We start from the raw sequence: 56,473 nt of genomic DNA, 5'->3' as shown, positions 1-56,473 counted from the left end.
GCTCGACGGGGGCCTCGGCCATGGCGAGCGCCGGGGTGCGCTCCTGCGGGGCCGGGCGCTCGTCTCCGGCGGCCGGGGCGTCCTCGTCCTCGGCGTCGTCGGTGCGACAGGAGGCCCGGCGCCGGGTGTGGGACCGGCGGGTGCGCTCGACCGTGCGCTCCTCGGCCTCGCGCAGGGTCTCGAGGACGTGCTGGTGGGCGAGCGGGCGCGAGAACCACGAGCGCTCGGTGAACATGTCGGCGTTCGTCCGCATCGACGGCCACAGGTCCTCGACGCGGCGCAGCGCGGCCTCCTGCTCGGCCGGATCCTCGAACTGGGCGAGCAGCGCGCCGAGGATCGAACCGGACGAGGCGGCCGTGATGACCGCCGGTGCGATGCGCTCTCGCTCGTACGGATGGCGCAGCGCGCCGGTCTGGAAGCTCGCCCTGGCCCCTCCGCCCGCCATGACCAGGCCCTGGACCTCCTCCGGGTCCTCCCGGGAGTGCCCGCGGCCGAGGAGGGGCCGCAGACCGGACCATGCTGGACGTGGCATGCGGACAGCCTAACCGGCACCGTCGCGGGGCCCGGCCCGACGGGCCGCGCGGGGCGCAGGGCCGGGGCCGGCATGGGGCGCCCGTGCGCAGGGCCCGCCCGGCGCGCGGCCGGGGGAGCGCCGATCCGCAATGCCTGCGCATCAGACGTCCTCCCTTGTGGACGGGGAAGAACCCGAGGGCAGTGAGGACTTGCTTGGGTGCACGGGCGGATTCGGCCGATCATACTGGAGCCATGCCGAACGGACCGCGTTACTCTCCGCCCGTCGATCTGAGCCGTTACGCCTGGCTCTCCATCGCCGCTGCGGCGGTGACCATCGTGCTCAAGGGCGGGGCCGCTGCGCTCACCGGTTCGGTCTCGCTGCTGTCCGACGCCCTCGAGTCGGTCGTCAACCTGGTGGCTGCCGTCCTCGCCCTCGTCATGCTGAAGATCTCGATCCGACCGCCGGACGACAACCACCGCTTCGGGCATTCCAAGGCGGAGTACTTCTCGGCCGCCGTCGAGGGCGCCATGGTGCTGGTCGCCGCGATCCTCATCATCTGGGAGGCGGTCGGGCGGCTGGTCCACCCGCGGATGCCCGAGCAGCTCGGCATCGGCCTGGCCATCAGCGCCGTCGCCGCCCTGGTCAACGGCGCCGTCGGCCTGCTGCTCATCCGCCGCGGTGCGCAGATGCGCTCGGCGACCCTGTCCGCCGACGGGAGGCACCTCATGACCGACGTCGTCACCTCGGTGGCCGTGCTCGCGGGGGTGGGTCTCGTCGCGCTCACCGGCCAGCCCCTTCTCGACCCGATCGTCGCGATCGTCGCCGGCGCGAACATCGTGCGCATCGGCATCGGGCTGGTGCGCAGCTCGGTCGACGGTCTCATGGACATCGCCCTGCCCGCCGAGCTCGAGGCCCGTCTCATGGGCGTGCTCGAGACCCACCGCGGCGAGGAGGTCGACTTCCACGCGGTGCGCACCCGCGAGAGTGGGAACCGGCGCTTCATGGAGTTCCACCTGCTCGTGCCCGACGAGTGGAGCGTCAAGGCCGGTCACGACCTCGCCGAGGACATCGTCGATGAGCTGCGCGAGATCGAGCCGGACCTGCGCGTCACCGTGCACACGGAGCCGCTGCACGACGCGCGGTCCTACGAGGACATCGAGATCTGAGGGGCCGTACGCTGGTGGGCATGGCGACGACGAGGGGTGGGCGGACGATTCCCGTTCCGGGCTGGGACGACTACTTCCTGGGCATCGCCGAGGCCGTCTCGGCGCGCGCCAAGTGCACGCGCCGGCGGGTCGGCGCCGTGCTCGTGGGCCCCGACCACCGGATCATCGCCACCGGCTACAACGGCGCCGCGCCCGGGCGCCCCGACTGCCTCGAGGGCGCGTGCCCGCGCGGGCGTCTCGGATACGACGAGGTGCCCGGTCTGGGCGACTACGACCGGCCCGGGGCGCCCGGCTTCTGCATCGCCATCCATGCCGAGGTCAACGCGCTGCTGTTCAGCACGCGCGACACGAAGGGCGCCACGGCCTACGTCACCGACCAGCCGTGCCCGGGTTGCCGCAAGGCGCTCGCCGCGGCCGGCATCGTGCGGGCCGTGTGGCCCACCGGCTCGATGGATGAGGACGGGCTCGTCGACTTCGGCTGAGGCGCCGCCGCCCGGTCGCGGGGAGGGGCCGGCCGTCTGCCGCACGGCCGTGGACCTCCTCCGCGCCCGTGCGGCCGCGAGGCGCGGTCGGGGCCTCCCGCTCCGGCGGCCCCTCCACGAGCGGGTCCCCTCTCACGAGGTCGTCTCCGCGTGGAGGTCGTCCGCGGGACCCGGGCGGTTCGGGCGACCGGCGGAGGGGCGGATCAGCCGTCCTGGTCCTGCCCGGCGTCCGCGTCGTCGGAGGAGTCGTTCTCGTCCGTCCCGGACGGGCGCACGGCGGAGATGCCGTAGTACTTGTACAGGTCGGCCTCCTCGTCGGAGTCGAGGTGGCGGTCGGGGTCGACGGTCGGGGCGTTCTTGACGGTGGCCTCGGCGTAGGGCACCTGGATCTGGCCGTCGTCCACCTCGGCCCGGAACAGCGGCACGAAGTTCTCCTTCGTCCCGAACAGGCCGGTCTTGACGGTCACCCAGGTGGGCCGGCCGGTCCGGTCGTCCAGGTAGACCTGCCCGACGCCGCCGATCCTCCTCCCATCGCGGTCGACGACGTCCGAGTTGTACAGGTCGTCGTAGTTGTCGTCCGTCATGAGCCTCCTTTCCGCCGAGGCGGTCTGCGCCAGTGACCCGCTCACGCTATGCCACCGCGGGCGCCGATGTCATGCCGGATGCGTCCTCGGGGACCCGTATCAGTGATTCCTCCGGGTACCGGGCCGTCACGGGCGCCCTCAGTGGCGGCGCAGCCAGTCCTCGTTGTCGTCCGGCGGCACCTCGCGGGGCGGCCTGGCGCGGCGGACGCCGTAGCCGACGATGATCCACAGCAGGGGGCCGACCGCGGGGATGAAGATCACCACGAACAGCCACAGCCACTTGGGCATGAACGGCACGTCCTCGTCCCGGCTCTGGGCCAGGTCGACGATCGCGTAGATGGTCAGCGCCAGCAGGACCAGCGCCGGCAGGAGTCGTGCCATGGCTCCAGTCTACGGCCGTGCCGCCGCGGCGGCACGGCCGCCGGACGGGGCGCCGGGGCGGCGGGATCGCGTGGCAGGATCGGGCGGTGGGCGTCCCCGCCGCGACGGCGGGCCCGGCGGCGCCCCGATCGACGAGGGGACCCAATGGCCAGCGCTGCAGAATGGATCGAGGGGGCGCGCATGCGCACCCTGCCCACCGCGATCTCACCGGTCCTGGCCGGGACGGCGATCGGCTGGTGGCAGGGGCGGGCGCCCCTCCTCGTCGTCGGCCTGTGCCTGGTCGTCGCGCTCGGGCTGGTCATCGGCGTCAACTTCGCCAACGACTACTCGGACGGCGTCCGCGGCACCGACGACCACCGCGTCGGACCGCAGCGCCTCGTCGGCTCAGGGGCCGCCGCCCCCGGCCGGGTGCGCGCCGCCGCCTTCTGCTGCTTCGGCGTCTCGGGGCTGGCGGGCCTGGCCGCCGTCGCCGCCACAGGGCACTGGTGGCTGCTGGCCGTCGGCGTCGCCTGCGTCCTCGCCGCCTGGTTCTACACCGGCGGCCGGCACCCCTACGGCTACTTGGGCCTGGGGGAGGTCTTCGTCCTCATCTTCTTCGGTCTCGTCGCCACGGCCGGGACCGATTACCTGCTCTGCGGGCGCGTGAGCGCCGCCGGCTGGGTCGCGGCGGTGGCCATGGGCCTGACCGCGGACGGGGTGCTCGTGACGAACAACCTGCGCGACATCGCCAGCGACACCGCCGCCGGGAAGCGCACCCTCGAGACGCGCCTGGGCGACCGGGCCAGTCGCCTGCTCTACGCGGGGCTGGTCGTCGCCGTCGCCGTCTGCTGCGTCCTCGTCGCCGCGCTGAGCACGTGGTGGGCACTGCTGGGCCTGCTCGGGGTGGCGCTGCTCGTGCCGGCGGCCCGCACGATCCTGGGCGGAGCCGTCGGGCTGCGCCTCGTGTCCACCCTGCGCTCGACGAGCATGGGCGAGCTCGTCCTCTCGCTCGGCCTGCTGGCCGGCGTGGCCGTCGCGCGGCTGACGGCCTGAACGGCGCTGCCCCGCCGCGTTCCCGTACCGCCGCGCCCTCACTCGAGGGCGCGCAGCCAGGCGCGCAGGGCGCGGGTGGCGCGCACGTCGTCCTCGTTGTACTCCAGGACGCGTCGGGCCGCCGCACGGCGGCGCTCCGGCTCGTCGGCGTGGACGGCCTCGTCGAACCAGCTCTGCGAGTTGAGGCCGCCCGCCTGCCCGTCGCGCCAGCTGAACCCGGCGCCGTCGTGGGCGATGCACTTGAGGCCCAGTCCGTGCACGCCGAAGAAGTTGGCGCGCACGACGCCGAACAGGTCGGAGAAGTTCGACCGGCACCGGGAGCGCGCGAACCCGGTCAGGAGCGGGTCGTCGCTCGTTCTGGCGATGCGCCGGATGTGGATGACCTCGTAGTCGGAGTAGTGGTAGACCCTCGCCCCGGGGTGGGCCGCGAGCCGCTCGTCGAGCCAGCAGAGCGCCTCGCGCGCGAGTTCCCGCTCGCCGGTGCGGTCCAGCTCGGCGAACCGGGCGAAGGGGACGTAGCGGGGCCCGGCGGGCTCGTCGGGATCGTCCACGAGGAATCCCCACAGGTAGACCGTGTCGTCGGCGCTCGTCTCGATGTCGAGATCGATCGCGTAGCCGGGCGGCGGCAGCCGCAGCGGGCCGCTCGTCGTGCGCTCCACCGTGCGCCCGTCCCTGAGCATGCGGGCCCGGCGCGCGGCCAGCCGCACCCGCCGGGCCGTCTCGTCGGGGCGAGCCACCTGAGGGGTTAGTGCCGCGAGGAGCTCGTCGACGTCGCGCCCGGCCAGGTCGCCGACCGTCCACACGCCCATGGCGCGCAGGAGACCGATCTCCCTGGCGCTGGGGCGGGCCTTGTCGATGCACAGGCTCAGGTCGTCGTCGGCCAGCTGCGGGCGGCAGCACGACCACCACGGGCACCCCTGGCACTCGGCCGTGACGATGGGCCGTACGCGCGGGGACGGCGTGCGGGCGGCGGCCTCGACGGCGATCCGGCGTCGGAAGCCGAACTCGTGGTCGTAGCGTTCCAGCGCCGAGTGGGCGCGCCAGCCGCGGCCGGCCGTGCGGGCCTCGGCACGCAGGCGCTTCGCCTCGAGGTCGGCCCAGACGAGGACGAGCTGGCGGTTCGGGGGCGCCTGCCGTCGGGGGGAGCGGCGCACCGTGGCGACGCCTCGCTCGTAGCCGATGCGGTCGGTGCCGATGAGGCCGCCGTACGCGGCCCCGCCGCCGGCCCAGCCGGCGGACTCGAGGACGCGCCTGTGGTGAGCCAGGCGCAGCAGGTCGTGCTCGCGGCTCGGGCGCACGGCCGTGCCGCGCACCCGGACCAGGCGCAGGCCGCGGGCCAGGGAGCCCGCGCGCTGATCTCGTGCCGACGAGGCCGGTTCGAGCACTTGGTGACGGACGACGAGGACGGGGTCGTAGCCGTGGCCGCCGCCGGCGGCGGGCTCGCCGAGGACGAGCGCGTCGGGCTCCCCGATCCGCCCGCCGGCCGCGTCGGGTGGCAGGGCGGGGCCGATGATGACGCGCCTCCCGGCCGCCACGGCCCGCGCGGTCGCCTGGAAGCGGCCGGGCCAGTCGTGCTCGAGCCCGCGCAGGTCGACGGCCCGGGGCATGGCGGCCAGCGCGTCGAGGACGCGCCCGCGGAAGGCCTCGGTGGCCCGGCGCGCCGCGGTCGGTTCGTCGGCCGGCCGCCCGTCCTGGCCGGCGGCGCCGGGCCCGGGATCGGGGACGGCCGGGTCGAAGCGGTTGTGGGTCCGCACCGGGCAGCTCACCGCGGCGTCGGCGTCGAGCAGGACCAGGCCCGTGACGTCGGGCACGGCGGGGGCCTCGATGTCGCGGGGCGGTGCCGGGGCCGTCCGCGCGCGCCGCGCGTGGAGGCGGGCCGATCCGCCCATCGGTCAGCTCGCCCGTCCGCGGTGCAGGGCGACGATGCCGCCGGTGAGGTCGCGCCATTCGACGCGGTCCCATCCGGCCCGTTCCATGAGCGCGGCCAGGTGCGGCTGGTCGTGCCAGGCGAGGATCGTCTCGGCCAGGTAGTCGTAGGACATCGGGTTGGCGCTCGCCCGGCCCATGCGCGGCATGACATGCGGCAGATAGACCCTCTGGTAGGCCCAGCGGAAGGGCGGCCGGGTGGGGCGGCTGAACTCGCAGATGACGAGCCGTCCGCCGGGGCGGGTGACGCGGCGCAGCTCGCGCAGGGCGCCGAGGGCGTCCTCGACGTTGCGCAGGCCGAAGCTGATCGTCGCGGCGTCGAAGACCCCGTCGCGGTAGGGCAGTCGCGTGGCGTCGCCGCGGACGAATGCGAGCTCGGGGCGGCGGCGCTTGCCGGTGCGCAGCATGCCCATCGACAGGTCGGTGGGGTAGACCGCCGCGCCGGCGGCGGCGAGCGGCGCGGACGAGGCGCCCGTTCCGGCGGCCAGGTCGAGGACCCGCTCGCCGGGGCGGATCGCGAGGGCCCGCACGACCTCGCGGCGCCAGGAGCGGTCCCGCCCCAGGCTCATCACGTCGTTCATGAGGTCGTACCTGGGGGCCGTCTCGTCGAACATGCCGGCGACCTCGTCGCGATGCCTGTCAAGATCCGCTCTGCGTGCCACGACCCCATTGTGGCAGGCCGCGGCGGTGCGCGCCCCGGACGCCCGTCCGCGCCCCGGGGCGCGGCAGCCGGGCACCGGCATGCGGGCGGTGACCACCGTCACGGGCCGGAGCGGGCTTGCGCGTGCAGCACAATGGACCCCATGGCACGGCGCTCCACAGTCCTGAGAATCAGCAACCTCGCGAAGAAGTACGGGGACCGCACGATCGTCTCCCGCTTCAGCCTCGACGTCCACGAGGGCGAGGCCGTCGCCCTGACCGGCCGCAACGGCTCGGGCAAGTCGACGATCCTGCGGTGCATCGTCGGCTCCGACCGGCCCACCGAGGGGGCGGTCGAGGTGCTCGGCGTCAAGGCCAAGGACACCGATCCGCAGTTCCGGCGCAACGTCGCCACCGTCATCGACGACCTCGACTTCTTCCCCGACCTGTCCGTCGTGGAGCACCTCGACCTGCTCGCCCGCGCCCACGGCCTGGACGACACCGACGAGCTCGTCGACGCCGTCCTCGAGGAGGTCCAGCTCGTCCCGCAGTCGGGTCAGCTGCCAGGCACCCTGTCCAGCGGTCAGCGCCGCCGCCTCGCCCTGGCCACCGCCTTCGTGCGCCCCAAGAGGCTCCTCGTGCTCGACGAGCCCGAGCAGCGCCTGGACGTCGAAGGCATCGACTGGCTGGGCAAGCGCCTGCGTCACGAGAGGGACGACAACGGCCTGGCCATCATCATGGCCAGCCACGAGCCCTCGCTCGTCGAGGCGGTCGGCGCGCGCATCGTGCGCGTGGGCGCCGCCGGGTCCGCGAGCCAGTCCCTCGCCGAGCCGGAGCAGCTCGTATGAGCAGGTCGAGGAACAGGCGCAGGAACAGGCAGTCCTCCGACAGGGGGCCGCAGGCCGAGCAGTCGCAGCAGGCCGCCGCGCAGGCCCTCGAGACCGGGGGGCCGGCGGTCGCCTTCGACCCCGACTACCCGTTCGCGGACGTCGACGACCACGAGCAGGGCCAGGTCATCGAGCGCCAGCTCATGCTGCTGCTCAAGGACTGGCGCAGGGGCCGGGCCACGCGGTCGATCTGGTCGGTGTTCACCGACGGCTACGTCGCCGTCTTCAGCATCGGCATCATCGCCGCGATGGTCATCAGCGCGATCCGCAGCGCCCAGAAGCAGGCGGCCGGCTGCACCTCGGAGGGCTGCGGCACCGCGCGCGAACTCATCCCGTGGCTCGTCGTCGCGGCCTGCTGGGTCGCCGTCCTGGCCGTCAGCCGCGTCTTCGGGCCGGTCATCGCCTCCGCGGCGGAGGGTTTCTGGCTGCTCGACGCGCCGCTGCGCCGCTCGGCGATCCTCGCCCGGCGCCTGTGGCTCATGATCGTCGGCGCCGGCCTCGTCGGCGCGGCGCTCGGCGCGCTCGTCGCGGCGCTCACCGGTCTGCCGGGCCCCTCGGTCCTCGCCTGGACCGTCGCCACCGGCCTGACGACCGCCGGGTGGATGGCCTTCGCCGCCGCCCAGCAGGGCGCCGAGGGGGACCGTCCCGTCCGGCTGGCCCAGATGCTCGTCGGGGCGCTCGCCGTGGCCGTCCTCGTCCTCGTCATCGCCACCGCCGCCGGCTGGTTCCGCGTCGACGTCGCCACCGTGCTGTCGCGGCGCATCGCCCTCCTCATCGCAGCCTTCGGGCTCGTGCTGTGCGTCCTGGCCTCGGTGCTCGCGCGCCGCCGGCTGGGCGCCGTCGGCCGGAGCCGGCTCGTGAGCGGAGGTGAGCTCGTCTCGGGCATGCAGGGCGCCGCGTTCGCCCTCGACTTCGCGCTCATGCGCGACATCCTCATCGAGCGCCGCTGCCGGCTGAGGGGCCACGTGCGGGTCATTCGCGGCCGCGGGAAGGGGACTCGTGCCCTCGTCTGGCGCGACGTCCACCGGCTGCGCCGCAACCCGGCCCCCCTCGTCGGCCTGGCGATCGCCGCCGTCGTGCCGTACGCGCTCAGCTCGCTGGGCGTCGTCGCGCTCGCCCCGTTCGTCTCCTCCCTCGTCCTGCTCATCGTCATCGTGCCCTTCTTCGACTCGATGCGCGTGCTCAGCCGGACGAAGGGCCTGGTCCGCCTGTTCCCGATGAGCGACTCGGAGCTGCGCGACGCGGTCCTCGTGGTCCCCGGTGCGCTGGCCCTCGTGTGGGCCGTCGCCGTGACGCCGGCCTTCGTCCTGGGGCTGGGGGGCTCGCGGCCCGATCCGCACCGGGCGCTGTGGTACGGCCTCATCGCGGCCATGGGTGCCGTCCTGGGGGCCATGCGCTGGGTCAGCGCGAAGTCGGCCGACTACAGCGCCCCCATGGTCGCCACCGGCGCCGGAGCCGTGCCGCCGAGTCTCATGTTCAACATGGTGCGCGGCCTCGACATGGTGGTGCTCGTCACCTTCCCGCTCGTCATGAACTGGTCGCCGATCGTCTCGGCGGTCATCGCCGTCGTCGTCTGGGTGATTCTGCGCTCGGGCGCCTCCCTCAACCAGGAGGAGCTCATGGAGGCCCAGGCCGAGTCCCGCCGCGAGCTCGAACAGGCCCGCGGGCAGGCGCGCGGCGGTCAGGCGCCGCGTACGAAGCGGGTCGTCTCGCGCTCGACCCCGACCGGCCGCACCCGCCCGCCGCTGTCGGGCTCGGCCGGGCGCTCGCGCCCGCCGCTGCGCACGTGATCCGGGATCGTCCCCGTGGGCTGACGGGAACGGGGCGGGGCGCATCGGTCGCGCGCATGCCCTGGAGGGTGTCGGCACCCGGTGCCCCGGCACGGGCCATGGCCGGTGGACGGGTGTGCACGGCGGCTCGTCACCGATGACGGTCCGCCCGACGATCCCGGGGAGAAGATCCGGATGAACGACAGGATCAGCATCCGGGACGGTTACGGCATCCGGGACGGCTACGGGTCGTACATCGACGGGCAGTGGCGTCCCGCCTCGGACGGGGCGACGCTCGAGTCCCACGATCCCGCCATGACGGAGCGCCTGGCCATCATCGCCGACGCGACGCGGCAGGACGTGGACGCGGCGGTCTCCGCCGCCCGCACGGCCTTCGGGGCCTGGTCGCGCAGTTCCGTCGCCGAGCGCTCAGGGACACTGCTGGCCATCGCCGATCTCATCGAGGCGAACCTCGACCACCCGGCCCGCGTCGAGCCGCTCGACAACGGCGAGCCGATCCGCGAGACGAGCGGCGCCGATCTGCCGTTGAGTGTCGACCACTTCCGTTGCTTCGCCGGCCGCATGCGCGCCGACGAGGGCTCGGCGACCATGCTCGACACCGGCGCGTTGGACATCATCCTGCGCGAGCCGCTGGGCCTCGTCGGCCGGATCGTGCCGTGGAACCCCCCTTCCTCATGGCGGCCTGGGAGCTCGCCCCGGCGCTGGTCGCCGGCAGCACCGTCGTCTTCAAGCCCTCCAGCGCCGCCTCGCTGTCGGTGCTCGAGCTGACCCGGCTCATCGACGAGGCGGGCCTCCTGCCCGCCGGCGTGCTCGACGTCATCAACGGTTCGGGCGACCGCTCCGGCGAGTACCTCAAGACCGTCGACGTCGACGAGCTCGCCTTCACCGGGCCCACCGAGGTCGGCCGCGGCATCGGTCTGGCCGCGGCGCAGAGGATCATCCCGGTCACCCTGGAGCCGGGGGCAAGAGCGCCAACATCTTCTTCGACGACGACCCGGACCGGGCGGTCGACGGCGTCCAGATGGGCGTCCTGTTCAACCAGGGCCAGGTCTGCTCGGCCGGGTCGCGGATCCTCGTCCGGGCCCAGCGGTCCGGACCGCTTCATGGAGGTCCTGGGAGCCGCGTTCTCGGCCGTGCGGGTCGGCGACCCGCTCGACCCGGCCACCCAGATCCAGATGAGAGCCCGGATCAACGAGAAGCGGCTGGCGAAGATCCTCGTCTACGTCGAGACCGGTCGCTCGGAGGGCGCCGAGATCGTCACCGGTGGTTCCCGGTACGGGAGCGGTCCGCTCGCCAGGGGCGCCTTCATGAAGTCGACCCTGGTGCTCGGCCGCAACGACATGCGCGTCGCCCGCGAGGAGATCTTCGGGCCGGCCGGCGTCATCACCCCCTTCGAGGACGAGGTCATCGCCATGGCCGACGACTCCGACCACGGCCTGGGCGGAGGCGTGTTCAGCTCGGACCTCAACCGCGCCCTGCGCGTGGCCACCCGCGCGCGTACCGGCCGCTGGGTCAACCAGTGCAACGCCTTCCCCGCGGGCGCCCCATTCGGCGGCTGCAAGGACAGCGGCATCGGGCGCGAGACCCGCACGATGATCCTCGACGCCTACCAGCAGACGAAGAACATCCTCGTCAACCTCGGCTCCGGCCCCGTCGGTCTGCCGTACGGCGACTGAGTCGCTCCCGTCGAGGGCCCCGGGCGTCCGGTCCGGGCCCTCGACGGCCCACCGCCCTGCGGCTCAGCGCCCGGTGAGCAGCCCGCGCATCTGGTCGAGCTTGACCTGCGTGGAGACGAGCTTGTCATGAGCGCTCGTGCTCGCCGAGGCGGTCGCCGAGGCGTAGAGGCGGACGACGCCGTCGTCCTCGATCTGGCAGGGGCGAAGCGCGGCGAACCACTCGCCGTCGCCCTGGGCGTCGATCCAGCCGACCGGGGCGCCGAAGCGCCCGCGGTCCGTCGTGCCCTCCGTGCGGATGATCTCGCGGGCCGCCTCGACGGGCGAGCCGGTGACCGAGGCCAGCGGGTGCAGGGCGGCGGCGAGCGCCAGGGCGGAGTGCCCCGGCGAGGCCGCCCCGCAGATGTCGGTGGCGAGGTTGAGCCCGTCGGGCAGCGCGAGGGCGAACGGCTGCTCGGGCACGTGCATGCCCCGCATGAAGGGGCGCAGCCCCTCGGCGGCCGCGTCGACGGCGCGGCGGTGCTGGCGCAGGCGGTCGCCGTCGGACAGCAGCCGGGCGATCCGGGCGGCCTCGTCCGGGCCGCCGAGGGGCTGCACCGAGCCGGCGAGGATCCGCGAGACGTTCAGACCGCCGCTGCGGCGCACCATGACCTCGGGGGTCGCGCCGACGAGGCCGCCCACCAGGTAGGTCCACGAGCCGCCGTAGTTCATCCGCCACTGGCGCAGCACCCAACGCGGGTCGAGCCGGCCCTCGGCGCGGGCGGTGAGCTGGCGCAGCAGGACGATGCGGTCGGCGCGTCCCTCGTCGATGAGCCCTCTGATGCGGTTGAAGCGGTCGATCCACTCCTGGCTCGTCTCCTCGTGCCCGGTTTCCTCGCCCGGCCCGAACGAGAGCCCCAGCGGGGGAGGGGGAGCGGTCCGGCGCTCGGGCAGGACGGGGTCGACGCTGTCGTAGCCGAGCCGGGTGACCCAGCAGCGGCCCTCCCGGCGCCCGACGACGACCTCGGGGACGACGAGGCAGGAGCACTGGCCGGAGCGCGCCGGGTCGTAGACGAAGGAGCCGTAGGCGATGGGGCCGGTGCCGAAGGCCTCGGGCATCTCGGTCTCGTTCTCGATCCGGGCCGAGAACTCCCGCCACCACTGGTCGGCCGTCGCCATCGTCACGTCGTCGAGGCGGGCCATCTCGCCGAGCGCGATGAAGCCGTCGCGGCCCTTGAGGAAGGCGGCCCCGGAGTCGTCCAGGAAATCGGTCAGTCGGCCGGGGTCCGCGATGGCGGCCGTGCTGGCCCTCATCCGCGTGGAGCCGGGATTGATGATCACCCGTGCAGAGTAGCCGAAAGCGATTCGGGTCGGTTCCGGTCCGCTTCGTGACCCCGCCGATGACGTGGCCGGAGCATGCGCCTAGTCTTGTGGGCACATGGGGTTCCGACAGGGCCGTCGGCAGAGTCGGGACGGCTCCGCAGCCCCGGTTCCCGGGCTCCGGACGGCCCGGCCCCGCTCCGGATCGGCTGTGGAGCGGGGCCCGGCGGAGCATCGGACGAGGATTTGGAATCGGGTGAGGCGATGACGAGCAGGGAGGTGCCGGGCGTGACCAATGCCCTTGCGTCCGAGCTGCTCTCGTCGGCTCCGCCGGTCGACCGGAACGAGGCCGACGTCATCGTCGTCGGCGCCGGTCCCGGGGGCTCCGCGACCGCCGCCCTCTGCGCCCAGCGCGGCCTCGACGTCCTCCTCCTCGAGAAGGCCGAGTTCCCCCGCGACAAGGTCTGCGGCGACGGACTCACCCCGCGCGCCGTGCGCATGCTCACGCGTCTGGGCATCGACACCTCCGAGTCGGCCGGATTCCTGCACACGAGGGGGCTGCGCGTCTACGGGGGCCGCACGGCGCCCTTCGAGCTGCCCTGGCCGCAGCTGTCCGACTTCCCCGACTACGGCACCACCTGCCCGCGCCGCCGCCTCGACGACCTGCTCGCCGGCCGGGCCGTGCAGCTGGGGGCGCACCTGATCTGCGGAGCCAACGTCACCGAGCCCGTCCTGGTGGGCGATCGCATCACCGGTGTGCGCACCCGCGACGGGCGCACCGTCCGCGCGCCGGTCGTCGTCGCGGCCGACGGCAACTCCACCCGCCTCGGCGTGGCGATGGGGCGCCGACGCGACGAGCGGCGGCCCATGGGCGTGGCCGTGCGCGCCTACTTCGAGAGCCCTCGTCACGACGATCCGTGGATGGAGAGCTGGCTCGAGCTGTGGGACGGCGAGCGCGGCGCCTCGACCCAGCTGCCCGGCTACGCCTGGGTCTTCCCGATGGGCGACGGCCGCTGCAACGTCGGCCTGGGCATGCTCAACTCGTCCCCGGCCTTCGGCCGCACCGACTACCGCAGGCTGATGCGCGCCTGGCTGGCCACGACCCCGCCGCAGTGGTGCTTCGACGACGCGCACATGATCGACCGGATCCGCGGCGCGGCCCTGCCGATGGCGCTCAACCGCAAGCCCCTCTACGCCAACGGCCTGCTGCTCGTCGGCGACGCCGGCGGCATGGTCAGCCCCTTCAACGGCGAGGGCATCGACTACTCGCTCGAGGCCGCCGAGCTGGCCGCCGACGCGATCGCCGAGGCCCACTCCCGCGGCGTCGGCGCCGCGGCGGCCGAACGGGCGCTGCTCGGCTACGAGAACCACGTGCGGCGGGACTTCGGCGGCTATCATCGCTTGGGCATGATCTTCTCCCGTCTCATCGGGAACCCCCGGATCATGCACCTGTGCACCACCTACGGCCTCCCGCGGCCGACGCTGATGCGCTTCGTGAACAAGCTGCTCGCCAATCTCACGGACGAGAACGACGGCGACGCCTTCGACCGCATCATCAACACGCTGACCAGGATCGCCCCCTCCGCGTAGTGCGGAGGACCAGGGCAGTCGAAACGGAGAGCAGGAAGGAACGGACATGAGCGCATACATCCCGATCCTCGGGCTGGTCGTACTGGCCGCCGTCTTCGTGTGGGTGGCGGCGATCTGGCTGTCCCCCCTCATCGGTCCGCACCGCTACAACCGCACCAAGTACGACTCCTTCGAGTGCGGCATCCAGCCCACCCCGCAGACCGTCACCGGCGGCGGGCGCTTCGCGGTCAAGTACTACGTCACCGCGATGCTCTTCATCGTCTTCGACATCGAGATCGTCTTCCTCTACCCGTGGGCGGTCGCCTTCGACCGTCTCGGGGCGTTCGGTGTCGTCGAGATGCTCCTGTTCATCGTCGTCGTCTTCGTCGCCTACGCCTACGTGCTGCGCCGCGGCGGGCTCGACTGGGACTGAAAGGCCAGGTGATCACACATGGGTATCGAGGAGAAGATCCCCTCGGGCATCTTCCTCACCACGCTCGAGGCCATCGCCGGCTGGACGCGCAAGACCTCCTTCTGGCCGCTGACGATGGGCCTGGCCTGCTGCGCCATCGAGATGATCAGCTACGGCGGCCCGCGCGCCGACGCCGGCCGGTGGGGCCAGGAGGTCTTCCGCGCCAGCCCGCGCCAGGCCGATCTCATGATCGTCTCGGGCCGGGTGAGCCAGAAGATGGCCCCGGTCGTCCGGCAGCTGTGGGACCAGATGCCGAATCCGAAGTGGTGCATCGCCATGGGGGCCTGCGCCTCCAGCGGCGGCATCTTCAACAACTACGCGGTCGTGCAGGGCGCCGACCACATCGTCCCCGTCGACATGTACATCCCCGGCTGCCCGCCGCGTCCCGACATGCTCATCGACGCGGTCTTCAAGCTGCGCGCCCGCGAGGTCATGCACGCCCGGATCGGCGCCGACCGCGTCGCCGAGGTCGCCGAGAAGGAGAGGGCCGCGCTCGAGGCGCCGGCCACCATCGAGCAGAAGGGGCTCATGCGATGAGCGAGAACGACGCCACTCCGGCACGCCCCGGAACCGACTCCGGGCTCGCCGAGTTCCCGCATCTGGCGCAGCTGTTCGCCCCCGGGGCCGCCCCGGCCGTCGACGACCAGGTCGTCGCCCGGCGGAAGGGCATGTGGGGCTCGGGCTCCGGCCCGGGCGACACTTCCGGCTTCAACGGGATGGAGCGCACCACCGCCCTGGCCGGCATCACGGCCCCGCCCTTCGGCGGCTGGTTCGACCAGCTCGCCGACCGCATGGCCGAGCTCGTCCCGGGCTTCGCCACCCACGTCATGGTGCACCGCGGGGAGATCACCTTCTTCGTCCTGCCCGAGCGGCTCGTCGAGCTGTGCCGGGCGCTGCGCGACGACGAGGAGCTGCGCTTCGAGGTCTGCCCGGCGGTCTCCGGCGTGCACTACCCGGAGCAGGCCGGACGCGAGCTGCACGTCGTCTACCACCTGCTCTCGTACACCTACAACCGCCGCATCCGCCTCGAGGTGGAGCTGCCCGACGCGGACCCGCACGCGCCCTCGGTCGTGCCGGTCTACCCGCACGCCAACTACCACGAGCGCGAGACCTGGGACATGTTCGGCATCGTCTTCGACGGCCACCCGGGCCTCACGCGCATCCTCATGCCCGACGACTGGGTGGGCCACCCCCAGCGCAAGGACTACCCCCTGGGGGGCATTCCGGTCGAGTTCAAGGGAGCCGTCGTGGCGCCCCCCAGCGAGCGCAGGAGCTACAACCAATGAGCCAGACAGAGAACCGCACCGGTGCCGAGGACCTCTTCGCCGGCCCCGACGACGAGTGCGTCGACGCGGCCTACCTGGCCAACGGCGCCGACTGGGACCAGATCGTCGAGGCCCAGCGCGAGAGCACCGACGAGACGATCGTCATCAACGTGGGTCCCCAGCACCCCAGCACCCACGGCGTCATGCGCCTGGTGATGGAGCTGGACGGCGAGACGGTCGTGTCCGTGCGCCCGAGCATCGGCTTCCTGCACACCGGCATCGAGAAGAACATGGAGTACCGCTCCTGGACGCAGGGCTCGGCCTTCGCCACCCGGTGCAACTACGTGGCGGGCATCTTCAACGAGGCCGCCTACTCGCTGGCCGTCGAGCGGCTGCTGGGCGTCACCGACGACATGCCGCCGCGCGCCGGCCAGCTGCGGGTCCTCATGATGGAGGTCAATCGCATCGCCTCGCACCTCACCGGCGTCGGCGCCGGCGGCCTCGAGCTGGGCGCCACGAGCGTCCAGGAGGTCTGCCTGCGCGAGCGCGAGCGCGTCCTGGACTTCACCGAGGCCGTCACCGGCCTGCGCATGAACAACGCGTACGTCCGCCCCGGCGGCGTCGAGAACGACCTGCCCGACGACGGCCTGGACCTGCTCGACGAGCTGCTGCGCCAGCTGAGGAGGAACCTGCCCGAGATCGGCCAGTTCACCCTCCAGAACCCGATCTTCAAGAACCGCCTGCAGAACGTCGCGCGCATGGACCTGAGCCAGTGCATGATGCTCAACGCTTCGGGCCCGGTGCTGCGCTCGACCGGCTACCCCTGGGACCTGCGCAGGACCGAGCCGTACTGCGGCTACGAGAACTACGAGTTCGACGTCTGCACGGCCTCGAGCATGGACGCCTACGGGCGCTGGGTGATCCGCCTCGACGAGATGGACCAGTCGGTGCGCATCCTCGAGCAGGTGCGCGACGCGCTCGCCTCGACCAAGGGCGAGCCCTACCGCATCGAGGACCCCGAGCTGCGCTGGCCGTCCGAGCTGACGGTGGCGGCCGACGGGCAGGGCAACTCGAACGAGCACGTGAGGCACATCATGGGCGAGTCCATGGAGGGGCTCATCCACCACTTCAAGGTCGTCTCGCAGGGCTTCCACGTGCCGGCCGGCGAGGTCTACGTGCCGATCGAGGCGCCGGCCGGCGAGCTGGGCTGGCACCTCGTCTCCGACGGCGGCACCCGGCCGTACCGGGCGCACCTGCGCGACCCCGGCTTCAACCATGTGCAGTCGATCCCGATCATGGCCGAGGGCGGCATGCTCTCGGACTCGATCATGGGCATCGCCTCGCTCGACCCCGTGATGGGCGGTGTCGACCGATGAGCGCCCAGCGGACCAGGACAGCCGAACCGGTGACGAGAAGGAGCGACGTGTCATGAGCGATCACGAGTTCGTGTCCCACTTCGACGACTCCGTGCGCATCGACGCCGGGGGGACGGCCACGGAGATCGACGAGACGACGCTCGCCGAGATGCGCGAACTGGCCGGGCGCTATCCCGACCCCCGCTCGGCGCTCATGCCGATGCTGCACCTCGTGCAGTCGGTCGACGGGCGCGTCTCCGACGCCGGCGTGCGGGCCTGCGCGCAGATCCTGGGCATCAGCACCGCCCAGGTCAACGGCGTGGCCACCTTCTACACGATGTACAAGCGCCGCCCCGGCGGCGAGCAGCACATCGGCGTGTGCACCACCTCCCTGTGCGCGGTGCTCGGCGGCGACATCCTGCTCGACCACGTCGAGCGCAGGCTCGGCATCGGCGAGGGCGAGACGACGCCGGACGGCAGGTTCAGCCTCGAGCGCCTCGAGTGCAACGCCGCCTGCGACTTCGCGCCGGTCATGATGGTCAACTGGGAGTTCATGGACAACATGACCCCCGAGAAGGCCGACCGTCTGCTGGACGACCTGGCGGAGGGCAGGACGGTCCGCTCCAGCCGCGGCGCGACGATCACGAGCTGGCGGCAGGCCGAGCGGGTCCTCGCCGGCTTCGACGACGGCCGGGCCGACGAGGGGCCCAGCGCGGGCGAACCCAGCCTGCGCGGAGTGGAGTACGCGCGGGAGCACGGCTGGACGGCCCCGGCCGAGCCGTCGTCCGAGGACCGGGAGGCGTGATGACCGACAAGCTGACCCCCATCCTCTCGGCCCACTGGGGCGAGGATGGCTCCTGGCGGCTCGAGAACCACGTGGGCCACGGCGGCTACGGCGCCGCCCGCACCGCGCTCACGACGATGAGCTCGGCGGAGGTCATCGCCCTCGTCAAGGACGCCGGCCTGCGCGGCCGCGGCGGCGCGGGCTTCCCGACGGGCATGAAGTGGTCTTTCATCCCCCAGGACAACCCGAACCCGAAGTACCTCGTGGTCAACTGCGACGAGTCCGAGCCCGGCACGTGCAAGGACGTGCCGATGCTCATGGCCACCCCGCACACGCTCCTCGAGGGCATCATCATCGCCTGCTACGCGGTCAACGCCCACCACGCCTTCGTCTACGTGCGCGGCGAGGTGCTCCACGTGATCCGCCGCCTGCGCAAGGCCGTCGCCGACGCCTACGCGGCCGGCTACCTCGGCGCGAACCTGTTCGGCACCGGATACGACCTCGACGTCGTCGTCCACGCCGGCGCGGGCGCCTACATCTGCGGCGAGGAGACGGCCCTGCTCGACTCGCTGTCGGGCCGGCGCGGCCAGCCCCGGCTGCGCCCGCCGTTCCCGGCCGTCGAGGGCCTGTACGCCTGCCCGACGGTGGTCAACAACGCCGAGTCCATCGCCTCGGTGCCCGCGATCGTCGCCCACGGTGCCGCCTGGTACCGGCAGATGGGCACCGAGCGCTCCAGGGGCGCGACGATCTACTCGGTGAGCGGGCACGTGAAGCGCCCCGGCCAGTTCGAGGCCCCGCTCGGCATCACGATGCGCGAGCTCCTCGAGATGGCGGGCGGCGTCCGCGAGGGCCACGAGCTGAAGTTCTTCACGCCGGGCGGCTCGTCCACCCCGATCTTCACGACGGAGCAGCTCGACGTGCCGCTCGACTACGAGGCGGTCTCCGCGGCCGGCTCGATCCTCGGCACGAAGGCCCTCCAGTGCTTCGACGACACCGTCTCGGTGGTCCGCACGACGCTGCGCTGGACCGAGTTCTACAAGCACGAGAGCTGCGGCAAGTGCACCCCGTGCCGCGAGGGCAGCTGGTGGCTCGTCCAGACGCTGCGCAACATCGAGGCCGGTCGGGGCGCCCCGGGCGACGTCGACAAGCTGCTCGACATCTGCGACAACGTGTCGATGAAGAGCTTCTGCACCCTCGCCGACGGCTTCGTCGCCTGCATCAGGAGCGCCGTCAGGAACTTCCGCAGCGAGTTCGAGGCCGGCTGCCGGGGCACGCCCGCCTGGGAGCTCCTCCCGTACGAGGCCAGCGCGCTCTTCGCGCCGCCCCGCGAACGCCTCACCGTCCAGTCCACGAACGAAGGGGGTGCGGCATGAGCGCCGACGTCGCCGCGAAGCCGGACACGGTCACCTTCACCATCGACGGCACCGAGGTCGAGGTGCCCAAGGGCACGCTCGTCATCCGGGCCGCCGAGATGATCGGCCTCGAGATCCCGCGGTTCTGCGACCACCCGCTGCTCGACCCGGTCGCGGCCTGCCGCGCCTGCCTGGTCGAGGTGCCCGACGCCGGCAACGGCCGTCCGATGAAGCCCCAGCCGGCCTGCGCGCTCGCCGCGATGCCCGGCATGCGGGTCGAGACCGGTGAGTCCAACGAGACGGTGGCCAAGCACCAGCGGGGGATGCTCGAGTTCCTCCTCATCAACCACCCGCTCGACTGCCCGATCTGCGACAAGGGCGGCGAGTGCCCGCTGCAGAACCAGACGATGAGCCACGGCCCGGGCGAGTCCCGCTACGAGGGGGCCAAGCGCACCTACGCCAAGCCCATCCGCATCAGCGCCGAGATCCTCCTCGACCGGGACCGCTGCGTGCTGTGCCAGCGCTGCACCCGCTTCAGCAACCAGATCAGCGGTGACGACTTCATCAGTCTCGCCGAGCGCGGCGCGATGAGCCAGATCAGCGGCTACGAGGAGCAGCCGTACTTCTCGTACTTCGCCGGCAACATCGTCCAGATCTGCCCGGTCGGCGCCCTGACCAGCGCCGACTACCGCTTCCAGTCCCGCCCGTTCGACCTGGTCAGCACGACGACCAGCTGCGAGAACTGCGCGGCCGGCTGCGAGCTGCGGGTCGACCACCGGCACTACTCGGTGCGCCGCCGGCTGGCCGGTGACGACCCGGCCGTGAACGAGGAGTGGAACTGCGACAAGGGCCGCTTCGGCTACCGCTCGGCCCAGGACGGGCGCCGGCTCACGAGCTCGCTCGTGCGCCGCGACGGCGAGCTGGTGCCCGCCGGCTGGCACGAGGCCATCGACGCCGCGGCCGCCGGGCTGAGGGCCGCCGGGGCGGTCGGGGTGCTGCCCGGCGGGCGGCTGACGCTCGAGAACGCCTACGGCTGGTCCCGCTTCGCCCGCGCCGTGCTCGGCACCGACGACATCGACTTCCGGGCCCGCCCGGTCAGCGACGAGGAGACCTCCTTCCTCATGGCCCATGTCGCGGGCCGCTCGTTCGACGAGTCGGTCCACTACGCCGACCTGGAGAGCGCCGGACGCGTCGTCCTCGTGGCCCTCGAGCCCGAGGACGAGTGCCCGATCGTCTTCCTGCGCCTGCGCAAGGCCTGGCGCAAGCGCGGTCTCGAGGTCGTCGCGCTGGCCCCGTTCAGCAGCCGCGGCTCCCGCAGGACGGGCGCCCGCCTGTGGGCCACCGCCCCCGGCCAGGAGGCCGCCCGGCTCGCCGAGCTGGCCCGGGAGGGCGGCATCGACGAGCGGACGATCATCCTCGTCGGCGAGCGCGCGGCGACGAGCCCCGGCGCGTTGAGCGAGGTCGTCGCCCAGGCGCGGGCCCACGGCGCCCGCTTCGCGTGGATCCCGCGGCGCGCCGGCGAGCTCGCCGCCCTCGAGGCCGGCGCCCTGCCCGGGCTGTTGCCTGGCGGGCGGACGAGCGCCGATCCGAGCGCCCGCGTCGACGTCGCCGCCGCCTGGGGCGTCCCGTCGCTGCCGGCCGGGGGCGGCCGGGACGTGACGCGCATCATCGGGGCGGCCCTCGACGGGCAGCTGAAGGCCCTCGTCACCGGCGGCATCCAGGCCGCCGACACGGCCGACCCGGCGGCCTTCGCCCGGGCCCTCGATGCGGCGGACTTCGTGCTGAGCCTCGAGCAGCGCCCCAGCGACGTCACCGAGCACGCGGACGTCGTCCTCCCGGTCGCCCTGCTCGAGGAGCAGGCCGGCACCCTTCTCGACTGGGAGCACCGCCCGCGCCCGGTCGCGCTCATCAACGCCGCGAACCGGGCCCCGATGACCGACGTGCGCGTGCTGGCCGCCCTGGCCGACGCCCTCGGCTCCGACCTCGGCGTGCGCGGCCCGGCCCGGGCCGGCGAGGACCTCGCCGAGCTGGGGCCCTGGTCCGGCGCCCGCGCCGGATTCGAGCCCCGTTCGGCCGGGCCCGCGCCCGAGGGCGAGGGTATGCTCCTGGCCGGTTGGCGGCTGCTCATGGACGACTCGGCCGCCCTCGACGGCGCCGACTTCGCCCGGGCCGCCGCCGCGCCGCCGACGATCGCCCTGGCCCCGGCCGACGCCGAGGCCCTGGGCCTGGCGCCGGGGGCGCGGGCGAGCCTGCACGGCCCGGCCGGCTCGCTGAGCCTGCCGGTCCGCGTCGAGGCCGACATGGTGCCCGGCGTCGTCTGGGCCCCCCTCAACTCCGCGGGGCCGCTGGCCGCCGTGCTCGGCGTCCGGCCCGGTTCCCGCGTCAGGGTCGAGGCGGCGCGCGTCGCCCCGCCCCCGCAGACCGTCGATCAGGGAGGTGCAGCATGAACCCGCTCGAGAGCGCCGTCTTCGGCCCAGATCCCTGGTGGTTGGTCCTCATCAAGGTCGTCGGCGTCTTCGTCGTCCTGCTGGTGTGGACCATCTTCAACGTGTGGTTCGAGCGCCGGGTCCTCGGCCGCATGCAGAACCGCAAGGGCCCGATCATGAACGGCCCGCTCGGCCTGCCGCAGGCCCTGGGCGACGGTGTGAAGCTGCTCCTCAAGGAGGACTTCCGTCCGGCCCGCACGGACCGGGTCGTCTTCTCGCTGGCCCCGATGCTCATCGCCATCGCGGCCTTCAGCTCCTGGGCGGTCATCCCGCTCGGTGGCGAGGTGTCGATGTTCGGGCACGTCACCAGGCTGCAGGTCTCCGACCTGCCGGTCTCGGTGCTGCTCGTCCTGGCCATCGCCTCGGTCGGCATCTACGGCGTCGTCCTGGCGGGCTGGGCCTCCAACGGCACCTACTCCTTCCTCGGCTCGATGCGCGCCACGGCGCAGCTCATCAGCTACGAGGTGTGCATGGGCCTGTCGCTCGTGACGGTCTTCATGTTCGCCGGCTCGATGAGCACCAGCCAGATCGTCGAGGCCCAGATGCAGCACCTGAGCCTCTTCGGGCTGGAGACCTTCTTCCCGACGCACTACTGGCTGCCGCTGCTGCCGAGCTTCTGCATCTACATCGTGTCGATCTTCGGCGAGACGAACCGCCTGCCCTTCGACCTGGCCGAGTGCGAGTCCGAGATCGTCTCGGGCCACATCACCGACTACTCGGGCTTCCGCTACGCCATGTTCTTCCTCGCCGAGTACATCAACGTCGCCACCGTCTCCGGTGTGTGCACGACGCTCTTCCTCGGCGGCTACGGCGCGCCCTGGCCGCTCAGCATGGTTGACGCGGTCAACCACGGCTGGTGGGGAATGCTGTGGTTCTTCCTCAAGGCCCAGCTGGTCGTCTTCTTCTTCGTGTGGGTCCGGGCGGCGCTCCCGCGCTTCCGCTACGACCAGTTCATGAACCTGGGCTGGAAGTGGCTCATCCCGATCTCGCTCGTGTGGATCCTGGTCTTCTCGGTCCTGCGCGGCGGCATGGTCAACGGCTGGTTCGCCTCGCCGGTGGTCGCCGTCCTCGTCGGGGTGCTCATCGTCGCCCTCCTGGTCTGGGCGCTGTGGCCGTCCCGGCCGCCCGAGGCCGAGGAGGAGGCCCCGGAGGCCGAGTTCGACGCCTTCGCCGGCGGCTACCCGGTGCCGCCGATGCCGGGCCGTCAGGCCCGCCAGTTCGCCGGCATCGTCGCCGAGTCCGGACCGCCCGGAGAACCGGGGGGACCGTCCGGGGCCGCCCCGGACGGGCCGTCGACGACGGGGGAGGAGCACTGACATGGGAGCCTGGTCCGGCTTCGGAATCACCTTCCGAACGATGTTCCGCAAGTCCTTCACGCAGAAGTACCCGCAGAAGGGCGCCGAGCGCGTCGTCGCGCCGCGCTTCCACGGCCGTCACCAGCTGAATCGCTGGCCCGACGGGCTCGAGAAGTGCGTCGGCTGCGAGCTGTGCGCGTGGGCCTGCCCGGCCGACGCCATCTACGTGGAGGCCGGCGAGAACACCGACGAGCAGCGCTTCAGCCCCGGCGAGCGCTACGGCAAGGTGTACCAGATCAACTATCTGCGCTGCATCCTGTGCGGCATGTGCATCGAGGCCTGCCCGACGCGCGCGCTGACGATGACCAACGACTTCAAGCTGGCCGACCGCAGCCGCGAGAGCCTCATCTACGACAAGCAGCGCCTCCTGGCGCCGCTGCTGCCCGGCATGGAGGCCCCGCCGCACGCCCGTCGTCTGGGCGACGACGAGAAAGACTACTTCCTCGGCCTGCCGCCCACCGGCCAGCTCGACGAGCGGGGCGCGGCCGACGCGGTCGGCGTGCGCGCGCCCGCCCGGGCCGCCGGCACGAACCCAGTTCCGCACGAGACGGGAGCCGCATGATGATCCCCCTGCTCACGGCCCAGGCAGTCGCCTTCTGGGTGTTCGCGGTGCTGGCCGCGGTGGCGGCGCTGGGGCTCGTCCTCAGCCGCAAGCCGGTGCACTCGGCGCTGTGCCTGGCGGCCGTCATGATCTGCCTGGCCTGCCTGTACGCCAGCCTCGACGCGCCCTTCCTGTTCGTCGCCCAGATCATCGTCTACACGGGCGCCGTCATGATGCTCTTCGTCTTCACGATGATGATCATCGGCGTCGACTCGGTCGACGCGATGGTCGAGACGATCAGGGGCCAGCGCGTCGCGGCCGTCATCGGCGCCCTCGGGCTGCTCGTGCTGCTCCTGCTGGCCGTCGGCCACGGCGTCCTCACCGACTCGAAGGGCCTCGGCGCGGCGGTCGGCGACCAGGGCAACGTCCGCTCGCTGGCCTACCTCGTCTTCGGACGCTATGTCTTCGCGTTCGAGGCCACCGCGGCCCTGCTCATCACGGCGGCCCTGGCCGCCATGGTGCTGGCCCACGGCGAGCGACTCCACCGCAAGGAGCGTCAGCAGGCGCGCGCCGCCCGTCGGGTCCGCGAGTACGCGGAGCACGGCGTCGACCCGGCCCCGCTGCCCAGCCCCGGCGTCTACGCCCGCCACAACTCGGTCGACCACCCGGCCCTGCTGCCCGACGGCTCGACGGCCGAGGGATCGGTGGTCCCGACGCTCGCCGCCCGCGGCGTCGTGGTCGTCGACAGGGGCCGTCTCGTCGCACCGAACATCGCCGCCGACCGTGCCGTCCGCGCCGTGCGGGACGACCAGCACGGCCTGCTGCCGGGAGAGCACGAGCTGCCGAGCCCGGGGCCCGCCTCCGAGCTGACCGGCGCCGAGCCGGCTGCCGGGCCCGACGCCGAGCCGGCGTCCACCGGGGCGCATCGTCGCGAGGAGGACGAGTGATGAATCCGAACGCCTACATCATCCTGGCGGCCATCCTGTTCTGCATCGGGCTGCTCGGCTTCATGATCCGCCGCAACGCGCTCATCGCCTTCATGTCGGTGGAGCTCATGCTCAACGCCGCCAACCTGGCGATGGTGACCTTCTCGAGCGTCCACGGCGGCCTGGACGGGCAGATCGCGGCCTTCTTCGTCATGGTCGTCGCGGCCGCGGAGGTCGTTGTCGGACTGGCCATCATCATCACCATCTTCCGTACCCGCCGGTCGGCCTCGGTCGACGACGAGAACCTGCTGAAGCACTGAGGGGGCTGCGGTGACTCTTCTCGAAACACTCACTCCGGTGGCGGCCACCGGCGCGTTCGGCGCCGCCTGGCTGCTCATCGCGATCCCGCTCGCCGTGTCGGGCATCCTGCTCGTCGTCGGGCGCGTCGGAGACTCATGGGGTCATCTGCTCGGCACCGCGTCCCCGATCGCCGCCCTCGTCATCGCGCTGGTCGAGTTCGTCCAGATGCTCGGGGCCCCCGCCGCCGACCGCGCGGTCTCGGTGCCCCTCTACACGTGGATCGAGGCGGGCGGCCGCTCGGTCCGGATCTCGCTGCTCGTCGACCCGCTGTCGATCCTCTTCGCCCTGCTCGTCACCGGCGTCGGCTCGCTCATCTTCATCTACTCGATCGGCTACATGGCCGACGACCCGAAGCGCCGCCGCTTCTTCGCCTTCCTCAACTTCTTCCTGGGCGCCATGCTGACGCTCGTGCTGGCCGACAACTACGTCATGCTGTTCATCGGCTGGGAGGGCGTCGGTCTGGCCTCCTACCTGCTCATCGGCTTCTGGCAGGACCGCAACTCCGCGGCGCTGGCGGCCAAGAAGGCCTTCCTCACCAACAAGGTCGGCGACCTCGGACTGCTGTGCGCCAGCTTCGCGATGTTCGCCCTGTTCGGCTCGGTCTCCTTCGCCGACGTCAACGCCGGGGCGCCGGGGCTGTCGCACGGCTGGGCCACGGCGCTGGGCCTGCTCCTCCTGCTGGCCGCCTGCGGCAAGTCCGCCCAGGTGCCGCTGCAGGTGTGGCTGCTCGACGCCATGGAGGGCCCCACGCCGGTGTCGGCGCTCATCCACGCGGCGACGATGGTCACCGCCGGCGTCTACCTCGTCGTCCGCTCGCAGGCGATCTTCACGCTGAGCGACGAGGCCGCCCTGGCCGTCGCCATCGTCGGCCTGTGCTCGATCTTCGCCGGCGCCTGGATCGGCTGCGCCAAGGACGACATCAAGAAGGTGCTGGCCGGCTCGACGATGAGCCAGATCGGCTACATGATGCTCGCCGCGGGTCTCGGCCCGGCGGGTGTGGCCTTCGCGATCTTCCACCTGCTCACGCACGGCATGTTCAAGGCGAACATGTTCCTCGGGGCGGGCGCCGTCATGCACGGCATGGACGACGACACCGACATGCGCCACTTCGGCGCGCTCGCCAAGGGCATGCCCTGGGTCTTCGGCACCTTCGCGATGGGCTACCTCGCGATCATCGGCTGCCCGTTCTTCGCCGGCTACTACTCGAAGGACCACATCATCAACGCGGCCTTCGGCAAGGGCCAGCTGTTCGGCTGGCTCGCCGTCGCCGGTGCGGCGATCACCGCCTTCTACATGACGCGCCTCATGATGATGACCTTCTTCGGCCCGTCCCGCCACCTGCCGGGCGTGCACCCGCACCGCCCGGGCCCGGTCATGGTCCTCCCGCTGGTCGTCCTGGCCATCGGATCGGTCGTCGGCGGTCTGGTCCTCAACGGCTGGATCCAGGGCTGGCTCTCGGACGCCGTCGGCGCCGAGGTCGAGCCGGTCCACGTCGTCGAGACGGGCGCCATCGCGTGGGTCACCCTGGCCGTCGTGGTGTGCGGCGTCGTGCTCGGCGTCGTGCTCTACCGTCGCCCGATCGCCCAGCGGACCCCCGTGAGCCGGAACTTCTTCGTCAACGCCGGGCGCAACGAGCTCTACGCCGACTCGTTCAACGAGGCCGTGTTCATGCGCCCCGGCCAGCGGCTGTGCGGCGGTCTGGAGCTGACCGACCGCTACGTCGTGGACGGCGCCGTCACCGGCAGCGCCGCCGCCGCCAAGGGGGCGTCCGGCGTGCTGCGCCTGCTCGAGAACGGATATGTCCGCAGCTACGGCGCCCTGATGACCTTCGGCGCGGTCATCATCGGCGTCGTGATGATCCTGGGCCGACTGGCCTGAGGAGGAGGAGAAATGACATTCCCCTGGCTCACCCTCGTGGGGCTGCTGCCGATCGCGGGCTCGCTCCTCGTCCTCGTCCTGGGAGGCCGCGGAGGCAAGGCCGTCGCCCTGTGCGTCGCCCTGGCCGATCTCGTCCTCGGCGTCGCCGTCTGGCCGATGGACTCCCTCGCCGAGAGGCACAGCTGGATCGGCGCCATCGGCGCCTGGTACGCCCTGGACGCCGATGGCATGACCAAGCTGCTCGTCCTGCTCACCGTCATCCTCGTGCCGATCGTCCTGCTCGCCGAGTGGCGCGTCGGCGACGGACGCGTCCCGAGGAGGAGGGCGGGCAGGCCGGTCGAGGCCGACGGCGTGCTGCCGCCGCGCTGGAGCACCGAGGCCTTCATGGCCCTGGCCCTGATGCTGGAGGGCTTCACCCTCTACGTCTTCATGGCCTCTGACCTGCTGCTCTTCTACATCTTCTTCGAGGCCACCCTCATCCCGATGTACTTCCTCGTCGCCGGCTGGGGCGGGCCGGGCCGCACGGGCGCCGCGTTGAAGTTCCTGCTCTACAGCCTCCTCGGCGGCCTCGTCCTGTTGGCCGGCGTCATCGGCATGTACGCGCTGTCCGCCGGGCGGGGCGCCCCGAGCCTGCTCACCTCCGACCTGACCGGCCTGCCGATGGGCACCGGCACCGAGCGCTGGCTCTTCGCGGCCTTCTTCATCGCCTTCGCGATCAAGGCCCCGATGGTTCCGGTGCACACCTGGCTGCCCGACACTGCCGAACAGGCCCGGCCCGGCGCCTCCTCGCTCCTGGTGGCCACGCTCGACAAGATCGGCACCTTCGGCATGATCCGCTTCTGCCTGGCCTTCTTCCCGGGCGCGAGCACGTGGGCGACGCCCTTCGTGCTGACCCTGGCGGTCATCTCGATCTTCTACGGGGCGTTCATGGCGATCGGAGCGAAGAACCTGCTGCGTCTGGTGGCCTGGACCTCGGTGAGTCACTTCGGCTTCATGGTGCTGGGCATCTTCTCGTTCACCACCGCCTCACTGACCGGCTCGATCTTCTACATGCTCGGCCACGGCTTCAGTGCGGCCGCCATGTTCCTCGTCGTCGGCTTCCTCGCCGACCGGCGCGGCTCCGCCCTCGTCGCCGACTTCGGCGGGGCCCAGAAGCTCGTCCCGGTGCTGGCGGGCGTCTTCCTCGTCTCCGGCCTGGCGACGCTCGGCCTGCCCGGCCTGGCGAACTTCGCCGGCGAGTACCTCATCATGTCCGGCGCCTGGAGCCGGCACCTGGTCTTCGTCGCGGTGGCCGTCGTCGCCACCGTCCTCGCCGCGGTCTACGTCATGCTGGCCTACCAGCGGGTCTTCACGGGCCCGGTGACCGAGGCGAGCGAGAAGCACATGACGCGGGACCTGAACGGCCGCGAGCGGGCCGTCATCGCGCCGCTCATCGTCCTCATGCTGTTCTTCGGCCTGGTGCCCAAGCCGGCGCTCGACCTGGTCGCCCCGGCCGCGCAGCAGGCAATGGTGCACGTCTCGGCGTCCGATCCGGCGCCGAGCGTCTCGAACGGGGGTAAGTGAGTCATGACAAGTCCCACGATCGAGTACGGGCTCATCGCCCCGCTGCTCGTCATGCTGTGCGGGGTGCTGTGCGCCGTGCTCGTCGAGGCCCTCGTGCCCCGCACCCGGCGCTTCGACACGCAGTTCGGCCTGGCCCTGCTGGCCCAGCTCGTCGCCCTCGCCCTCGTCTGCGCCGGCTGGTCGGACGTCCCCGGTGCGGCCGTGGAGGGCAGCCTGAGCGTCGACGGCCCCACCCGCGTCGTGTGGGCGATGATGCTCGTCTTCGGGCTCGGCGCGACGCTCCTGTACGGCGAGCGGCGCGTCTGCGGGGGGACGAGCTCCTTCGCCGCCCAGGCGCACACGGTGCCCGGCTCCCGCGCCGAGCACGAGGCCATCGCCGCCCGCCAGGAGAACACCGAGGTCTTCGCCCTGCTCGAGCTGTCGCTGTTCGGCATGCTCGTCTTCCCGGCCGCCAACGACCTCCTCACGATGTTCGTCGCCCTCGAGATCCTCTCGCTGCCGCTGTACGTCATGTGCGGCCTGGCCCGGCGCCGGCGCCTGCTCTCGCAGGAGGCGGCCCTCAAGTACTTCCTGCTGGGGGCCATGTCCAGCGCGCTCTTCCTGTTCGGCGCGGCCCTGCTGTACGGCTTCTGCGGATCCTTCACCTTCGCCGACATCGACGCGGGCGTCACGCTCGGCATCGAGTCCCAGACCCTGCTCATGGCCGGTCTGGCGCTCACGACGGCGGGGGTCCTGTTCAAGATCGGCGCCGTGCCCTTCCACTCGTGGGTGCCCGACGTCTACACCGGAGCCCCCACCCCGGTCACCGCCTTCATGGCCGTGTGCACCAAGCTGGCGGCCTTCGGCGGCCTGCTGCGCCTGCTGTTCGTCGCCCTCGGCGGCGCGCGCTGGGACTGGCAGCTCGTCATCGCCGTCATCGCCGTCTGCACGATGATCTTCGGCGGTTTCGTCGGTCTGGCCCAGACCGACGTCAAGCGCCTGCTGGCCTACTCCTCGATCGCCCACGCCGGCTTCATCCTCGTCGCCGTCGTCGGCGCCATGGCCGGTCCCGCACTGGCGCAGGGGCGCTCCGGCTCGGTCTCGGGCGTCATGTTCTACCTGGCCGGCTACGGCCTGGCGACGATGGGCGCCTTCGCGGTCCTCACGATGGTCCGCCGCAGCGGCGGCGAGGCCACCGGCTTCGAGGCCTGGGCGGGCCTGGGACGCCGCGAGCCCGTGCTCGGCGCCATCATGACGCTCTTCCTGCTGTCGATGGCCGGCATCCCGATGACCGGCGGCTTCGTCGGCAAACTGGTGGCCTTCAGCGCCGGCTGGCAGGGCGGCTACGCGTGGCTCGTCGTGGTGGCGGTCGTCATGTCGCTGGTCACCGCGGCCTTCTACTTCCGGCTGGTCAAGGTCATGTACTTCGACGAGCCCGACGGGTCCGTCGACGTCGTCAAGGCCGGGACGCCGACCTGGACGGTGATCGCTGTTGGTGCCGTCGGTACGCTTGTCCTTGGTCTTGCACCCGGTTTCGTGCTCGACCTTTTCACGAGCGCAGCAGGATTCCTGCGCTGATAGGAGACGACCGTGAGCCAGGCCGAGGACGACGCCTTCGCCGGGGCCATCGACGAGCAGCTCGCCGCCATCGAGCACCGGCTCGGACAGGTGGCTCTCGGGGCCGACAATCCTTTCCTGGCTGAGGCCGCGGATCATGTGATCCGGGCCGGCGGCAAGCGCTTCCGCCCGATGCTCGTGGCGGTCGCCAGCCACCTGGGCCCCCGGGCCGAGCTCGCCGACGTGGTGCGCGCGGCCGTCGTCATCGAGCTGACCCACGTCGCCTCGCTCTACCACGACGACGTCATGGACGAGGCGGACCTGCGCCGCGGGGTGCCCAGCGCCAACGCGGCCTTCGGCAACTCGACGGCCATCATGGTCGGCGACTGGCTCTTCGCCCGGGCGTCCACCGAGGTCACCCATCTCGGCACCGACTACGTGCGGCTCCAGGCCGAGACCTTCGCCGAGCTCGTCGCCGGCCAGATCGGCGAGATGAAGGGCCCCCGGCCCGGCGTCGACCCGATGGAGCACTACCTGCGCGTCATCGAGGGCAAGACCGGCGCCCTCATCCGCACCTCGGCGCTGTTCGGCGCCATGGTCTCCGGCGCCGACCGGAGGGTCGTCGACGCGATCGGGCGCTACGGCATGCGGATCGGCGTGGTCTTCCAGCTGGCCGACGACCTCATCGACATCACGAGCGACGAGACCGGCAAGACGCCCGGCACGGACCTGCGGGAGGGCGTCCTGACGCTGCCCACCCTCATGCTCGCCGCCAGCGACGACCCGGCCGACGCCGAGCTCACGGCCCTCATCCGCACGGGGCTGGGCGACGACGCCGAGCTCGCCCGCGCCCTCGCCGCACTGCGGGCCAGCCACGTCATCGGCGAGGCCCGGGCGGAGATCGAGCGCCGCGCCGAGCTCGCCCGCGCCGAGCTGTCCATCCTGCCGGCCGGACCGGCGCGCCGCGCCCTCGACCGGCTGTGCGACGAGGTCGTGAGCCGCTCCGTCTGAGCAGGGCCGAGGCCCGGAATGCGGGGGACAAGGTCGTCCCCGGCGTACACTCGGCCCCTGATCCAGCAGACGGGGCGCCGCCCCGCACCGAGCAACCGAAGGGTGTGTCATGAGCATCACTGCCGTGCGACGCGTGAACCTGCGGACGCAGGTGCTCGACCAGTTGCGCGAGGCGATCCTCGACGGTCAGCTGACGGTGGGGGAGCACCTCAACGAGACCGAGCTGGCGTCGCAGTTCTCCGTCAGCCGCGGCACGGTCCGGGAGGCGCTGCGCGCCCTCGAGCAGGCCGGGCTGGCCGAGTCGGCCTCGCACGGGCGCCTCGTCGTCCGCTCGTTCGACGCCACTGAGGTCACCGAGCTGTACGAGGTGCGCTCCTTCCTCGAGTGCGGCGCCGCCGTGCGTCTGGCGCGCAGCACGGACCGCGAGGCGAAGGCCGATGCGCTCGCCGAGGCCCTTCCCGCGGAGGACCCGAGTGACCTGTCCGAGGCCGTCGAGCAGGACTTGGCCTTCCACCGCAGGCTGTGCGAGCTGTCCGGCAACGGGCTCCTGCTCGCCAAGTGGCTCGAGCTCCAGGACCAGATGCGCATCGTCATCGTCGCCGGCGCCATGAACGAGGGCGCCGACATCCCCGTCATCGTCACCCGCGCCCATCACGAGCCGCTCGTGAGGATGCTGCGCTCCGGCGGCGAGGACGGGATCATCAGGGCCTTCGCCGACCACATGAGCAGGGCCGGCTCCTTCTGGGTCTCCCGCATGGGCGCCTGAGCCCCGGGTCCGTCGCTGGGCCCGCCTCCCGTCGCGCGGGTGGGGGCGCCAGGGCCGGTGGGGCGTCGCGCCCCGCCCGCCGGTTCCCCCGGCTGCCGTCCGGTGCCGGTCGATGGCCGGGCGCCCGCCCGCGGATTTCTCCTTCATGACGATTCCCAGGGCTGCTGCGGTGTCTGGCCCGCCCGCTGATTCCCTCGAGCAGACGACCGTCAGCGAGCCGACCAGGTCAGGTCCGCCCGCGCGCCCGCGGATTCCCCGCCACCGCCGACATCGCCGCAGACGCCCGCATCGGGCCCGCCCGCGCAGCCATCCCGTCCGACGCAGCCTCGGCCGCCTTGTGCGGATCCCCCTTCTTCGTGCCCCGGAGTGCTTGACGGCGGGGGAGGGACCGCCTTATCGTTTATGTCAACAGTCGACAGAAAACAGTTGATTGTCGGATATCACAACGACGTGAGGAGATCCAGACATGGGACTCGGAACTGGTGTTGGCCCTCGAACGGCGGTGGTGACGGGCGCCGCCTCGCCCCACGGCATCGGCCATGCGACCGCCCAGCGCTACGCAGAGGAGGGCTGGGCGGTCGTCGTCCTCGACATGAACGGGGAGGGCGTCACGAGCGCGGCCGAGACCATCGCGGAGGACACCGGCGCCCAGGTCGCCGCCTACGCGGTGGACGTCACGAACCGCGAGCAGGTCTTCGACACCGCCAAGCGGATCGCGGCATCCGATCTTCCTCCGGTGGGGGCCCTGGCCAACGTTGCCGGCATCCCCTCCCCGGTGCCCTTCCTCGAGGTCACCCCGCAGCTGTGGGACAGGGTCATCGCCGTCAACCTGACCGGCGTCTTCAACACCTGCCAGGCCTTCCTGCCCGCCATGATCGACGGCGGCTACGGCCGCATCGTCAACATGAGCTCCGTCTCCGCCCAGCAGGGCGGCGGCGTCTTCAGCAAGACCCCGTACTCGGCGGCCAAGGCCGGCGTGCTCGGCCTGACCCGCTCGCTGGCCCGCGAGATGGCCCCGCAGGGCATCACCGTCAACGCCATCTGCCCGGCCGTCGTCGCCACCGACATCCGCGCCGGCAACAGCGCCGAGGACGAGGAGAGGCTCACCGCGACCATCCCGATGAGGCGCCAGGGCACCGGCCGCGACATCGCCAACATGTACGTCTGGCTGTCCAGCGAGGACGCCGGCTACGTCACGGGAACGACCCAGTCGATCAACGGCGGCGCCTACATCGCCTGACGCGTCCGAGGAGGAGTGACAATGACAACCAACCGCGAACCGATCACGCCGGAGCGCCTCGAGACGCTCCGCATGGCGGCCTACCGCATCCGCCGCAACGCACTGCGCGAGGCCGAGGTGCAGGGCGAGGGCTACATCGGCCAGGCCCTCGGCCTGTCGGACGTGCTTGCCGCGCTGTACGTCGACCAGGCCAGGATCGACCCGAGGAACCCCGAGTGGGAGGACCGCGACCGCGTGCTCGTCTCGATGGGCCACTACGGTCTGGCGATCTACGCCGCGCTCGTCGAGATCGGCATGATCCCCGAGGACGAGCTGGACACCTACGCCACCGACGACTCCCGCCTGCCGATGTCGGCCATGGCCTCGTACACCCCCGGTGTCGAGATCTCCGGCGGCTCCCTCGGCCACGGCCTGGTCATCGCCAACGGCATCGCCCTCGGTCTCAAGCGCAAGGGCAACACCGGGAACGTCTGCTACAACGTCCTGTCCGACGGCGAGCTCGACGAGGGCTCCACCTGGGAGGCCGCGCAGACCGCGGCCCACTTCAGGCTCGACAACCTCATCGCGATCGTCGACTTCAACAACCAGCAGGCCGACGGCAGGAGCCAGGAGATCATGGGCACCGAGTCCATCGACGGGCGCTTCCGGGCCTTCGGCTGGGAGACCCGTCGATGCGACGGCAATGACCTGGGCAGGGTCGTCGAGCTCCTCGAGGAGCTCCGCCACGGCGTCGACAACGACAGGCCGCGCTGCCTCGTCGTCGACACCAGGCTCGCGAAGGGCGTGGACTTCCTCGAGACCCGCGAGAAGCTCCACTTCATGAGGGTCGCTCCGCAGGAGTGGGCCGTCGCACAGCAGCATCTCAAGGAGGCATACGGACTATGAGCCCCAAGAAACTCGTCTCCGGCGCGATGAGCGCCGACATCGCCCGCGAGGGTCAGCGCACCATGGTCGCCCCGCTCGGCCACGCCCTGCTCGAGGTCGCCGAGTCCGACGAGCGTCTCGTCGGACTGTCCGCCGACCTGGCCAAGTACACCGACCTGCACGTCTTCCGCGACGCGATGCCCGACCGCTTCTACCAGGTCGGCATGGCCGAGATGGCCCTGGTCGGCGCGGCGACCGGCCTCGCCCAGGAGGGCTTCATCCCCTTCGCCTCGACCTACTCGGTGTTCGCCACCCGCCGCGCCTACGACTTCATCTGCCTCGATGTCGCCGAGCGCAACCTGAACGTCAACATGGTGTGCGCCCTGCCCGGTCTGACCACCGGTTACGGCCCGTCCCACCAGGCCACCGAGGACATCGCGATCCTGCGCGGCATGCCGAACATGACGATCGTCGACCCCTGCGACGCGATCGACATCGTCCAGGCCACCCCGCAGCTGGTCGCGTACGACGGCCCGACCTACATGCGGGTGCTGCGCGGCAGGGTGCCGGTCGTCCTCGACGAGTACGACTACGCCTTCGAGCTGGGCAGGGCCAAGGTCGTCCGCCCCGGAAACGAGGTGCTCATCGTGTCGACCGGCCTCATGACCGAGCGCGCGCTCGACGCGGCCAAGGAGCTCGCCGGTGACGGCATCGACGTCTCCGTGCTGCACTGCCCGACCCTCAAGCCGTTCGACACCGAGACCGTCCTCGCCGAGATCGCCGAGGACCGGCTCGTGCTCACGGCCGAGAACCACACCGTCATCGGCGGTCTCTTCGGCGCCGTGGCCGAGGCCATGGCGACGAGGGGCGTCACGAAGCGGATCCACCCGGTGGCCCTGCCCGACGAATTCCTCGACGCCGGCGCCCTGCCCACCCTGTACGACCGGTACGGCGTGAGCACGGCGAAGATCGTCGAGCGCGTCAAGGGTCTGCTGGCCTGAGCCGAGCGCCCCGTCGGGGCCCGGTGCGGGGAGGACCCCGGAGGTCTTCCCCGCACCGCCGGCGGCGGTGCGGCGGGTTCGCTGGTACCGCCAGCGGCGGTGGGGGAGCGATGAAGACCCCCGCCGTCGTCCCGCACGACCGGATCGAGGGCGATCCGGTCCGGCGGGCAGCGGAACGCACCGGATGCGTCCCGCCCGATCAATCACCGAGAGGGCGCCGCGCGCCCTCTCAGACTCTTCTGGAGCACCATGAGCACTGCACAGGAACCGACCTCTGCAGTCCAGGATGAGCTCGCCGAGCTCGCCGGGCACGGCACGCCCGTCCACGGGACGCCGGAGAAGTACAAGGTCGCCATCGGGTCGAGCGTCGGAGCCACCGTCGAGACCTATGACTTCATCGGTTTCGGCACGGCGGCGTCGCTGTACCTCAACGAGGCCTTCTTCCCGGCGGTCAGCCCCGTCATCGGCCTGTTGGCCTCCTTCGCCACCCTGGGCATCGGCTTCGCCGTGCGTCCCATCGGCGGCATCATCGCCGGTCACCTCGGCGACCGCATCGGACGCAAGCCGATCCTCATCGCCTCGCTGCTCCTCATGGGCGGCGCGACGGTCGCCATCGGCTGCCTGCCGACCTACCACAGCGTGGGCATCCTCGCCCCGATCCTCCTGCTCGTCGTGCGCATCATCCAGGGCCTGGCCTTCGGAGGGGAGTGGGGCGGCGCCATCCTCATGACCTACGAGCACGCCCCGTGGTGCCGCAAGGGCCTCCTGACCGGCATCACGCAGGCGGGCTTCCCGTTCGGCCTGCTGCTGTCGACGATCGCCTTCCAGGCCTCCACGAGGCTGCCCGGCACCTGGGCCTGGCGCGTCCCCTTCCTGCTCAGCGCGATCCTCATCGTCGTCGGCATCGTTATCCGCACCCACGTCTCCGAGTCCCCCGAGTTCGAGGAGGTCAAGCAGGAGGGGCACATCGAGAAGAATCCCATTGGCGCCTCGCTGCGCAACGACTGGCGGAACTTCCTCAAGGCCATGGGTCTGCGGATCGCCGAGACCGCCACCTACGCCGTGTCGATCACCTATGTGCTGTCCTACGTGAAGATGCACGCGCCCCAGAACGCGGGCCGCACCCTGCCGGCCCTGCTCATCGCGGCGGCCATCGGCCTGTTCGCCACGGTGGGCTGGGGCGCCCTGTCCGACCGGGTCGGGCGGCGCGGCCTCTACATCATGCTGTCGGTCGTCGTCATCGCCTGGGGCTTCCCGCTGTTCCGCCTCGTGCAGGTGAGCTCCTTCGCCGTCCTGTTCGGCTGCATGGTCGTCAGTTACTGCGTCTGCCAGAACGGCATGGCCGGCATTCAGGGCGCCTGGTTCTCCGAGCTCTATCCGCCGGAGCGGCGTTCGGCCGGCGTCTCGCTGGCCTACCAGTTCTCGGCCGTCGTGTCGGGCTTCACGCCCTTCTTCTGCACCGCCCTCTTCGAGGCCCTCGACTGGAGGGGCCCGGCCCTGCTCATCGTCATCTACGGCGTCATCGGTCTCGTCTCGGCCCTCGCCACCCGCGAGACCTGGGGACCGCAGCGGCGCGAGGCCGTGCGCAGGCGCGCAGCAGCCGAGACCGCGGTCGCGGTGTAGGCGCCCGAGTGCACGCGGTGGGCCCGGCGCATGCGCCGGGCCCACCGCGTGCGATGCCGGTCGTGCGGTCAGACGGTGCCGTTGCCAGTGGCGCCATTGCCGTTCCGATCGCCCTCGGGGGCGGTGGAGCCGGTCTGGTCCTGACAGGGCTGATCGGTCGCGGCCGGGGACGGCTGGCTCTCCGGGGCGGCGTAGGGGTTGCCCGCGGGCTGGGCGTCCGCCGGGGCGGAGCCGTAGGGCTGGGCCGGGGCGGCGTAGGGGTTGCCGGTCGGCTGGGCCGGGGGCTGGTTCGAGGCCGGGGCCGTGTAGGGGCCGCTCGTGGGCTGGGCGTCCGCCGGGGCGGAGCCGTAGCCGTAGGGCTGGGCGTACGGGTTGCCGGCGGGCTGGGCGTCCGCCGGGGCGGAGCTGTAGCCGTAGGGCTGGGCGTACGGGTTGCCGGCGGGCTGGGCCGTCGGGGCACCCCCGAACTGCTGGGCCTGGGGCTGCGCGTAGGGCTGGGTGGAGCCGTAGGGCTGTGCGTACGGATTGGGCAGTCCGGCGGCCTGACCGGCGGGACCGAGCGGGTCGGGGCCGTAGACGTTCGGGCCGCGGTTGGGCTCCATGGCGCACAGGATGATCAGGACGATGCCGCCGATGCCGGCGAGGCCGCCGAGCAGGTAGAAGAGCAGGTAGGTGGCCGGCTTGCCGGTGTCGTGCAGGCGGCGGGCCCCCGCGGCCAGGAACGGGACGACGCCCGCCAGGAAGACGATGAAAAAGAGCACGAAGAGCAGGGCGGAGAACCCGGAGGGCTCGCCGTAGCGGCTCGCCGCGACGCTGGCGCTGAAGGTGACCCAGGCGAGGGTGAAGAGGATGGTGAGGATGCCCATGTAGAAGGCGAAGAACCACCAGTACTCGCTGCGGCTGGCGCGTCCGTTGAAGTCCGCGTACTTCTTGGTCAAACAGATCGTGACCGATTCGGTGAAACTCATGGACTCTCCTGTCCGTCGTGAGGGCTGACCCGACAGTATGGCACGGAGGGCGGGGCCAGGTCCACGGGTGTCCAGATCGTGCCCCCGGCCCTCACCAGATGCGGACACGCTCCTCGGGGTCGAGCCACATGCCGTCCCCGGGAGTCGTGCCGAAGGCCTCGTGGAAGGCGTCGACGTTGCGCGCCACCTGGTTGCAGCGGATCTCGTCGGGCGCGTGCGGGTCGGTGGCCAGTCGCTGGCGCAGCTGCTCGGGGCGCGAGAGGTCCTGCCACACCTGGGCCCAGCCGAGGAAGAACCGCTGGGCGCCGGTGAGACCGTCGATCGGCTCGGGCTCGACGCCCCCGGTGGAGAGGAGCCAGGCCCGGTGGGCGATGGTCAGGCCGCCGAGATCGCCGATGTTCTCGCCGAGTGTCAGCTCGCCGTTGACGTGGACGTCGTCGACGCCCGCGGGCGACAGCGCGTCGTACTGGGCGACGAGCGCGCCGGTGCGGGCCCGGAAGGCCTCGCGGTCCTCGTCCGTCCACCAGTCGCGCAGGCGGCCCTCGCCATCGCAGGTGGAGCCCTGGTCGTCGAAGCCGTGCCCGATCTCGTGGCCGATCACCGCGCCGATGCCGCCGTAGTTCACCGCGTCGTCGGCCGCCGGGTTGAAGAAGGGCGGCTGGAGGATGGCGGCCGGGAAGACGATCTCGTTGCGCAGCGGGTGGTAGTAGGCGTTGACCGTCTGCGGGTACATGAGCCACTCCTCGCGGTCGACCGGGCCGGAGAGCTGCTCGATGGTGTGGTCGAACCCGAAGGACCAGGCGCGCAGCACATTGCCGACGAGATCGTCGGGGCGGATCTCGAGCGCCGAGTAGTCGCGCCAGCGGGACGGGTAGCCGATCTTGGCGCGGAAGCGGCTCAGCTTGTCGAGGGCCTCGGTCCGGGTGGCCTCGGTCATCCAGTCGAGTTCGCCGATCGAGACGCGGTAGGCCTCGAGGAGGTTGGCGACGAGACGGTCGGCGGCGGTCTTCGTCTCGGGAGGGAAGTGCTCGGTGACGTAGCGGCGGCCGAGGGCCTCGCCGAGGACGCCCTCGGTGAGCGCGACGCCGCGCTTCCAGCGCGGCCGCTGGGTGGGAACGCCGCGCAGGGTCCTCGAGTAGAAGTCGAAGCCGGCGGTCACCAGCTCGCGCGTGAGGTAGGGGGTGAGGGCGTTGACGACCTGCCAGCGGGCCCAGCTGCGCCAGTCGTCGAGGCGTTCGGGCACGGCCAGCGCGGCGATGGCGGTCGGGACGGTGCGGTTGCAGTTCACGACCTCGGCGACCGAGGAGGCGGGCAGCCGGGCGCCCTCGAGGAAGGCGTCCCAGCACAGGGCCGGGCTCTCGGAGCAGAACTGCTCCCAGGTCTGGAGGTGGTACATCTCGACCATGTCACGGGTGCGGACCTTGTCCCAGTGGCAGGCGGCGATCTCGCGCTCGAGCCCGTAGGCCGCCTCGGCCTGCGCCTCGGGCTCCGCGACGCCGGCCAGGGCGAGGCTGGTGGCGATGTGCGCGCGGTAGGCCTCGCGCAGTGCGGCGTGCTCGTCGAGGCGGTAGTACTCCTCGTCGGGCAGGCCGATGCCGGACTGGCCGACGAACATGAGGTAGCGGTCGGGGTCGCCCGGGTCGGAGTCGTTGTCGAGGTCGAGCGGCACGTCGATGCCGTGGCGCGCGCTCCAGCCCCAGAACCGGGCCAGGTCCTCGACGGAGTCGATGGCGTCGATGCGTTCGAGGACGGGGGCCAGGGGGGCGGTGCCGGCGGCCTCGACGGCGTCCTCGTCCATGAACGACGCGTAGAGGCCGGCGATGCGGCCCTCGTCGCTCGCGGGGTCGGCGTCGGCCGACTGGGCCTCGATGATCTCGCGGACGGCCCTCTCGGAGTCCTCCCGGAGCTTGTCGAAGGCGCCCCAGGAGCCGCGGTCGGCGGGGATCTCGGCGGTGGCCAGCCAGGTCCCGTTGACATGGCGGAACAGGTCCTGGACGGCGGGCACGTCCCGGTCGAAGTCCTCGAAGTGGAATGCCGGTTCAGTCACGGGGAGCAAGGGTACCCGTCGACGGCCCGTCCCTCACAGCAGCCAGCTGTCAGTGCCGGCGATGAGCCGGGCGAGGGCCTCGTCGTCGTCCGGCTCGCCGGCGCGGGTCGCCCGGGCCCGACGGATCCGCTCGCGGACCCGGTCGTCGTGGGCGGGGCGCGCCACGTCGCGGAAGATCCCCATCGCCGTTCGTCCCGTCGCCCCGGACGTCGTGAGACGGCTCAGCGCGAAGGCCCGGCTCGGGTCGTCGAGGGTCGGGTCGTGGACGAGCACGGCGCCGGGGCCCGTCTCGGCGACCTCCGCGACCCGGACCCCGCCGTTCCCGTCGGCGACGACCCCCAAGTGGTCGTCGTGGCCGAAGCGGATCGGCTCACCGGGCCGCAACGGGATGAGCGCCTCGACGCTCCCCGGTCCGCGCAGCGCCGCATGAGCCCCGTCGTTGAAGACCACGCAGTTCTGGTAGATCTCCACGAGGGACGCCCCGCGGTGCCGCGCCGCCGACTCGAGCACCGCCGCCAGGGTCGACCGGTCGCAGTCCATGGTCCGCGCCACGAAGGTGGCCCCGGCCCCGAGCGCCAGGCTCACCGGGTCGAGCGGGGCATCGGGCGAGCCGTCCGGGCTCGACTTCGTCACCGTGCCGACCGGCGAGGTGGGGGAGTACTGGCCCTTCGTCAGCCCGTAGATACGGTTGTTGAGGAGCAGGATCGTGAGGTTCACGTTGCGGCGCAGCGCGTGCACGAGATGATTCGCACCGATCGACAGGGCGTCTCCGTCGCCGGTCACGACGAAGACAGCCAGGTCCTCGCGCGTGATGGCCAGACCCGTGGCCAGCGTGGGGGCGCGTCCGTGGATCGTGTGCATGCCGTAGCAGTTCATGTAGTAGGGCAGGCGGCTGGAGCAGCCGATGCCTGAGATGACGACCGTGTTCTCGCGTCTGACCCCGAGCCGCGGCAGCACCGACTGGAGGGCCGACAGGATCGCGTGGTCGCCGCACCCGGGGCACCAGCGCACCTCCTCGTCGGAGGCGAAATCGGTGCGACTGGTCGGTTCGACGGCCCGCGGCACCCCCGCCAGGCCGTCGGGGCCCGGGCGCGCGCCCGCCGGTCTCGTCGTGGTCCGCTGCCGTGCGGCGCCGCTCATCGATGGTCCTCCTCGGTGCTCTCCCCGTCGACGGCCCCCGCCGGGTCGTCGAGCCCGTCGATCTGCCGGGCCAGGCGGTCGGTCAGCTCGTCCAGGCCGAGCGGCTGCCCGCGCACCTGCGTGACACTGCGCGCGTCGACGAGGTATCGGGCGCGCAGGATCGTCGCGAACTGGCCGAGGTTCGCCTCGGGGACGACGACCCGCTCGTAGCCGCGCAGCACCCGGCCGAGGTTGGCGGGCAGCGGGTTCAGCGTGCGCACCTGCACCCGGGCGATGTCCGCGCCCGCCGCGCGCAGCCGCTGCACGGCGGCGGTGATCGAGCCCCACGCCGAGCCCCAGCCGACGACGAGCACCCTGGCACCGCCGCTCGGGTCGTCCACCTCGACGTCGGGCACCGGGATGCCGGCGATGCGCCGCGCCCTCGTGCGGACCATCTGCTCGTGGTTGAGGGGGGAGTAGGTGACGGTGCCGGCCTCGATCGACTTCTCGAGCCCTCCCAGCCGGTGCTCGGCGCCCGGCGTGCCGGGCACCGCCCAGTCGCGGGCCAGCGTCCGCGGATCGCGCCGGTACGGCAGGTGGACCGGCTCGCCCCTGTCGTCGGTGCCGTTGGGCCCGGTGGCCAAGTGGGAGTCGATCGGCGGGATCTCCGACAGGTCGGGCAGGAGCCACGGCTCGGCGCCGTTGGCGAGGAGGGCGTCGGACAGCATGACGACGGGCGTGCGGTACTCGACCGCCATGCGGCAGGCCGTCACGGCCACGTCGAAGCAGTCCGAGGGCGAGGCGGCGGCCACGACCGGCAGCGGCGACTCGCCGTTGCGGCCCCACATGGCCTGCAGCAGGTCGCCCTGCTCGGTCTTGGTGGGCATGCCGGTCGACGGGCCGGCCCGCTGGACGTCGACGATGACGAGCGGCAGCTCGATCATGACGGCGAGGTTGATCATCTCCTGCTTCAGCGCGAAGCCCGGGCCCGAGGTGGTGGTGACGCCCAGCGAACCGCCGAAACTCGCGCCGAGGGCCGCGCCGACGCCGGCGATCTCATCCTCGGCCTGGAAGGTGATGACCCCGTGCGAGGCCTGCCGGCTCAACTCGTGCAGCAGCTCGGAGGCCGGGGTGATCGGGTACGAGCCGACGAACAGCCGCAGCCCCGCGCGGTGGGCCCCGACCATGAGTCCGTAGGCGGTGGCGGTGTTCCCTGTGATCTGACGGTAGCGCCCGCTCCGCAGCGGCGCCGGCGCCACCTCGTAGCGCACCGCGAACAGCTCGGCGGTCTCGCCGTAGTTCGCACCGGCGCGCAGGGCCGCGATGTCGGCGTCACGGAGGGCGGGTCTGTCCGCGAACCGGCGGTCGAGCCAGGAGACGGTCTCGTCGACCGGACGCGAGTACAACCAGCTGACGAGGCCCAGCGCGAACATGGCGCGGCAGCGCCGGGCGTCCTTGCGGCCCAGGCCGAGGGGCTCGACGGCTGCGATGGTCAGCGCGGTCATGTCCACGCGGATGACCCGGAGGGCGTCCAGTGAGCCGTCTTCGAGGGGGTCGTCCCGGTAACCGGCCCGGCGCAGGTCGCGGGCGCCGAAACCGTGGTCGTCCACGATGACGAGTCCGTCGCGCCTCACGTCGGCGACGTTGGCCCGCAGCGCTGCGGCATTCATGGCGACGAGCGCGTCGAGGTGCTCGCCCGGGGACGTGACTTCGCGGTCCGCGAACTGGATCTGGAAGCTGCTGACGCCGGCGACCGTGCCCTGCGGGGCGCGGATCTCGGACGGGTAGCTGGGCAGGGTCGCGATGTCGTTGCCCAGTTCCGCCGAGTCCGTGCCGAAGCGCCCGCCGGTCAGTTGCACGCCGTCGCCCGAGTCGCCCGCGAAGCGGATGACGACGCGGTCGATCCGTCGGGTCGGGGCGCTCGTGCGATCGGTGCTCATGTCTGGTCCTCACTGCCCCGGCGCGTCGTCGTCCGTGGCCTCCTCCGCGGGGACGACGGCCTGCCGCGCATCTTCCACGGTAGTGGCGACGCACTTTCCGCGGTAGGGGCGTCGGACGGTTCGCCCCCGTGCCCCGACGGGGCGGAACGCTACGCTGAGGGCATGTCTTCCGCGGCCCCGGGCGCGTTCGCCCCAGCGCGGCGCCTCGGCGCCGATCTCGCCGCGGCCGCCCGCGCGGGCCCCGTCCGACGCGGCTTCTACGGCACCGCGCTCATCGCCGTCGGGGCGCTGAGCCCGGCCTACCTGCCGCGCAGTTCGCCGTGGTGGCGGATGCTCGCGTCCCTGCGCCTGGAGGGCTCGCTGTCGAAGCTCGTCGGCACCGTCGTGACGATGGCGGGCCTCCTGCTGGTGATGAGCGCCTGGTTCTCGCTGCGGCCGCTGCGCTCGGCCCAGGCCCGAACCCGCCGCGGCCCGCAGGTCTACCGGCACGTCAAGCACTGGGCCGTGCTCGCCATCTGGTCGTTCCCGTTCCTGCTCGCCCCGCCCATCTTCAGCCACGACGCCTACTCGTACGCGGCGCAGGGCTGGCTCGTGCACAACGGCATCAACCCGTACTACTCGGGGCCCGGGGTCCTGCCCGGCGCCTTCGCCGACCAGGTCTCATGGGTCTGGCGCGACACCCCGAGCCCGTACGGGCCGCTGTCGATGCAGCTCTCGCACCTGCTGCTGCACGTCTTCGGGTTCGACCCGTACTGGTCGGCCGTCGCCCAGCGCGTCCCGGCCCTCGTCGGCGTCGTCCTCATCTGCGTCTGCCTGCCGCGCATCTCGCTGCGGCTGCACATCGACCCGGCCTTCACCGCCTGGTTCGGCACCCTCAACCCGCTGTTCATCATCGACTTCGTGGGCGGGGGCCACAACGACGCGCTCATGATGGGCCTGGTCGTCCTCGGCCTGTGGCTCGCCACCGTGCCGCCGCGCCGGCGCACACCGCAGACCAGGCGTCGCGGCTGGGCCGACGGCGGCTGGTGGTGGCTGCTCGGCGCGGCGGCCTGCGGCGTCGGCGCCGCCATCAAGCAGCCGGCCCTCCTGGCCGCCTACGTCGTGCCGATGCTGGCCCGCCGCTGGTCGGGGCGGGGCCTGCGCGAGGGCCTCGTCACGGTCTCGCGCATCCTCGTCTCGATGCTCGTCGCGATCGGCGTCTTCGCCGGCATCAGCCTCCTGACCGGCCTCGACTTCGGCTGGTACAACGCGGTGAGCGTGCCCGGCAGCTCGAACTCGCCCGCCCCCTCGACGATCGTCGGCGAGCTCGTCCGGCTCGGCCTGCGCCTGGTCGGCGTGACGACCGGACGCACCGCGGTCGACGTCAGCCACACCGTCTTCGTGGGCCTCGGCATCGTGCTGCTGGCCGTCGCCGCTCTCACGGTGGCCCGACGCAGACCCGCCACCTTCGTCTCGTGGGGCTATCTCATCGCCGCCATGACCAGCCCTGCCCTGCACTCCTGGTACATGCTCTGGGGAGGACTGACACTGCCGTTGGCGCGCCCCAGCTCGCGTCAGGTCTCGATCGCGATCTGGGTGAACTTCGCCCTGCTCGGCTACGACGCCGTCGACATGAGCCTGCGCAACAACGGCCTGGCGATCTCGATCGCCGCCGTCATCGCCTTCCTCTTCATGACGTGGTCGCACATCTCCTCGGTGAGGGTGCCCAGCCACCTGCCTGAGACCGCGGCGCACCTGGTGGTGACCGAGGCCGACCCGGCCCGCTGAGGCGCCCGGCCCGCCGGGTCAGGGCCGGGGCAGGGAGTCGACGTCGTACTCGACGACGACGGGGCAGTGGTCGCTCACGCGGGCCGAGGGGTCGGCGTCCCGCTCGGTCGTGGCGCTCACGGCCGTCCTCGCGAGCCGCGGCGTGGCCAGGTGGTAGTCGATGCGCCAGCCGGTGTCCCTCGCGAAGGCCTGGCCCATCCAGCTCCACCACGAGTAGGGGCCGTCCTCGTCCGGGTGCAGGGCGCGCACGACGTCGACGAGCGTGCGCGGGCCCAGCTGCTCGGTCAGCCACCGGCGCTCCTCGGGCAGGAAGCCCGAGGCCTTCTGCGCCGGTCGCCAGTTCCTCACGTCCGCCCTCTCATGGGCGACGTTGAAGTCGCCGACGACGACGAACTGCCGCCCGGAGCGCACCGCGGCCCGCCGCGAACGGGCCAGCTGGGTGCTGAATCCCTTGAAGAAGCGCATCTTGTGCTCGTAGCGGGCCCGCACCCCCTCGAGCTGCTCCGGTGTGGGCGTCCGCGTGCGGACGCCCGGGGCGAGCAGCGAGTCGCCCTTGGGCAGGTAGAGGCAGCCGACGGTGACCGGCGCCTCGGCCAGGTCGACCTCGAGGTAGCGGCCCTCGTCGACGAACTCGCGGAGCGCGCGGGCCGGAGCGCCGCCGGCCAGACCCACCCGGGCGGGGTCGAGGGACGACAGCCCGCCCTCATCGATCGCCAGGACCTCGCCGCCCCAGCCGCGCACGGCCGCGACCGGCGCGCGGGTCAGGACGGCGACGCCGTTGCGGCCGGCGAGCGAGCCCGGGCTGCAGACGGCGTGGTAACCCTCGAAGACCTCCAGCGGCAGCTTGTCGGCCGGGCAGCGCACCTCCTGGAGGCAGAGCACGTCCGGGCTCCGGCGCCCGATCCAGGCGGTGATGCCGCGGCGCTGGGCGGCCCGGATGCCGTTGACGTTGTACGTGGCGAGGGTCAGCATGGGGGCCAGACTAACCGTCCGGAGCCCGGGCGCGCCGATCCGCCCGCCACGGAGCGATCCGCCCGTCACGGAGTGTGGTGCGCAGACGGCCCCGCGCGGCCTGACAGACTGGAAGCCATGACGAGTACCACTTCGCACGGGGCATCGACCGCCGCGAGGGTCCCGACCTTCTGCTCGAGCACCACCCTGGTGGCCGCCGCCCTGTCCATCGTGATCGGTCTCGGCCTGGGCTGGGGGCTGCTGTCCCCGGTCAACGCGCCCTTCCTGGCCCTGCCCTCGGTGATCGCCTCGGCCGTCCTGGCGCTCCTCGCCGTCATCGGGCTGTTCCGCGACGGCAGCCAGGTCCGCATCGGCGACATCTGCTTCCTCGTCGCCGCGGCGGCCGACGCCGCTGTCGTCCAGCTGACCGGGCGCGTGCTGCGCCCCGTGAGCGCCGGCATGCTCGCCGCCGTCGTCGTCCTGTACGCGGCGATCGTCCTGGGCATCGTCTTCGTCTGCCGCCACACCGCCGAGCCCTCCGACACCCCGCGCGCCGTTGAGCCGCAGTACCCGGCGGGGTCGCCCCAGCGCGCCGAGCGTGCCGCGGCCGCCGGGGGCGGGGACGACGTGGCGGCCCAGGCCGAATGAGCCCGGGGTCCGGGGGCCGGGACGCCGCGGACGGGGCCGTGCGGCTCGACGTCGAACCGCGGCGCAGCCGCGCCGCGCTCGCCGCCGCCGTCGGGGCCGCCGTCCTGCTGCTCGCCCTGCTCGTCGTCCCGCCCGTGCTGCGCTCGGCGCGGGGCGCCACCTCCGACGCCGCCGCGGCGGGCATCCTCCTGCTGGCGGTCGGCGCCGTCGCGGTCGGCGCCGTCCTGTTCGTCCTGGCCGTCATCGGGCTCGTCCGCAGCCGCGGCACTCCCCGGCTCGGCGCGCTGCTGCTCGTCGTCGACGGGATCGTGCAGCTCGTCTACGGCCTGGTCGGCGGCCAGGTCCTGACGGTCGACGCTCTGCGCGACTCGGTCCTGCTGTGGAGCTGGGCGCTCGTGAGCATCCTGCTCACCGTGCTGGGCTGCGTCCTCGTCCTCATGAAGGCCCGTCCCCTGGGCACGACCGTCATGCCCCGCCACCAGGGCGACAAGGGACGAGACGACAAGGGACGATGAGCCGTCGCCCATCCGGCCGATTTCCTCTCGGCCCGAAGGGCTGGTAAAATCCAGCGACGCACGGCAGGTTGCCCGAGCGGCCAATGGGAGCGGTCTGTAAAACCGTCGGCGATGTCCTACGAAGGTTCGAATCCTTCACCTGCCACCCACCCCCGGGGCCCGGCTCCGCGGGAGGAGGATCCCCGTACCGGATGGGTGCGGGGATTCTTCATGCCCGCTCCGCGCGTCCGCCCCGCCGTTCGCCCTCGGCGGGATCGGGGGCCGATGGGCCGTCCCCGGGAACAACACCGCCCTCCGCGCGGTTCCGGCGAGTGACAGCACCGATGACCGGTGACGACAAACGACCAGGAGGTCCGCACGTGTCGCTCGTAGGAACCCAGATCCTTCCCTTCAAGACCACCGCCTTCCGCCAGGGCGACTTCGTCGAGATCACCGACGAGGACCTGCGGGGCTCGTGGTCCGTCGTCTTCTTCTACCCCGCCGACTTCTCCTTCGTCTGCCCCACCGAGCTCGGTGACCTGGCCGACCACTACGACGAGTTCCGCTCCCTCGGCGTCGAGATCTACTCGGCCTCCACCGACACCCACTTCGTCCACGCCGCCTGGCACGCCGACTCCGACCAGGTCAAGAAGGTGCAGTACGTCATGCTCGGCGACCCGTCCGCCCAGCTCGCCACGAACTTCCAGGTGCTGCGCGAGGGCGAGGGCCTGGCCGACCGCGGCACCTTCCTCATCGACCCCGACGGCGTCATCCAGCTCATGGAGGTCAGCGCCGACGGCATCGCCCGCGATGCGACCGAGCTGCTGCGCAAGGTCCGCGCCGCCCAGTACATCCGCCAGCACCCCGACCAGGTCTGCCCGGCGCACTGGGACGAGACCGGCGACACCCTGACCCCGGGTCTCGACCTCGTCGGCAAGATCTGAGCGGGCAGCGGACGGAGGAGCATCATGGCAGTCCTCGACGAAGGACTCATCGACCAGCTGCGCGCGCTCATGGACCGCATCACCCGGCCCGTCGAGTTCGTCGTGAGCCTCGACGACCGCAGCGCGTCCGCCCGGCTCGACGAGATGCTCGGGCAGGTTGCGGCCCTGTCCGAGCGCATCGGCGTCCGCTGCGACGACGACGCCCACGAGCGCAGGCCGTCGTTCACGATCACCTCGCCCGGCACCGGGATCGCCATCACGTTCGCCGCGGTGCCCCTGGGCCACGAGTTCACCTCGTTCGCCCTCGCGCTGCTCCAGGTCGGCGGCAATCCCGTCAAGCTGGACGAGCGGGTCGTCGAGGCGGTCCGGTCGATCCGGGCCGAGCAGGAGTTCGTCACCTACATCTCGCTGACCTGCCAGAACTGCCCGACCGTCGTCCAGACGATCAACGCCATGGCGGTCCTCAACCCGCTGATCCGGCACACCGTCGTCGACGGCTCGCTGTTCCGCGACGAGGTCGAGTCCAGGAACGTCCTGGCCACCCCGACCGTCTACCGCAACGGCGAGCTGCTCGGCCAGGGCCGCATGGAGGCCGCCCGGATCATCGCCGCTGTCGACGCCGGGGCGGCCGGGGCGGTCGAGACCGGCCTCGCCGACCGGAAGCCCTACCAGGTGCTCGTCATCGGCCAGGGCCCCGCCGGCGTCTCGGCCGCCGTCTACCTGGCCCGCAAGGGCATCCGCACCGGGCTCGTCGGCGACCGCTTCGGCGGGCAGGTCAACGACACGCTGGCCATCGAGAACCTCATCTCGGTGCCGCACACCGAGGGCCCCAAGCTGGCCGCCGACCTGCGCGCCCATGCCGAGCAGTACGACATCGACATCATCGACGGCGTCACGGCCTCCGGCATCGACCGGGCGGACGACGGCGCCCTCGCCGTCCGGCTGGGCGGGGCCGCCCTCACGGCCCGCGCCGTCGTCCTGGCCACCGGAGCCGGCTGGCGCCGCATGGGCGTGCCCGGCGAGGACGAGTACCGCAACAAGGGGGTCACCTACTGCCCCCACTGCGACGGCCCCCTCTTCAAGGGCAGGGACGTGGCGGTCATCGGCGGCGGCAATTCCGGCGTCGAGGCGGCGCTCGACCTGGCAGGTGTCGCCCGGCACGTCACCGTCCTCGAGTTCATGCCCGAGTGCAGGGCCGACGAGGTCCTGCTCCGGCGCATGGCCGAGTCCCCGGCCATCGACGTCGTGACGAACGCCGCCGTGGCCGAGGTGCTCGGCGACGGCTCCCGGGTGCGGGCGGTCCGCTACGAGGACCGCGCCGGCGGCGGGGGCGCCGAGCTCGGCGTCGACGGCGTCTTCGTCCAGATCGGCCAGGTGCCGAACACCGGCTGGTTGGACGGGGCCGTCGAGCTCGACGACCGGGGTCAGGTCGTCGTCGACGCCAAGGGCGCCACGAGCATGCCGGGCGTCTTCGCCGCCGGCGACTGCACGGACGCCCCGTACAAGCAGATCGTCATCGCCTCGGGCGCCGGCGCCACGGCGGCCCTGTCGGCCTGGGAGCACCTGGTCCGCGGCTGAGGCCGTACGGACGACGAACGAGCGGGCCCGCTCATCGCTCCCCGGGGCGCTCAGCCGAGGGGCGTCCCGTCGAGCGCGTAGCTGCGGGTCGGGTCGGAGTCCGTCGTGACGGCGAGCTGCCACCACTCGTCGGACCAGTGCACCCGGACGCCCCGGAAGTCGCCGAGGGCGGGGTCGTGGCGGCAGTCGTCGGCGATCCCGGCGAGCGCCCCGGGATCGACCTGGTCCCAGCCGAACCGCGCCGGGACGGTCGCATCATCGGTGGCCGTGAGCGTCGTGCTCAGGCCGGGGGAGTGCGAGCCCCGCGGCGCGAGGACGGTGGTGCGCAGCTGCGGCCCCGACGCGCCCTGGACCTGCTGGTCCACCTCGACGGACGCCCCGCCCTGGTCGCCCCGGTCCTCGTGGACGACGAGCTGGGACAGGGGCTCGTCCCCGGTCAGGGACGGCAGGACGTCCCTGACCGCCCCGGTGAGCGAGGCGGCCGACGAGAGCTCGTCGGGCAGGGCCAGCTCCTGGTCGCCGACCCAGGTGCCCTCCAGCGCGTAGCCGGGGTCGGCGGAGTCCGGGTTCGCGGAGCACAGGAGGGAGTACGCGGCCGTCCCGCCGACCGTTCCCAGCACCTGCACCTGAGGGGCGTCCGAGCCGCAGCGCCCGTCCGACCAGATCGACTGCAGCCGCTGAAGGTCGATGCCGCCGCGGTCCAGGCCGACGGGATCGGCCCCGGCGGTGTCCTCCTCGCTCGTGAGGGGATCACGGTCCGGGGCGTAGGAGTGGTGGGTGGCGCGGCCGCCGCCGTCGGTCACGACGTCGACGCCGTCGTGGGACACGACGATGCGCACGAGCCGGGCCGAGGGCGCGTCCGCCAGGGCCCGGTCGATCGACTGGCCGACGAAGTCGGGGTCGGCGCCCCGGCCGTACTGCGCGGACTCCGGATCGGCCGGGCTCGGCGCGGGCTCGGCGGTCCCGGGTGAGAAGAGCCCGGCGATGGCGGCGACGATGACCGCCACGAGGACGACGAGCAGGACCACGAGGGCGGCGAGGAGGCCGATGCCGCCGACCATGATGCGGCGCCTCATGACAGGGACTCCGGCGCGGTCCGGGCAGCGCGATGGGGATTCATGGGCTTCCTTCCTCGGGGACTCTGCGATGATCCTAGGGCACCGGGCCCGGCTGACCGTCGGCCCACTGGCCCGGCTGCGGGCGGTCAGCCGAGGGGTGTCCCGTCGAGCGCGTAGGCGGCATCATCATCTGCATCTACACGCATCGTGAACTGGTCGAATTCATCGTCCCAGCCGATGTCCAGCTGGTGGTGGTAATAGCGAGGGTTGGTGGTCATGGCGGTGTGCAGGAGTGTCGCGATCGCTACGGGGTCGAGTTCGTCGCGGCTCAGCGAGTTCTTCTCGTCGTCGCCCCCGGGGTGGCTCTTCGTCCAGCTTCGGGAGGAGGAGATGGCGTCCTCGGAAAGATCCGAGCTCAGATGGAGCTCCGTCGCCAGCTCCGTGTCGGCGTCCCCGTCCTGGTGCAACCGGCAGCCCATCACGTAATCGTGAGTGTAAGCGGTGGTGAATTCGTAGTCGATGCCGGTGACGGGTCGGCCGGGTGCGGCTGCGGCGAACATCGCGTCGAGCGTGCCGGCGATACCATCCTCCATGCGATCATCCTCCATGGGGTCCCAGTTGACGCTTGGGGGCAGTGCGTTCTCGTCGAGCCAGCCGCCCCGACGAAGTGTGGAGCAGGAGTTGGTGTGGACGGTTCGTCGCGACCACGTACTCGTGGCTGTTGTGCGCGGCGGGCTGCAATAGGCTGCGATGGCCCGGTGGTGGTCCGCGAGGTGCTCGTATAGCCCGGCATCGGCTCTCAGGGGGACGGTGGGGGGGGGAGTCCGCACTCCGGTTGTGGGAGTCGTCGAAGAGGCCCCGGAGCGTGTAAGCGCGCTCCACGTCGTTTCCGGAGCCGTCTCGTCCGATGACGTAGAGAGCCACCCCTCCAGGTCGAGTTCGGTGAGGGTGAAGCCGTCCACATGGTGCTCGGTGCCGGAGACCGCCCAGGCGATGAAGTCGGGATTGGCGATCTCAGGGTCATTGGCCCAGCGGATCATTGCGGCGGCGAGTGCCAGGGCGGTGAGGAGTACGAGGCCCAGCAGTCTTGGGCCGGGAGTGCGGTGTCTGTGGGGCGGGTCGTGCGGTGCGGGCATCTCGTCTCCGGGGTCGGGATCACGCCAAGCCTAGGGCCTTCCGGTCCCGCCGGCTCGTGGCCGGGCCGCACCGGCCCTCAGCGGCGACTTGAGAACCGGGGTCGCCGTCCGGTATGGTTCTACCTCGGCTGGCCCCTATAGCTCAGACGGTAGAGCGTCTCCATGGTAAGGAGAAGGTCTGCGGTTCGATTCCGCATGGGGGCTCTGCTGCGGCAGGGTCGTCACCGCGCGATCCGTCGGTGTCGCGGCTGCTCGCCGATCGGTGGACCGGCGGGAGGCGGGATAGCTCAGGCGGCAGAGCAAGCGGCTCATAATCGCTGTGTCGCGGGTTCGAATCCCGCTCCCGCTACCAGGGCCGTGGCGCCTCGTGCGCTATGGCCGTCGTGTGCGGCGCCGGCAGGCGCTCGGGCGACACGAGACGGCGACGTGCTCCTGAGAGCACCGGCAAGACGACGGAGGATTCGATCATGGCCAAGAAGTCCGGGGACGTCCGTCCCAAGATCACGCTCGCCTGCACCGAGTGCAAGGAGCGCAACTACATCACGAAGAAGAACCGCCGCAACACGCCCGACCGCCTCGAGCTGAGCAAGTTCTGCCCGCGCTGCGGCAGGCACACCGCGCACCGCGAGACGCGCTGAGCGGCACGGGTCCTCCTCGTCGGGGCCGCCGGGCACTCATCCCCGGTGGTCCCGATGTCGTTGTCGGGGCTCCGATTCCTGGTCACCCGTCCTGTCGTTCCTTCTGCGGGGGCCGGGGTGCGGTTGCAGGGTTCGGGGCATGACGAGCCCTTCTTCCGGGGCGTTCCTGGCTCGGGACGCGCATCCGCCTGTTCTCGATGCCCCTGATGCGTTGTGGTGTTCGAGGGCGGGCAGCATCGTGCTGGTGCGTCTCGGGGCCGTGGCTGTCGCCGTTCTCGGCGACTGGCTGGTGCTCGGCGTCATCGGCACGGACCCTCGCGAGCTGTTCGGTGTCATGGACACGACCCCTCGTGAGCTGATGGTGGCGCTGGTCGGTGCTCGTCTGGTGGTCATGGCCTCCCTCATCGCTCTCATCGTGCCGCTCACGAGTTGCTGGGTGGGGTTCGCGGGCGAGTTGCTGCTGGCCGTCGGCATCCTCGCCGATGCCAGGCCACCCCTCATCGTGATTCCGGCCGCTGCCATCATGATGGCGGCCTGCTGCGCGCTTGTTCCTGTGCTGCATGTGGTCGACATGCGTCGTTATGCGGCGGTGGGGCGTGGTGCGACCGGTTTCCTGCTCACCCCCGACGAGCGGCGGGCCGGCTGCCGGCCCTGGGGCTGATGCCCCGGCCGGGGCCGGTGTCCTCGATGCCCCGTCGGGTGCTGCTCCGTCGGGCGGGGATGCGGATGACGGTCGGCGCGAGTCGTCGACGGGCCCGGCTCCCGAGCCAGCGCCCGACTCCGGAGCCGCCGACGGTTCGGAACCGGAGGCGCCGACCGAGGGGCCGACCGGCTCCGGGCCCTGGGACGAGCACGGGGCCGGCCGGAGCGCCACCCCCTAGAATCGAGGGGTGAGCATCGGCACTGAACACGAGGGGCGCAGCTACCCGCCCTCCCGGCCCTACACTGTCAGCCGCGCGAAGATCGACGAGTTCGTCGCGGCGCTCGGCGACACCAACCCCGCCTACACCGGCGACGACGGCTCCGTCGTCGCGCCGCCGACCTTCGCGGCCGTCATCGCGGCCCGCGCCTGGGGCGCGATCTTCGACGACCCCGAGCTCGGCCTGGCGCTGCACCGCACGATCCACGCCGACCAGCGCTTCGAGGTCGTCCGCCCGCTGCGCGTCGGCGACCGCATCGTCTCGACACCGACCATCACGACGGTGCGCCGCCGCGGCCCGGCCGACATGATCACCCTCTCGGTCCGACTCGACACCGTCGAGGGCGAGCCCTGCTGCACCGCGGTCTCGACCCTCATCCACACCCGCCAGGAGGACGCGGCATGAGCGCATTCGACCCCGCAGCCGTCGCCGTCGGCGACGAGCTGCCCCCGCTCGACCTGCGCGCCACCCGAGCCGCCGCCGTGCGCTACGCCGGCGCGTCGACGGACTTCAACCCCATCCACTGGAGCGATCGGATGGCCCGCGGGCTGGGTCTGGACGGCGTCATCATCCACGGCATGTGGACGATGGGCTCTGCCCTGCGCATCGTCACCGACTGGTGCGCCGATCCCGCCCGCCTCGTCGGCTACTCGGTGCGCTTCACCGGCCCCGTCCCGCTGCCCGATGACGACGAGGGGACCCTCGTGCGGGTCACAGCGAAGGTCACCGGGATCGACGACGGGATCGCCACCGTCCTCATCGACGCCAGGGTCCCCGCCGACTCCGAGGACGGCAGGCCCGTCAAGGTCCTCGGCGCCGCCCGCGCCCGCGTCCGGCTCGAGGAGCCCGCATGAGCATCGGCTGGGAGGAGGTCGACGAGTTCCCGGTCGAACCGGGCGACGACTGCCGGCTCGACAGCATCGACGGCGCCCTCGAACCCCGTCCCGTCCCCGACACCCCGCTGCTCAGCGAGCACACGAGCTTCCGCATCGGCGGCCCGGCCGCCCGGTTCGTCGTCGCCCGCACCGAGCGCGGGCTCATCGACGCCGTCACCGCGGCCGATGACGCCGGCGAGCCCCTCCTCGTGCTCTCGGGCGGCTCGAACGTCCTCATCACCGACGCCGGCTTCGACGGCACGGTCGTGCGCGTCGACAACCACGGCGTCCGGGCCGAGGTCTCCGCCTGCGGGGGAGCGGTCGTGCGGGTCGCCGCCGGCGAGGTCTGGGACGACCTCGTCTCGTGCGCCGTCGGGAACGAGTGGCGCGGCCCCGAGGCCCTGTCGGGCATCCCCGGCCTCGTCGGCTCGACCGTCGTGCAGAACGTCGGCGCCTACGGCACCGATGTGAGCCGGTACGTCTACCAGGTGCGCACCTGGGACCGCCTGACGAGGGGCTACCGGACCTTCGCCAACGCCGACTGCGAGTTCGCCTACCGCGACTCGGTCTTCAAGCGGACCCGGATGCCCGGCTCGGCGACCGGGCGCTACGTCGTCCTCGAGGTCGTCTTCCAGTTCCTGCTCGGCGATCTGTCCATGCCGATCGCCTACGACGAGCTCGCCGCCCGCCTCGGCGTCGAACCGGGCGGACGCGCCCCGTCGGCGCAGGTGCGCAGCGCCGTGCTTGCCCTGCGGGCCTCCAAGGGCATGGTCCTCGACCCGGACGACCACGACACCTGGTCGGCGGGCTCGTTCTTCACCAACCCGATCCTGAGCGCCGAGCAGGCCGCCCGCCTGCCCGCCGACGCTCCGCGCTTCGTCCAGCCCGACGGGCGCGTGAAGTCCTCGGCCGCCTGGCTCATCGACCACGCCGGCTTCCACAAGGGCTTCGGCGACGGCCCGGCGCGCCTCTCGACGAAGCACACGCTGGCCCTGACGAACCGCGGCGGTGCCACTGCCGCCGATGTCGTCGCGCTGGCCAGGACGATCCGCGACGGTGTGCGGGCCGCCTACGGCGTCAGCCTCGTGCCCGAGCCGAACCTCGTGGGCGTGCGGCTCTGAGCCCCTTGCGCGGCCCGAGGCGCGACGGTCCGCGACACCGCCGGAAGGATCGGTTGGCGGGCTTCAGATCCCCTCCCAGCGCCCCTCTCGCGCGCCCGCGGCGCGATGCAGGAATATGCGGCCCGGCTGGTAGAGGGCGTACGCCCCCGCGCGCCCGCGGCGCGATGACCGGACTGCTGGGCGGATGGATGCGAGTAAGGCCGAACGCGCAGCGGTCTCATGCGCTGCGCGAGGCGAGGGGCCCGGCCGCCCCCCTCCCACGGGACCGCCGCAGGCGGATGGGGCCGGCCTCTCGGCGGGCACCCGAGGCCCCGGGCGCATCTCCTCAGTAGGCGCCGGAGGAGCTGAACACCGCCTTGAAGGTCTTGACCAGGATGCTGAAGTCCTGGATGAGGGACCAGTTGTCGACGTAGTACAGGTCCAGACGGACCGTGTCCTCCCAGGACAGGTCGGAGCGGCCCGAGACCTGCCACAGGCCGGTGATGCCGGGCCGGACGTCGAGGCGGCGCCTCACGTGCTGCTCGTACTTGTCCACCTCCGACTTGAGGGCCGGGCGGGGCCCCACGAGGGACATGTCGCCCTTGAGGACGTTGAAGAACTGGGGGAGCTCATCGATCGAGAAGCGGCGGATGAAGCGCCCCACCTTCGTGATGCGAGGGTCCTCCTTCATCTTGAACAGGACGTCCCCGTCGGACTCGTTCTGGTTCTGCGCGATGAGCTGCTTCTTGATCTCGGCCGCATTGGTGACCATCGACCGGACCTTGTAGCACTCGAAGGGCCGGCCGCCGATGCCGATCCGCTGCTGCTTGAAGAGGATCGGGCCGCCGTCCTCGCGCTTGATGGCGAGGGCCGTGATTCCGATGACCGGCAGGCTGACGAGGATGAGCAGCGACGAGCACACGATGTCGAAGGCGCGTTTGGTGATCTGGTTGTAGCTGTGCGTCGACGGCTTGTCGATGTACATGAGCGGCATGCCGGCCACTGGGCGCATGGTCATGCGCTGGGCCGCGATGTCGCTCAGCGCCGGGACGACGATGAGTTCGACCTTCTCGGCCTCGAGTTTCGCGGCCAGGCGGTTGAACATGTGGGAGCGCGGGAACGAGCCCTCGGCGAAGACGATCGTGCTGACATCGGTGGTGCGCGCCACGTCGAGGGCGTTCTCCGGGGCGCCCACGGCCGGGATGCCCGGGAACTGCGGGCAGGCCATCACGTTCGGGGTCAGCACGCCGACGACGTCGTAGCCCAGCCAGCGCTCGCGTTTGAAGACGCGGATGATGTCGGCGACGTGGGCGGCGTCCCCGGCCACGACGACCGAGCGCCGGACGCGCCGGTGCCGGTGCAGGGCGAAGAGGAGGCGGCGGCCGATCCAGCGGCCGAGCAGCAGCGCCGGGATGCCGACGACGTAGGTGAGGAGGAAGTAGCCGCGCGAGACGGGCACGTCGAACAGGAAGACGCCCGCCCCGGTCAGGCCGATCGCGACGAGCGAGCCGTGCAGCACGTTGCGGTAGTCGATGACGTCGATGCCGAAGTTCCGCACGCCGTAGGCGCCGCACTGGCGCAGGCAGACGAGCCAGACGAGCACCGTGACGAGGGCCGCGGCGCCGGTCGTGCCTCCGGTGCCGAGCCAGGTGAGCGAGTCGCGGAAGCGGACGGCGACACCGGTGGCGATCGCCATCGCGATGAAATCGGAGACGACGGCGCCCACCACGGCCAGGCCGTTGTGCCTGCGCACGCGGTCGCGCGGCTCGACGCCGCTGCACCATGCGGGTTCCGGCCCGGAGCCCGCGCCGGCCCGCGGGAACAGCTCGTCGAGGTTCCCTTCGTCGAAGTCGGCGAGTGAGTGATCCTTGGTGATGAGCGACATGGCAGGTATCCGCGGACGGAATCACCAGCTTTCGATGAGGGGGTGTACTGCGTGTCCATGCGGAAACCGGCGCCGAACCGGGCCG

51 protein-coding genes, 3 tRNA genes and 1 pseudogene (1 of these 55 cut by a window edge) are annotated in these 56,473 nt (G+C 72.0%); 41 read left to right on the top strand and 14 right to left on the bottom strand.

Annotated features, from left to right (window positions below; genetic code table 11):
- Positions 1 to 532, bottom strand: the 5' portion of a protein-coding gene (locus K336_RS16750) for a patatin-like phospholipase family protein (protein WP_155944962.1). The gene continues 977 nt to the left of window position 1, outside the view; only the first 532 of its 1,509 coding nucleotides appear in the window; it begins with the start codon at positions 530 to 532; its stop codon lies off the left edge, out of view.
- Between the two features lie 233 nt (positions 533 to 765).
- Between K336_RS16750 and K336_RS0102740 the strand changes: the two genes are divergently transcribed.
- Both K336_RS0102740 and K336_RS0102735 read left to right on the top strand, forming a co-directional pair.
- On the top strand, positions 766 to 1,680 hold the full coding sequence (locus K336_RS0102740; protein ID WP_028706223.1) for a cation diffusion facilitator family transporter: 915 nt from the start codon (positions 766 to 768) through the stop codon (positions 1,678 to 1,680).
- Positions 1,681 to 1,700: 20 nt separating this feature from the next.
- Positions 1,701 to 2,162, top strand: coding sequence for a deoxycytidylate deaminase (locus K336_RS0102735; RefSeq protein WP_028706222.1), 462 nt, complete (start codon positions 1,701 to 1,703; stop codon positions 2,160 to 2,162).
- A gap of 203 nt (positions 2,163 to 2,365) precedes the next feature.
- Here K336_RS0102735 and K336_RS0102730 read toward each other — a convergent pair whose 3' ends face one another.
- Positions 2,366 to 2,746, bottom strand: coding sequence for a PRC-barrel domain-containing protein (locus K336_RS0102730; protein WP_021797496.1), 381 nt, complete (start codon positions 2,744 to 2,746; stop codon positions 2,366 to 2,368).
- Between the two features lie 138 nt (positions 2,747 to 2,884).
- Positions 2,885 to 3,127, bottom strand: a complete 243-nt coding sequence (locus K336_RS0102725) for a PLD nuclease N-terminal domain-containing protein (protein WP_021797495.1) — start codon at positions 3,125 to 3,127, stop codon at positions 2,885 to 2,887.
- A gap of 144 nt (positions 3,128 to 3,271) precedes the next feature.
- On the opposite strand from K336_RS0102725, the gene K336_RS0102720 reads away from it, so the two are divergent.
- On the top strand, positions 3,272 to 4,159 hold the full coding sequence (locus K336_RS0102720) for a 1,4-dihydroxy-2-naphthoate polyprenyltransferase (RefSeq protein WP_021797500.1): 888 nt from the start codon (positions 3,272 to 3,274) through the stop codon (positions 4,157 to 4,159).
- 38 nt (positions 4,160 to 4,197) lie between these two features.
- Here the strand turns inward: K336_RS0102720 and K336_RS0102715 are convergent, their stop codons facing one another.
- Complete coding sequence (locus tag K336_RS0102715) at positions 4,198 to 5,970, bottom strand: TM0106 family RecB-like putative nuclease (RefSeq protein WP_155944961.1); 1,773 nt, start codon at positions 5,968 to 5,970, stop codon at positions 4,198 to 4,200.
- 81 nt (positions 5,971 to 6,051) lie between these two features.
- A complete protein-coding gene (locus K336_RS0102710; protein ID WP_081660522.1) occupies positions 6,052 to 6,828 on the bottom strand; it encodes a demethylmenaquinone methyltransferase in 777 nt (258 codons plus the stop codon).
- A 51-nt stretch (positions 6,829 to 6,879) separates the two neighbouring features.
- Here K336_RS0102710 and K336_RS13885 point away from each other — a divergent pair, with 51 nt between their 5' ends.
- From K336_RS13885 to K336_RS20055, 4 genes and pseudogenes are all read left to right on the top strand, one after another.
- Entirely contained in the window at positions 6,880 to 7,572 is a 693-nt protein-coding gene (locus K336_RS13885) for an ABC transporter ATP-binding protein (protein WP_192962644.1), read from the top strand.
- Positions 7,569 to 9,401, top strand: coding sequence for a DUF6297 family protein (locus K336_RS13880; RefSeq protein WP_211223419.1), 1,833 nt, complete (start codon positions 7,569 to 7,571; stop codon positions 9,399 to 9,401). Before K336_RS13885 ends, K336_RS13880 begins: the two co-directional genes overlap by 4 nt.
- Positions 9,402 to 9,575: 174 nt before the next feature.
- Positions 9,576 to 10,428: pseudogene (locus K336_RS19225) on the top strand (aldehyde dehydrogenase family protein); the annotation flags it as partial.
- 76 nt (positions 10,429 to 10,504) lie between these two features.
- Positions 10,505 to 11,077, top strand: coding sequence for an aldehyde dehydrogenase family protein (locus K336_RS20055; protein ID WP_411431116.1), 573 nt, complete (start codon positions 10,505 to 10,507; stop codon positions 11,075 to 11,077).
- A 63-nt stretch (positions 11,078 to 11,140) separates the two neighbouring features.
- On the opposite strand, the gene K336_RS0102690 is transcribed toward K336_RS20055, so the two are convergent.
- Complete coding sequence (locus K336_RS0102690) at positions 11,141 to 12,394, bottom strand: chorismate-binding protein (protein WP_021797948.1); 1,254 nt, start codon at positions 12,392 to 12,394, stop codon at positions 11,141 to 11,143.
- A gap of 267 nt (positions 12,395 to 12,661) precedes the next feature.
- Between K336_RS0102690 and K336_RS0102685 the strand changes: the two genes are divergently transcribed.
- From K336_RS0102685 to K336_RS0102585, 21 genes are all read left to right on the top strand, one after another.
- Positions 12,662 to 13,963 (top strand): geranylgeranyl reductase family protein, encoded by a 1,302-nt coding sequence (locus K336_RS0102685; RefSeq protein ID WP_233418697.1) that lies wholly within the window; start codon positions 12,662 to 12,664, stop codon positions 13,961 to 13,963.
- Positions 13,964 to 14,009: 46 nt separating this feature from the next.
- The gene (locus K336_RS0102680) at positions 14,010 to 14,375 is read left to right on the top strand and encodes an NADH-quinone oxidoreductase subunit A (RefSeq protein ID WP_021797942.1); all 366 of its coding nucleotides are present in this window, start codon (positions 14,010 to 14,012) and stop codon (positions 14,373 to 14,375) included.
- 18 nt (positions 14,376 to 14,393) lie between these two features.
- Positions 14,394 to 14,951: a NuoB/complex I 20 kDa subunit family protein gene (locus K336_RS0102675; RefSeq protein ID WP_021797951.1), complete on the top strand. Its 558-nt coding sequence runs from the start codon at positions 14,394 to 14,396 to the stop codon at positions 14,949 to 14,951.
- Positions 14,948 to 15,700, top strand: a complete 753-nt coding sequence (locus tag K336_RS0102670) for an NADH-quinone oxidoreductase subunit C (RefSeq protein WP_021797953.1) — start codon at positions 14,948 to 14,950, stop codon at positions 15,698 to 15,700. Before K336_RS0102675 ends, K336_RS0102670 begins: the two co-directional genes overlap by 4 nt.
- Complete coding sequence (locus K336_RS0102665) at positions 15,697 to 17,055, top strand: NADH-quinone oxidoreductase subunit D (RefSeq protein ID WP_021797944.1); 1,359 nt, start codon at positions 15,697 to 15,699, stop codon at positions 17,053 to 17,055. Before K336_RS0102670 ends, K336_RS0102665 begins: the two co-directional genes overlap by 4 nt.
- A gap of 52 nt (positions 17,056 to 17,107) precedes the next feature.
- Positions 17,108 to 17,839 (top strand): NADH-quinone oxidoreductase subunit NuoE, encoded by a 732-nt coding sequence (nuoE, locus tag K336_RS13870; protein ID WP_043122126.1) that lies wholly within the window; start codon positions 17,108 to 17,110, stop codon positions 17,837 to 17,839.
- Positions 17,839 to 19,191, top strand: coding sequence for an NADH-quinone oxidoreductase subunit NuoF (gene nuoF, locus K336_RS0102655; protein ID WP_028706217.1), 1,353 nt, complete (start codon positions 17,839 to 17,841; stop codon positions 19,189 to 19,191). The genes nuoE and nuoF overlap by 1 nt, the downstream gene beginning before the upstream one ends.
- Positions 19,188 to 21,617: an NADH-quinone oxidoreductase subunit G gene (locus K336_RS13865; RefSeq protein ID WP_051245335.1), complete on the top strand. Its 2,430-nt coding sequence runs from the start codon at positions 19,188 to 19,190 to the stop codon at positions 21,615 to 21,617. The genes nuoF and K336_RS13865 overlap by 4 nt, the downstream gene beginning before the upstream one ends.
- Entirely contained in the window at positions 21,614 to 22,972 is a 1,359-nt protein-coding gene (gene nuoH / locus K336_RS0102645; protein ID WP_028706216.1) for an NADH-quinone oxidoreductase subunit NuoH, read from the top strand. Before K336_RS13865 ends, nuoH begins: the two co-directional genes overlap by 4 nt.
- Position 22,973: 1 nt before the next feature.
- Positions 22,974 to 23,573 (top strand): NADH-quinone oxidoreductase subunit NuoI, encoded by a 600-nt coding sequence (nuoI, locus tag K336_RS13860; protein WP_021797419.1) that lies wholly within the window; start codon positions 22,974 to 22,976, stop codon positions 23,571 to 23,573.
- The gene (locus K336_RS13855) at positions 23,573 to 24,499 is read left to right on the top strand and encodes an NADH-quinone oxidoreductase subunit J (protein WP_051245346.1); all 927 of its coding nucleotides are present in this window, start codon (positions 23,573 to 23,575) and stop codon (positions 24,497 to 24,499) included. The genes nuoI and K336_RS13855 overlap by 1 nt, the downstream gene beginning before the upstream one ends.
- Complete coding sequence (gene nuoK / locus K336_RS0102630; RefSeq protein ID WP_028706233.1) at positions 24,499 to 24,798, top strand: NADH-quinone oxidoreductase subunit NuoK; 300 nt, start codon at positions 24,499 to 24,501, stop codon at positions 24,796 to 24,798. Before K336_RS13855 ends, nuoK begins: the two co-directional genes overlap by 1 nt.
- 10 nt (positions 24,799 to 24,808) lie before the next feature.
- On the top strand, positions 24,809 to 26,716 hold the full coding sequence (gene nuoL, locus K336_RS0102625) for an NADH-quinone oxidoreductase subunit L (RefSeq protein ID WP_081660517.1): 1,908 nt from the start codon (positions 24,809 to 24,811) through the stop codon (positions 26,714 to 26,716).
- Between the two features lie 12 nt (positions 26,717 to 26,728).
- Positions 26,729 to 28,279, top strand: coding sequence for an NADH-quinone oxidoreductase subunit M (locus tag K336_RS0102620; RefSeq protein ID WP_028706214.1), 1,551 nt, complete (start codon positions 26,729 to 26,731; stop codon positions 28,277 to 28,279).
- Between the two features lie 3 nt (positions 28,280 to 28,282).
- The gene (nuoN, locus tag K336_RS0102615; protein ID WP_021797413.1) at positions 28,283 to 29,836 is read left to right on the top strand and encodes an NADH-quinone oxidoreductase subunit NuoN; all 1,554 of its coding nucleotides are present in this window, start codon (positions 28,283 to 28,285) and stop codon (positions 29,834 to 29,836) included.
- Between the two features lie 12 nt (positions 29,837 to 29,848).
- Positions 29,849 to 30,826, top strand: a complete 978-nt coding sequence (locus K336_RS0102610; RefSeq protein WP_028706213.1) for a polyprenyl synthetase family protein — start codon at positions 29,849 to 29,851, stop codon at positions 30,824 to 30,826.
- Positions 30,827 to 30,935: 109 nt separating this feature from the next.
- Complete coding sequence (locus K336_RS0102605) at positions 30,936 to 31,592, top strand: GntR family transcriptional regulator (RefSeq protein ID WP_028706212.1); 657 nt, start codon at positions 30,936 to 30,938, stop codon at positions 31,590 to 31,592.
- A gap of 466 nt (positions 31,593 to 32,058) precedes the next feature.
- Positions 32,059 to 32,832 carry an SDR family NAD(P)-dependent oxidoreductase gene (locus tag K336_RS0102600; RefSeq protein WP_021798349.1) on the top strand — a complete coding sequence of 258 codons (774 nt, stop codon included), beginning with the start codon at positions 32,059 to 32,061 and terminating at the stop codon, positions 32,830 to 32,832.
- A 21-nt stretch (positions 32,833 to 32,853) separates the two neighbouring features.
- Positions 32,854 to 33,717, top strand: coding sequence for a transketolase (locus K336_RS0102595; protein ID WP_028706211.1), 864 nt, complete (start codon positions 32,854 to 32,856; stop codon positions 33,715 to 33,717).
- On the top strand, positions 33,714 to 34,697 hold the full coding sequence (locus tag K336_RS0102590) for a transketolase family protein (protein ID WP_051245334.1): 984 nt from the start codon (positions 33,714 to 33,716) through the stop codon (positions 34,695 to 34,697). The genes K336_RS0102595 and K336_RS0102590 overlap by 4 nt, the downstream gene beginning before the upstream one ends.
- Before the next feature lie 249 nt (positions 34,698 to 34,946).
- Positions 34,947 to 36,320 (top strand): MFS transporter, encoded by a 1,374-nt coding sequence (locus K336_RS0102585; protein ID WP_028706209.1) that lies wholly within the window; start codon positions 34,947 to 34,949, stop codon positions 36,318 to 36,320.
- Positions 36,321 to 36,388: 68 nt separating this feature from the next.
- Here the strand turns inward: K336_RS0102585 and K336_RS16745 are convergent, their stop codons facing one another.
- From K336_RS16745 to K336_RS13845, 4 genes are all read right to left on the bottom strand, one after another.
- Positions 36,389 to 37,288, bottom strand: a complete 900-nt coding sequence (locus K336_RS16745; RefSeq protein ID WP_051245333.1) for a DUF805 domain-containing protein — start codon at positions 37,286 to 37,288, stop codon at positions 36,389 to 36,391.
- A gap of 91 nt (positions 37,289 to 37,379) precedes the next feature.
- Positions 37,380 to 39,335, bottom strand: a complete 1,956-nt coding sequence (locus K336_RS0102575; RefSeq protein WP_028706208.1) for a M13 family metallopeptidase — start codon at positions 39,333 to 39,335, stop codon at positions 37,380 to 37,382.
- 33 nt (positions 39,336 to 39,368) lie between these two features.
- Positions 39,369 to 40,475 (bottom strand): 2-oxoacid:ferredoxin oxidoreductase subunit beta, encoded by a 1,107-nt coding sequence (locus K336_RS0102570; RefSeq protein WP_028706207.1) that lies wholly within the window; start codon positions 40,473 to 40,475, stop codon positions 39,369 to 39,371.
- Entirely contained in the window at positions 40,472 to 42,394 is a 1,923-nt protein-coding gene (locus tag K336_RS13845) for a 2-oxoacid:acceptor oxidoreductase subunit alpha (RefSeq protein ID WP_051245332.1), read from the bottom strand. Before K336_RS13845 ends, K336_RS0102570 begins: the two co-directional genes overlap by 4 nt.
- A gap of 162 nt (positions 42,395 to 42,556) precedes the next feature.
- Here K336_RS13845 and mptB point away from each other — a divergent pair, with 162 nt between their 5' ends.
- A complete protein-coding gene (mptB, locus tag K336_RS13840; RefSeq protein WP_051245331.1) occupies positions 42,557 to 44,161 on the top strand; it encodes a polyprenol phosphomannose-dependent alpha 1,6 mannosyltransferase MptB in 1,605 nt (534 codons plus the stop codon).
- Between the two features lie 18 nt (positions 44,162 to 44,179).
- Here the strand turns inward: mptB and K336_RS0102555 are convergent, their stop codons facing one another.
- The gene (locus K336_RS0102555) at positions 44,180 to 45,130 is read right to left on the bottom strand and encodes an exodeoxyribonuclease III (RefSeq protein ID WP_028706206.1); all 951 of its coding nucleotides are present in this window, start codon (positions 45,128 to 45,130) and stop codon (positions 44,180 to 44,182) included.
- 120 nt (positions 45,131 to 45,250) lie between these two features.
- On the opposite strand from K336_RS0102555, the gene K336_RS0102550 reads away from it, so the two are divergent.
- From K336_RS0102550 to ahpF, 5 genes are all read left to right on the top strand, one after another.
- The gene (locus K336_RS0102550; protein WP_028706205.1) at positions 45,251 to 45,760 is read left to right on the top strand and encodes a hypothetical protein; all 510 of its coding nucleotides are present in this window, start codon (positions 45,251 to 45,253) and stop codon (positions 45,758 to 45,760) included.
- On the top strand, positions 45,757 to 46,275 hold the full coding sequence (locus K336_RS0102545; RefSeq protein WP_028706204.1) for a hypothetical protein: 519 nt from the start codon (positions 45,757 to 45,759) through the stop codon (positions 46,273 to 46,275). Before K336_RS0102550 ends, K336_RS0102545 begins: the two co-directional genes overlap by 4 nt.
- A 62-nt stretch (positions 46,276 to 46,337) precedes the next feature.
- Positions 46,338 to 46,420, top strand: a tRNA-Tyr gene (locus K336_RS0102540).
- A gap of 214 nt (positions 46,421 to 46,634) precedes the next feature.
- A complete protein-coding gene (gene ahpC, locus K336_RS0102535) occupies positions 46,635 to 47,198 on the top strand; it encodes an alkyl hydroperoxide reductase subunit C (RefSeq protein WP_028706203.1) in 564 nt (187 codons plus the stop codon).
- A 24-nt stretch (positions 47,199 to 47,222) separates the two neighbouring features.
- A complete protein-coding gene (ahpF, locus tag K336_RS0102530; protein ID WP_028706202.1) occupies positions 47,223 to 48,776 on the top strand; it encodes an alkyl hydroperoxide reductase subunit F in 1,554 nt (517 codons plus the stop codon).
- A 50-nt stretch (positions 48,777 to 48,826) separates the two neighbouring features.
- Here ahpF and K336_RS0102525 read toward each other — a convergent pair whose 3' ends face one another.
- Together K336_RS0102525 and K336_RS0102520 are read right to left on the bottom strand one after the other, a co-directional pair.
- Positions 48,827 to 49,852, bottom strand: a complete 1,026-nt coding sequence (locus K336_RS0102525; RefSeq protein WP_028706201.1) for a hypothetical protein — start codon at positions 49,850 to 49,852, stop codon at positions 48,827 to 48,829.
- A gap of 128 nt (positions 49,853 to 49,980) precedes the next feature.
- Positions 49,981 to 50,427 carry a hypothetical protein gene (locus K336_RS0102520; protein ID WP_155944960.1) on the bottom strand — a complete coding sequence of 149 codons (447 nt, stop codon included), beginning with the start codon at positions 50,425 to 50,427 and terminating at the stop codon, positions 49,981 to 49,983.
- Positions 50,428 to 51,101: 674 nt separating this feature from the next.
- Here K336_RS0102520 and K336_RS0102515 point away from each other — a divergent pair.
- From K336_RS0102515 to K336_RS0102485, 7 genes are all read left to right on the top strand, one after another.
- A tRNA-Thr gene (locus K336_RS0102515) sits at positions 51,102 to 51,174 on the top strand.
- A 72-nt stretch (positions 51,175 to 51,246) separates the two neighbouring features.
- Positions 51,247 to 51,322 (top strand) — tRNA-Met (locus K336_RS0102510).
- Between the two features lie 115 nt (positions 51,323 to 51,437).
- A complete protein-coding gene (gene rpmG, locus K336_RS0102505; RefSeq protein ID WP_028706199.1) occupies positions 51,438 to 51,608 on the top strand; it encodes a 50S ribosomal protein L33 in 171 nt (56 codons plus the stop codon).
- A 139-nt stretch (positions 51,609 to 51,747) separates the two neighbouring features.
- Entirely contained in the window at positions 51,748 to 52,269 is a 522-nt protein-coding gene (locus K336_RS0102500; protein ID WP_043150097.1) for a hypothetical protein, read from the top strand.
- A 229-nt stretch (positions 52,270 to 52,498) separates the two neighbouring features.
- Positions 52,499 to 52,933 (top strand): FAS1-like dehydratase domain-containing protein, encoded by a 435-nt coding sequence (locus K336_RS0102495; protein ID WP_028706197.1) that lies wholly within the window; start codon positions 52,499 to 52,501, stop codon positions 52,931 to 52,933.
- Positions 52,930 to 53,382 (top strand): MaoC/PaaZ C-terminal domain-containing protein, encoded by a 453-nt coding sequence (locus K336_RS0102490; RefSeq protein ID WP_028706196.1) that lies wholly within the window; start codon positions 52,930 to 52,932, stop codon positions 53,380 to 53,382. The genes K336_RS0102495 and K336_RS0102490 overlap by 4 nt, the downstream gene beginning before the upstream one ends.
- Entirely contained in the window at positions 53,379 to 54,524 is a 1,146-nt protein-coding gene (locus K336_RS0102485) for a UDP-N-acetylmuramate dehydrogenase (RefSeq protein WP_028706195.1), read from the top strand. Before K336_RS0102490 ends, K336_RS0102485 begins: the two co-directional genes overlap by 4 nt.
- A gap of 325 nt (positions 54,525 to 54,849) precedes the next feature.
- On the opposite strand, the gene K336_RS0102480 is transcribed toward K336_RS0102485, so the two are convergent.
- On the bottom strand, positions 54,850 to 56,388 hold the full coding sequence (locus K336_RS0102480; protein WP_021798266.1) for a sugar transferase: 1,539 nt from the start codon (positions 56,386 to 56,388) through the stop codon (positions 54,850 to 54,852).
- Between the last annotated feature and the right edge of the window lie 85 nt (positions 56,389 to 56,473).

This window comes from Propionibacterium acidifaciens DSM 21887 (assembly GCF_000426605.1).
GTDB lineage: Bacteria > Actinomycetota > Actinomycetes > Propionibacteriales > Propionibacteriaceae > Propionibacterium > Propionibacterium acidifaciens.
This window is presented reverse-complemented; position numbering and strand designations above follow the sequence as displayed.

Coding starts and splice junctions, on each gene's coding strand:
- K336_RS0102665 (WP_021797944.1), top strand. CDS start 15,697: ATGAGCCAGACAGAGAACCGCACCGGTGCCGAGGACCTCTTCGCCGGC.
- K336_RS0102740 (WP_028706223.1), top strand. CDS start 766: ATGCCGAACGGACCGCGTTACTCTCCGCCCGTCGATCTGAGCCGTTAC.
- rpmG (WP_028706199.1), top strand. CDS start 51,438: ATGGCCAAGAAGTCCGGGGACGTCCGTCCCAAGATCACGCTCGCCTGC.
- K336_RS13845 (WP_051245332.1), bottom strand. CDS start 42,394: ATGAGCACCGATCGCACGAGCGCCCCGACCCGACGGATCGACCGCGTC.
- K336_RS0102725 (WP_021797495.1), bottom strand. CDS start 3,127: ATGGCACGACTCCTGCCGGCGCTGGTCCTGCTGGCGCTGACCATCTAC.
- K336_RS0102520 (WP_155944960.1), bottom strand. CDS start 50,427: ATGGAGGATGGTATCGCCGGCACGCTCGACGCGATGTTCGCCGCAGCC.
- K336_RS0102545 (WP_028706204.1), top strand. CDS start 45,757: ATGAGCCCGGGGTCCGGGGGCCGGGACGCCGCGGACGGGGCCGTGCGG.
- K336_RS0102525 (WP_028706201.1), bottom strand. CDS start 49,852: ATGAGGCGCCGCATCATGGTCGGCGGCATCGGCCTCCTCGCCGCCCTC.
- K336_RS0102675 (WP_021797951.1), top strand. CDS start 14,394: ATGGGTATCGAGGAGAAGATCCCCTCGGGCATCTTCCTCACCACGCTC.
- K336_RS0102570 (WP_028706207.1), bottom strand. CDS start 40,475: ATGAGCGGCGCCGCACGGCAGCGGACCACGACGAGACCGGCGGGCGCG.
- K336_RS20055 (WP_411431116.1), top strand. CDS start 10,505: ATGGAGGTCCTGGGAGCCGCGTTCTCGGCCGTGCGGGTCGGCGACCCG.
- K336_RS0102595 (WP_028706211.1), top strand. CDS start 32,854: ATGACAACCAACCGCGAACCGATCACGCCGGAGCGCCTCGAGACGCTC.
- nuoI (WP_021797419.1), top strand. CDS start 22,974: ATGGGAGCCTGGTCCGGCTTCGGAATCACCTTCCGAACGATGTTCCGC.
- K336_RS0102485 (WP_028706195.1), top strand. CDS start 53,379: ATGAGCATCGGCTGGGAGGAGGTCGACGAGTTCCCGGTCGAACCGGGC.
- K336_RS0102670 (WP_021797953.1), top strand. CDS start 14,948: ATGAGCGAGAACGACGCCACTCCGGCACGCCCCGGAACCGACTCCGGG.
- K336_RS0102730 (WP_021797496.1), bottom strand. CDS start 2,746: ATGACGGACGACAACTACGACGACCTGTACAACTCGGACGTCGTCGAC.
- K336_RS0102720 (WP_021797500.1), top strand. CDS start 3,272: ATGGCCAGCGCTGCAGAATGGATCGAGGGGGCGCGCATGCGCACCCTG.
- K336_RS13880 (WP_211223419.1), top strand. CDS start 7,569: ATGAGCAGGTCGAGGAACAGGCGCAGGAACAGGCAGTCCTCCGACAGG.
- K336_RS0102620 (WP_028706214.1), top strand. CDS start 26,729: ATGACATTCCCCTGGCTCACCCTCGTGGGGCTGCTGCCGATCGCGGGC.
- K336_RS0102585 (WP_028706209.1), top strand. CDS start 34,947: ATGAGCACTGCACAGGAACCGACCTCTGCAGTCCAGGATGAGCTCGCC.
- K336_RS0102590 (WP_051245334.1), top strand. CDS start 33,714: ATGAGCCCCAAGAAACTCGTCTCCGGCGCGATGAGCGCCGACATCGCC.
- K336_RS0102710 (WP_081660522.1), bottom strand. CDS start 6,828: ATGCCGGTGCCCGGCTGCCGCGCCCCGGGGCGCGGACGGGCGTCCGGG.
- nuoN (WP_021797413.1), top strand. CDS start 28,283: ATGACAAGTCCCACGATCGAGTACGGGCTCATCGCCCCGCTGCTCGTC.
- K336_RS16745 (WP_051245333.1), bottom strand. CDS start 37,288: ATGAGTTTCACCGAATCGGTCACGATCTGTTTGACCAAGAAGTACGCG.
- K336_RS0102490 (WP_028706196.1), top strand. CDS start 52,930: ATGAGCGCATTCGACCCCGCAGCCGTCGCCGTCGGCGACGAGCTGCCC.
- K336_RS13885 (WP_192962644.1), top strand. CDS start 6,880: ATGGACCCCATGGCACGGCGCTCCACAGTCCTGAGAATCAGCAACCTC.
- mptB (WP_051245331.1), top strand. CDS start 42,557: ATGTCTTCCGCGGCCCCGGGCGCGTTCGCCCCAGCGCGGCGCCTCGGC.
- K336_RS0102600 (WP_021798349.1), top strand. CDS start 32,059: ATGGGACTCGGAACTGGTGTTGGCCCTCGAACGGCGGTGGTGACGGGC.
- K336_RS0102550 (WP_028706205.1), top strand. CDS start 45,251: ATGACGAGTACCACTTCGCACGGGGCATCGACCGCCGCGAGGGTCCCG.
- K336_RS0102480 (WP_021798266.1), bottom strand. CDS start 56,388: ATGTCGCTCATCACCAAGGATCACTCACTCGCCGACTTCGACGAAGGG.
- nuoK (WP_028706233.1), top strand. CDS start 24,499: ATGAATCCGAACGCCTACATCATCCTGGCGGCCATCCTGTTCTGCATC.
- K336_RS0102605 (WP_028706212.1), top strand. CDS start 30,936: ATGAGCATCACTGCCGTGCGACGCGTGAACCTGCGGACGCAGGTGCTC.
- nuoF (WP_028706217.1), top strand. CDS start 17,839: ATGACCGACAAGCTGACCCCCATCCTCTCGGCCCACTGGGGCGAGGAT.
- nuoH (WP_028706216.1), top strand. CDS start 21,614: ATGAACCCGCTCGAGAGCGCCGTCTTCGGCCCAGATCCCTGGTGGTTG.
- K336_RS0102680 (WP_021797942.1), top strand. CDS start 14,010: ATGAGCGCATACATCCCGATCCTCGGGCTGGTCGTACTGGCCGCCGTC.
- nuoE (WP_043122126.1), top strand. CDS start 17,108: ATGAGCGATCACGAGTTCGTGTCCCACTTCGACGACTCCGTGCGCATC.
- K336_RS0102735 (WP_028706222.1), top strand. CDS start 1,701: ATGGCGACGACGAGGGGTGGGCGGACGATTCCCGTTCCGGGCTGGGAC.
- K336_RS13865 (WP_051245335.1), top strand. CDS start 19,188: ATGAGCGCCGACGTCGCCGCGAAGCCGGACACGGTCACCTTCACCATC.
- ahpF (WP_028706202.1), top strand. CDS start 47,223: ATGGCAGTCCTCGACGAAGGACTCATCGACCAGCTGCGCGCGCTCATG.
- K336_RS13855 (WP_051245346.1), top strand. CDS start 23,573: ATGATCCCCCTGCTCACGGCCCAGGCAGTCGCCTTCTGGGTGTTCGCG.
- K336_RS0102500 (WP_043150097.1), top strand. CDS start 51,748: ATGACGAGCCCTTCTTCCGGGGCGTTCCTGGCTCGGGACGCGCATCCG.